The following is a 55678-nucleotide window of genomic DNA, read 5'->3' on the forward strand; positions in this document are numbered from 1 at the left end:
CGTGCCGCGGGGGCGGCTGGTGTGGGGGGCGGGCCCGCGGCGCGGCCCGGCCCCCCCCCCCCGGCGGGGGCCCCCCCCCCCCCCCCCGGGGGCGCCCCCCCCCCCGGGGCGCCCCCCCCCCCCCCCCCGCCGCTCACTGGGCCGTGACCTGCACCGGTGAGCGCGCCGCCGTCGGGTCGAGCGCCGGGCCCTCCGGGATCAGGTGGACGAGGTTGTAGGGCACCGGCGTGACGTCCTCGGCGCCGTACCCCAGCTTGTTGATCTGGTCCCCGGTCTGCAGCGGGAACCTCCTGCCCTGGTCGGTGAGCAGGAAGTAGGTCTGCACGAACGCCTTCTGGCCGTCCCCGGGCAGCAGGCCGCCCAGGGCCGCGCCGCCGGCGGGCAGCAGCACCTGGTCGAAGTGCTCCTGGTCGCTCCGGGACGTGGGCACGGGAATGGTCATCGTCGCGCCGACCGTGATCTTCGCCTGCGCTGAGCCGTTCTGCGTGTCGGCGTACACCGCGCACAGCGCCGCCGAGGACGTGACCGTTCTGGGCAGGCTCGTCGGCAGGCCGCCGACCGTGAGGGTCTGGCGGGAGGTCCGGCCGTTCGCGGTGGCGGCGTCGATCTCGAGCGGGACGGCGGCGCGCCTGCCGTACGCGGCCTTGGTCCTCGGGTCGGCGAGCAGCAGCGTCGCCTGGGTGAGGTTGACGGGGGCGAGCCCGTCGGCGAGCAGCACGTACCAGCGGTCGGGAGCCCCGCCCATGCCCTTCACGGTGTAGACCTGACCGACCGCACCCTTGCCGCCCCCGGGGGCGACGGCGCGCCGGCCCAGGCCGGTGATGGGCGGCGGCATGAAGTCGGGGCCGGGAGGGATCGCGTTGATCCAGGTCGAGGGCACTCTTCTGGGATGGGCGTTGAGCGCGCGCACACCCGTCTCGGTCACCTTCATGCGCCGGTCGTTCCAGACCACCCAGCCCTGCTGGCCGTCCGTGACGACCAGCGCGTCGCCGCCCACGGGTGTCCCGCCGACGTCCTGTCCGCCCACCAGCGTGACGTACGGCCCCCGCGCCCCGGCGGCCTGCCCCGGCTCGGTCACGCACGCCGACCACGGGCCCTTCACCAGCTTCTCGCGGGCCGGAAGGCTGTCCGGCGCGCCCGCGATGCCCACCAGCGGCCCGCGCGGCAGCGTCGCCAGCGACGCGGCGGAGACGTTGCGCACCTTGAAGTCGGTCGCGTCGAGCAGCAGCAGCGCCGAGACGTAGTTGGCGGTCGGCAGCAGCCGCCCCTGCTCCTGGCTGTAGACGTAGGTGGCGCCCGTCTCCTCCTCGACCAGGAGCTGGCCGGCCTCGGTCAGGTTCGTCGCCCCGCCGGGTTTGAGCAGCCCCCAGATCCCGAACACCGCCGCGATGAGCACGCCCACGAGCACGCCGCAGAACATCGCCACGTTGTGCCGCCGCATGGGCGTCTCCGGCACATCGGGCTCAGCCTGCAGCAACGCCATGCCCAGGCGCTGCTGCATCAGCCGATGAGCCTGGTAGAGGTCCTTCCGGGTCTGCATCTCACCTCTCCCGTATCGCAGGGATCAGCATAGAACGCTCTTGTGTCATGAACCTCTACGGAAGTAGCAAACCCCAATAGAACGCCCACGGAACGAAGGCCACGCCCGCCGCGACGAGCAGGCCCAGCCGTACCCGCTCGCCGGTCGCGCGTTCGCGCCGCCACGTGCGCGCTGCCAGCGCCGTCGCCACGACGGTGGCCACCGCGACGGCCTGCAGCGCCAGCCAGACGAGCGGCCTGCCGAGGAGCATCGGACCGGGCGCGGCCAGCTTTCCGCCGGTGGACATCAGGTAGAACAGGTAGGCGAACCCGCCCAGCGCCGCCGCGAGCCCTCCGGCGCTGACCACCCGAGCCGCCGCCGTCCCCTTGGCCGGCGTGCTCCGGACCGCCGCCGTTTCTTTGGCCGGCGTGCTCCGGACCGCTGCCGTTTCTTTGGCCGACGTGGCCCGGACCGCTGCCGTTTCCGCGGTCGGCGTGGCGTGGGCGGCTGTCGTTTCGTTGGTCGGTGTGGGCCGGGCCGCGCCGCGGCCCCGGATCCGCCGGACCACGGCGACCGCCGGATATCCGGCGAACCCAGCCAGGAACAGCGCCAGGACCGCCGTCTGCGCGAAGGCCGACTCCCACCACGCGGGCGGCGGCGTCCCGACGGAGTCCTCCGCCTGGACGGGCGCGGGCCCCGACACCTCCGCGACCGGCGCCTGACCCGAGGTCGCCTTCGCCACCCAGCCGCCCACCAGCTCGGCGTAACCGGGAGCGAGCTCGGGCAGACGCGTGACGCCGCCGTCCGGGGTCACATGAGCCGCGTGATCGGCCTTCTCGAAGAACCGGAACGTGTACCGCCTGTTGCCGCCCTTCTCCAACGCCGCGCGGAAGATCGGCGGCGTCTCGCGAGGCGGGGTCAGCAGGTCGTGCACGCCCCAGATCGCCAGCACCGGCTGCCGCACCGCGGCCAGGACCGGCTCGGGATCGTAGTAGGGCTCGGGGAACATGTCCCCGTCCGCGATCACCCGGTACAGCTTGGGCTCGGCGTGCTCGACCAGCGACCCGCCGACCCCCGCCTTGCGCAACCCGGCCGCCACGGCCCACGTCTGCTGCCGCAGGGGCTGCAACGCGTTGGCCCCGACCACCACCACGAACGCGATGTCCTTGGACTTGGAGGCGGCGAGCGGCGCCACCCACCCGCCCTCGCTGAGCCCCCAGATGCCGACCTTGCCGGGATCGACCCCGGGCTCCTTGCGCAGCGTCGCGACCGCGCCGAGCGCGTCGTCGGCGAGTTGCGCGTACGACCGATGGAACAGCGAATAGTTCACCGAGCGCTTGTCGTAGATCAGCACGGTCAGGCCCTGCCGGGCGAAGGCGACGGCCTCACCCAGCAACTTCTCCCGAGACGTCCCCGTCCCCGCCCCATGCACCAACACAACCCCAGCCCGTCCACCCCGACCGCTCGCGCCCTCTCCGGCGAGGCCGTCCCGGCTCAGCCCGGCCAGGTCGTCCCGGCCTTGCCCGGCCGCGCCGTCCCTGCCTTGTCCGGCCTCGCGCCCGGCCTGGGACGCGCCCCCGACCTGGGCCATGTCTCCGGGCTGCCCCTTAGCCCCGCCTTGGGCTGTACCGCCGCCTTGGGCCGTACCCCCGACCTGTGCTGTGCCCCCGACACCGGCTGTACCGCCGACCTGTGCTGTGCCTCCGGCCTGGGCCGCGCTGCCGGCACCTGAGGGGCTGATCGCGCTGGCCGACGGGCTGATCACGCTGCCGTGCATCTCCAGCCCACCGCTGCCGCGGAACGTCACCTCATGAACCGTCAGGTCACCCGGAACCGCAAGGCCACTTGGAGCCGCCTGGCCACCTGCAGCCGCCTGGCCACCGGGAGCCGCGAGGCCGCCAACAGCCGCCTGGCCGCCAACAGCCGCCAGGTCACCGGCAACCGCCAGGTCACCGGCAACCGCCAGGCCGCCGGGAACGGTGAGGCCGCCCGGAACTGCCGGTCCCGCGCGATCGGGCTCGACCGCCCCGGCCCCAGCGCCGCGCCGTCCTTCACCGGTCATTGCGGCCTTCTGGCCGAGATCGGCCGTCGTTGCGGCGTTCGAGGTGACGTCGGCGGCGGGGGCGGCACGACCCAGTCCGGGCGTACTGAGCCATAACACGACGCCCGCGACGGCGCTGAGGGAGACGGCGGCAGAGGCCGTGAAGAGGTTTCGCATATTGCCGACAGTAGTCTGCAGAGATATCTCGGCAAAGAGATGTCTGCAGATATCGTCCTCAAGGACTAGCCTGCTCCTCATGAAGGACGACGAGCCCCTGGTGCTCCACGATCCCGACCGGCTCAAGGCCCTGGCCCATCCCATGCGCCGCCGCATGCTGACCCACCTGAACATCCACGGCCCAGCCACCTCCACCACCCTCGGCGAGCTGCTCGGCGCCAAGACCGGCACCACCAGCTACCACCTGCGCCAACTGGAGAAGTACGGCTTCATCGAGGAGATCCCCGAACGCTCCTCCGGCCGCGAACGCTGGTGGCGCCGCGCCAAACTACCCAGGGACATCCGCCTCCCCGAGCCCGGCGACCTCGGCCCGGAGGATCAGGCGGTCCTGACCGAGTTCCACCGGATCGGGCTGGAGGAGGACCGCGCCCTGCTGGACCGCCTCCCCGCCGCCTTCCAGACCGACCCCGACTGGGTGAAGGGCTCCCGGGGGCTCGCCCGCATGACCAAGGACGAGCTCAGGGAGTTCCACGACGCCTACGTGGCCCTGCTCCTGAAATACAGCCACCCCGCGGACGAGGCACCACCCGACGCCCGCCCGCTGTACGTTCGCATGTACACCCTCCCCGCCGACGACTCCTGACCCCCCACAACGCCGCCACCCGCACGCATCGGGCCCCAGGGAGGCCGACCGGCCGCGGTGGCATGGGCCCTGAACGCCCCTCCCCGTCCGACGAGCCTGACTCAGATGCCATGCCCAGGACGCCCGGACCCGTGCGGTCCTCAAGGGGTGGGTGACGTGGGATGGGTCGGGTGGCTACGGCTGAGTGGCTCGGGCGGCTCGCGGCGGAGGCTTGGGTGGTGGGTCAGGAGGTGTCGGGGAGGGCTGTTTGGATGGGGGTGATGTTGCCGGTGGTGACCAGGAGGCCGCGGCCAGGTGGGCCGCCGCCGGCCCCGCGGGGCAGGCGGATGCTGAACAGGTCGCCGTCGGTCGGGCCCTGGACCGACAGGAGCACGCCCGTACGGGACTTGCGGGTCTCGGCCACGAACCCGCGATAGGCGACCGCCAGGTCACCGGTGGAGCCGGCGATCAGCAGGCCGTGATCGCCGTCCCTGCCCGAGCGGAGCACCTCCTCCAGGGACGTGCCCAGCGGTGAGTCCGGGTTGACCAGTTCGGCGTCGTCCACGACCACCACGTACTGGCCCAGGTCAGCGACCAGTTCGGATAGGTCGGCGGCGTTCCCGTCGAGGACGGCCACCGCGTCCGCCAGGTCGCGCAGCGGGCTTCGTCTGGGGGCGACGGCGACGACCGGCGTGCCCGCGGCGATGAGCGACCGCGCCGCCGTCACCAGTACGGACGACCGCCCCGACCGCGACGGCCCCGCGATCACCGCACCCGGCCCGTGGGCCAGCAGGTCGACGCCGAGCGGGGTGAGCGCGTCCCCACCCGCCCCGACCAGCGCCCACAGCGGGGACGGCGGAGTGAACGCCGGATCGAGGTCCATCGTCTGGGACGCGGTGACCCGCATCGGCAGCGCGTCGACGCGCAGCGGCTGTTCGCCCTCCCCGGAGCGCCCCCCACGCCCGGCGGCCTGCGGGCTCGCGCTGCGGGCCAGGGCCTGGAGGGCGGCGACCTGGGCGGGGCCCGCGGGGTCGGCGGAGAGAAGGGCGATGTGGTGTTCGGTGATGCCGTGCTCGCCCAGCGACAAGGCGCGGCCCGGAGGCATGGAGGCGGGCAGCCCCTTGAGCGGGAACCCGGCCAGCCCGTAGTCGGCCGTGTCGGACAGGCGCAGCAGCAGGCGGTCGTCGAAGACCGTCGAGACCTGGCCGAGCAGGCCGGACCGGTCGCTGGTGACCACCGCGCGCAACCCCACCGCCGGGCCCTCGCGCAGGAGCTGGAGCAGGGCTTCGATCAGGCGACCGTAGTCGTAGCTCTCGAACGCGGCGACGAAGCCCTCCCAGCGGTCGAGCATGAACACCAGCCACGGCAGGCGGTGACCGGCCTGGCGGTATTCGGCGAGCGAGGCGTGGCCCGCCTCGGCCAGCAGTTGCTGGCGGCGGCCCACCTCGGCGCGCAGCCGGCCGAGCAGCCGCTCCACCCGTTCGATCTGGTCGCGGGTGACGACGGCGCCGCAGTGGGGCATCGCCATGACGGGCAGCAGCGCGCCCGAGCCGCAGTCCACCGCATGGACGTGCACGTCGGCGGGCGACGTCCGGGCCGCGATGGCGCCGGCGATGGTCCGCAACGCCGTCGAGCGGCCGCTACGCGGGGCGCCCGCGATCAGCAGGTGGCCGCCGTTGGCCAGGTCGAGCGCCAGCGGGCAACGATCCTGCCGCCACGGACGGTCGCTCACCCCGAACGCCAACGGCGCCACCTCCTCGAACCCGCCGCCGGCCACCTCGTACGCCACCCCAGCCGCACCTTCCGGCACCCCAGCCCCCTCGTACGGCGACGCGGGACCGGCGTGCCCGGCTCCGAGCGAGCCCTCCGGCGGGGCGGTGGGCAGGTCGAGCACCAGGTGGGTGGGCAGGGGGGCGAGCCACGGGCTCGGCTGGGCCGGGACGCCCGCCAACCGGCCGGCCTCGACGAGCGCGTCCGCGACCAGGCCGAGATCGGTGACCGCCGACTCCTCGGCCGGCTCCGGAGGCGGCGGAAGCGGCCTGCCGAGCGATCGCCAGTCGACGTCGAGCACCCGCACCCGCCCGGCCGGCCCCCCGGCGGACGGCACACGCGCGGGGCTCCGCCCGCCCACCCTGGCCGTCTGGACGGCGATCGCCGCCCCCACCCCCGACCGCACGTAACACCGGCCAGGGGTGGACTTGGAGATCGCGGCCGCGTCGGGCAGGTCGATGACGTCGGTGGACTCGGCGGGCTCGGTCACCCGCAGCGCGATCCGCAGCGAGGTGTTGGCCTGGATGTCGGCCGTGACCACGCCTGCCGGCCGCTGGGTGGCCAGGATCAGGTGGATGCCCAGCGAACGGCCCCGCCGCGCGATGTCCACCAGGCCGGCCACGAAGTCGGGCAGCTCGGCCACCAGCGCGGCGAACTCGTCGATGATCAGCACCAGGCGCGGCATGGGGGCCTGGCCGGCGTAGTCGTCGATGTCCTTGGCGCCCGCCGCCAGCAGCAGGCGTTCCCTGCGCCGGATCTCGGCCGCCAGCGAGTCGAGGGCCCGCTGGGTCAGGTGCCCGTCGAGGTCGCTGACCATGCCGACGGTGTGCGGCAGGCGTACGCACTCCTTGAAGGCCGCGCCGCCCTTGTAGTCGATCAGCACGAACGTGAGCTGGTCGGGCCGGTTGGCCACCGCCAGCGAGCAGATCAGCGTCTGCAGCAGCTCGGACTTGCCCGCGCCGGTGGTGCCGGCGATCAGCCCGTGGGGGCCGTCGAGCTTGAGGTCGACCGAGAACGGGCCGTCGGGGCCGACGCCGATCAGCGCCTCGGTGGTGCCGCGGGCCCGCCACCGGCCGGCCAGCTCCTTGCCGGACGGGTCGGGCATGCCCATCAGGTCGAGCAGGCGGACGGCTCCGGGCAGGTTGCCCGACGGATCGTCCCGGCTCACGTCGCGGATGGGGGACAGGGCCCTGGCCAGCCGGTCGCACCAGGCGGACGAGACCAGGTCGCCCAGCACCGGCCCGATCACGTCGAGACCGCCACCGAGCAGGCGGACGAGGCCGTCGGAGCCGCAGGCCGCCACCGTCTGGCACTCCTCGGGCAGCAGCCGCTGGTCGTCGTCGATGGCGAGGGTGAACACCCCGGACCGGGGGCCCTGCCGCAGGACCTGGGGCATGTTGGGCAGGCCGCGCAGGATCTGGGCACCGTCGAGGATCACCAGGACGTCGTGCGGACGGACGTCGTAGGAGGAGAAGCTGGGCTTCTCGGGGCCGCCCAGATCATCCCAGCCTGTGGGGATCTTGCCGAACTCGGGGATGGCGGTGTTCTGGCGTTCGTCGATGAGCGCGGCCAGTTCGGCGACGCGGCGGGCGGCCGACTCGGGGTCGCTGCCGACCAGGGCCACGCAGTCTTCGCCCGCACGCGGGGCGCAGTGCGGCAGCCAGCGCGTCCAGCCCCAGCGGCGTTCGCCGTCGGCGCGCGCGGACACGACCACGATGGCCAGGTCGCGCGGGCTGTGCAGGGTGGCGGCCTGGGCGATCAGCCAGCCGGCCAGGCTGGTCGCGGCCCCGCGCGGGCCGGTGACGCCCGCGACGCCGAGCCGGCGCATGGCCAGCGCCACCGGCACGGCGCGGCAGAGCGGCGGCTCGATCGGACCGCCCTGCTCCTCCGACAGGTCGAGGTTGGCGGGCAGGTCGGCGAGGCCGACGCGCAGCCGCAGGGAGTCGGCGTCGTGGATGCGGCGCTCCCACAGACGCCTGCGCGGCCCGGTCGCCGTGAGCAGGACCTGGGCCGGGTCGGGCGCGTCGGACCTGCGCGCGGCCTCGTCTGCGGCCCTGGCCCGCTCGACCTCCTCGTCGTAGGCCCGGACGCGTTCGCCGAACTCCTTGAGCGCCTGCTTGTGCTTCTTCCTGCCGTGGCGGCGGTCGCTGACCCACTGGCCGATCATGATGATCGGCGTCATCAGGGCGACGAGCAGGTAATAGGGGGCGTGCAGGGCGAACGCCAGCGTCACGCCGAGCACGGCGGGCAGGAACGCGGCCAGCAACTGCAGCCGCATGCCCTCGGACCTGGTGGGCTCCTTGGGCTTGACGAACCTGCGCTCCGGCTCGGGACGGCGCAGCCTGGGCGGCCGGTTGTAGGCGAGCCCGCCCTCGCCCCTGGGCGCGAGGTGGGCGTCCTTGGGCTCGATGGAGGTGAGCACGAACACCGAGGACCCGCAGGTCAGCACCGCCTGGTCGGGCCACTCGGCGGGCCCGGTGAGCGCCCTGCCGTCGAGCTCGGGCATGTCGCCCTGCTCGGCGGCGAACTCGGCCGCCTCCCGCTCGGCGACCCGCGCGGTCAGCTCGGCCACCTCCTCGGCCCACCGCCCCTTCAGCTTCAGCCTGGAGGGCTGCCCGGAGCTCTGCCGGTGCGCCCGTTCGACGGTGATCGCGTCAGGCGTCACGCGCACGGCGACGGCCTCGGCGGCCAGGAGGGGATCGGCGACGGCCATCGCGCAGGTCGGGTCGGACCCGATGACGTGCACGCCCAGCCCCAGCCGGTGGACGGCCCCCGCCGCCGGGCCGCCGATCACGCGGATCTCGGCCACCCCGCCGGGCTCCTCGACCACGGTGGCGCGGGCCAGGCGCGGGTCGAGCGTGACCTTGTCGCCGTCGCGCAGGACGGCCGCCGCCGGCGCCCGCGGATCGAGCGGACGCCCGTCACGCCAGAGCAGCGCGCCGGACTCGCCGGGCACGTCGGCGGGGACGTCGAGCCGGTCGGGGACGCGCGGACGGGGGATGCGCCCCTCGGCCCCGCCCCGCCCCCCGGCCTCGGGCGCCAGGCCGTAGGGCGCGCGCGTCCGCGGCAGCTGGACGACCTTCGCCATGGACGTGCGCCCGCTCAGCGCCTCGGTCACCCCGGCCACCGTGGCGCCGCCGTCGCCGTCGATCACGACGTCACGGTCGCCCTGCTCGCCGAGCACGGTGAGCATGATCCGCATGTGCCGTCTCCTCGCTCGACCTCGGGCGCCAAGGTAGCGCCAGAAGCGAGAGTAGGTGTCCCGGTTGACGCCACCGGCATGAGAACGCGGTTCTGTGGATAACTCGCGCGCCCAGCGTCACGATCAAGCCTGAAAAAGTTGTGATTAATGCGACTGAAGATAAAACTGTGACCAGCATGCCGATAAATCGGTATTCGTCAACTTGGTAGAGACAATAGGCATCGATTATTCCGGGTTGACATCGCGCCACCTGCGAAACAAGCATGGGTCCTCGCATTCCGCCCACGCCCCACCCGGGCGCCCCACATAATGGGCGTGAATTCCGCATTTCACAATGGGAGCCCCCCACCCATGAGGACCAGTGAAAAACCTGTCGCCGACAACGCGGCGGCGGGGTTGTCCGGCCCGGCCTCGCGCAAGCTCCCCGTGCCCCCACGCGAACGCAAGCCGGCCCTCGCCGCGCTGGCGGTCCTGCTCATACTCGGCGGAGCGCTGGCCACCACGCTGCTCGTGCTGCGCAGCGGCGACCGCGTCTCCGCCATCAGGATCACCCAGCAGGTCGGCGCGGGCCAGGAGTTCGTGGACGGCATGCTCGAAGAGGTGAAGATCGCCTCGGACACGGGCGTCGACTACGTCCCCTGGTCCCGGCGGTCGGAGGTGACCAAGAGCTTCGCCGCGGTCACGATCCTGCCGGGCACCCTGCTGACCAACCAGATGGGCAGCAAGGCCAGCGACGAACTCGGCCCGGGAAAGGCGACCGTCGGCCTCGCCCTCAAACCCGGCCAAATGCCTGCCGGCATTCAACAGGGCGACCGCGTCCAGGTCGTGTACGTGCCGAACCGGACGGCTCAGGGGCAAAGTCGCGTACTGGCCGAGAGCGCGCTCGTGTTCAGCACGGGCGACAAGAACCGGACCGGCGGTAATTCCGGCCAGATCACCGTGATCGTCGATTCGTCGGACTCACCGCAAATACTCGCCTATGCCTCCAGCGGAGAGATCGCGGTGGCCGAGCTCCCGGGAGCGCGCTGACGTGGCGCTGATCGTTCTGGCCGCCGACAAGGGCGCGCCCGGCGTGACCACCGCGGCCACCGCCCTCGCGGCGGTGTGGCCGCGGCCCGTGCTGCTGGCCGAGTGCGACCCGGCCGGTGGCGACCTCGCCTACCGGCTGCCCGCCGCCGACGGCGGCGTGCTCAACCCGGGCAAGGGCCTGCTCACGCTCGGCGCGACCGCCCGCAGGGGCCTCGAACCCGCCCAGATCCACCAGCACACGCAGAAGATCATCGGCGGGCTCGACGTGCTGGCCGGGCTCACCCACGGCGAGCAGGCGGCCGGGCTCACCTGGCTGTGGGGCCCGCTGGGCAGGTCGCTGGCCGCCATCCCCGACGCCGACGTGATCGCCGACTGCGGCCGCCTGGGCTCCCACCCGCAGATCGCCGACCTCCTCGCCGAGGCCGAGCAGGTGCTCCTGCTCACCAGGGCGACCCTCGACCACGTCGCCCACCTGCGCGAACGCCTCCAGATCACCAAGGCGCACGGCGTCGTCGTGATCGCCGACCCGCGCAACTACCGGGCCTCGATCGAAGACGTGCGCAGGATCGTCGGGCCCATCGTCCAGTTCGTCCACGGGCTGGCCCACGACGCCAAGGGCGCCGAGCTGCTGCGCGGGCAGTGGGGCGGCCGGCTCGACCGGTCCCTGCTCATCCGCACGGCCCGGGACCTCGCCGCGAGGCTGGTGAGCCACCGATGATCGACCACACGCTCGTCAAACGTTTCCGCCAGGAGGTCGGCGACCGGCTGGCCCAGCAGCGCCGGATCGACCAGGCGAGCGGCGTCCCGCCGATGTCCGGCGAGGACGAGCGCCAGTTCGCCAGGGCGCTGATCTCGCAGGTGCTGGAGGAGCACGCGCGCAACGAGATCGGCCTCGGCCGCACGCCGCCCACCATCGAGGAGGAGGAGGCCCTGGCGGCCGGCATCCACGCCGCGCTGTTCGGCGTGGGCCGACTCCAGCCGCTGCTCGACGACCCCGAGGTCGAGAACATCGACATCAACGGCTGCGACCGCGTGTTCGTCAGCTACGCCGACGGCCAGGAGCTCATGCAGGACCCGGTCGCCGAGTCCGACGACGAGCTGGTCGAGCTGATCCAGATCCTGGCGGCGTACTCGGGGCTGTCCAGCAGGCCGTTCGACACCGCCAACCCCCAGCTCGACCTGCGGCTGCCCGACGGCTCCCGGCTGAGCGCGGTCATGGACGTCACCGTGCGCCCGGCCGTGTCGATCCGCCGCTCCCGTCTCGGCAAGGTCTTCCTGTCCGACCTGACCGGCAACGGCACGATCAGCCCGGAGGTCGGCAGATTCCTGACGGCCGCCGTCGCCGCCCGCAAGAACCTCATGATCGCCGGGTCCACCAACGCCGGCAAGACCACCCTGCTGCGGGCGCTGGCCAACGAGATCCCGCCCAGTGAGCGCCTGATCACCGTCGAACGCGCCCTTGAGCTGGGCCTGGATCAGTTCCCCGAGCTCCACCCCAACGTCGTCGCCTTCGAGCAGCGCCTGCCCAACTCCGAGGGCCAGGGCGAGATCTCCATGGCCGAGCTGGTCAGGCGCTCGCTGCGGATGAACCCCAGCCGCGTCATCGTCGGCGAGGTGCTGGGCGACGAGATCGTCACCATGCTCAACGCGATGACCCAGGGCAACGACGGCTCGTTGTCGACGATCCACGCCAACTCCAGCATGGAGGTCTTCAACCGCATCGCCACCTACGCCCTGCAGGCCGGCGAGCGTCTGCCCATCGACGCCACGCACATGCTCATCGCGGGCGCGATCGACTTCGTCGTCTTCATCGAGAAGCGCAACGACTACCACGTCGGCGGCACCCTGCGGCGTTACGTCTCCAGCATCCGCGAGGTCAACGGCTGCGACGGCCGCGTGTTGTCGAGCGAGGTGTTCGTGCCCGGTCCCGACGGCACGGCCGTCCCGCACGCGCCGGTCTCGTGCCTGGAGGAGCTCGTCGCCCACGGCTACAACCCGGGAGGCTGGTGAGGATGGCGTTCGACCTCGACCCGCTCGCGATGGTGGCGGGCGCGGCCGCCGGCGGCGGCCTCTTCCTGTTCTTCCTCGCCCTGTACGGCCTGCGCCGCCGCCCGTCCCAGCCCAGACGCCCGCTCGTCAAGATGCTGACCACCCGCACCGCCGTCGCCGCGGTGGCCGCCGGCCTGGTCCTGGTGGTCACGGGCTGGCCGGTCATGGCGGTGGGCACGGTGCTGCTGGTGTTCGCCTGGCGCGGCCTGTCCGGCGGCGCGGCCGAGGAACGCGCCGCCATGCGCCGCCTGGAAGGGCTGGCCGCCTGGACCGAGTCGCTGCGCGACACCATCGCCGGGGCGGCCGGGCTGGAGCAGGCCATCCCGTCCTCGATCAGGGCCGCCGCGCCCACGCTCCGGCCCCACCTGCGGGCCATGGTCGACCGCCTGCACACCAGGATGGCGCTGCCGGAGGCGCTGTCCCGCTTCGCCGACGAGCTCGACGACCCCTCGGCCGACCTGGTGATCGCCGCGCTCATCCTCAACTCCCGGCTGCGCGGCCCCGGCCTGCGCGACGTGCTCGGCGCGCTCGCCGTCTCGGCCCGCGAGGAGCTCGACATGCGCCGCCGCGTCGAGGCCGAACGCCGCTCGACCAGGCGCAGCGTGCAGATCGTGGTGATCACGGCACTGGTCTTCGCCGGGCTGCTCATCCTGTTCAACCCCGCCTACGTCAGCGAGTACGGCTCCACCCTCGGCCAGGCCGTGCTCGTGGTCGTCGGCGGCCTGTTCGGCGCCGGGTTCGCGTGGATGCGGCGGCTGGCCAGGTTCGACAAGCCGACCCGGCTGCTGATGGGGGGAGGCGGCCATGGTTGAGGGCGTGCTGGCCGGGGCGGTGCTCGGCCTCGGCCTGTTCGTGCTGGTACGCGCGTTGTTCCCGGCCCGTCCCGGGCTCGTGGCGCGGCTGCTGGCGCTCGACGCCGTGCGCGAGGACGCCGACGCCCCGCGCATCCAGCTCCTGCTGCCCGACGAGGAGGTCAGCGCGTTCCGCCGCGGCCTCGGCGCCCGCCTGGCCCGCCTCTACGGCGCCCGCGGCTGGGAGGCCCGCTCGGTCAAGTCCGACCTGGCCCTGCTCGGACGCTCGTTCGAGGCGTTCCTGGCCACCAAGGTGCTGCTCGCCGCGAGCGGTCTGCTGGCCTTCCCGATCCTGCTCGGCTGGCTGGCGCTCATGGGGTGGGGCGTGTCGTTCACGGTGCCGTTCTGGTCGGCCGTGCTCGTGGCGCTGCTCTTCTTCTTCCTGCCCGACCTGCAGATCCGCAAGGAGGCCGCGGCCATGCGACGCGACTTCCGGCACGTCGTGGGCGCCTTCCTCGACCTGGTCTCGATGAACCTGGCGGGCGGGCGCGGCGTGCCCGAGGCGCTGATGATGGCCGTGTCGGTCAGCGGTGAGCAGCCCAACTGGGCGATGGGCCGCATCCGCGACGCGCTCGGCGGCGCCCGGATCGTCGGCATCACCCCGTGGCAGGCGCTCGGCCAGCTCGGCGAGGAGATCAACGTCGACGAGCTGCGCGACCTGTCGGCCGCGCTCGGCCTGGTGGCCGACGACGGCGCCAAGGTGCGCGCCTCGCTCACCGCCAGGGCCGCCACCCTGCGCCGGCGCGAACTGGCCGAGATCGAGGGACGCGCGGGCGAACGTTCGCAGTCGATGCTCGTGGCCCAGCTCCTCCTGTGCGCCGGTTTTGTGATCTTTCTCAGTTTTCCCGCCGCGATGAAGATGTTGGGGGCCTGATGAACCATCCCTGGATCGTCTATCTCACCGCCTACCTGGGGGTGCGGATCCAGCGCGCCCGCACCGCGCCCAGCAGGGGCGCCTCCGCCGTCGAATGGGTGATCATCACGGCCATCATCGCGGGCGTCGCGCTCGGGCTGGCCACGCTGATCAAGACCCTGGTCGAGCAGAAGTCCAGCGAGATCCAGGGCACGTTCGGCGGCGGCGGCGGTGGTGGCGGAGACTCGTGAGCGGGGCGCGACCGTGATCGAGCTGGCGTTGCTGATGCCGGTCATCCTCGCGGTCGCGCTCCTCGTCGTGCAGGTCGCGCTCTGGTTCCACGGTCGCCAGATCGCCGAGGCGGCGGCCAGGGAAGGCGCGCGGGTGGCCAGGTCGGCGCCGTTCGACTCGGGCGACTGGCAGGGCGCGGCCACGGCGAAGGCCACCGGCATCGTCAAGGCGGTCGGCCCGCGGCTGCTGGAGAACGCCGCGGCCACCACCTCCGAGCGCGACCCCGACCAGCGCTTCGTCACGGTCACGGGCAGCGCCGTGCAGGTCGTGCCGCTGCTGCCGCCGCTCACGTTCACGATCACGGCGACGGCGGGCGGGCCGATCGAGTGCTTCCGTCCCGACAACGGCGGTGATGACTGCCGATGAAGCCGGGCGAGCGCGGCTCGATGGCCGTGGAGACGGTGATGCTCGCCCCCGTCTTCCTGCTGTTCCTCATGTTCCTGGTCGGGGCGGGGGTGCTGGTGGAGACGCAGGGGCGGGTCAACGGCGCGGCCAGGGACGCCGCGCGGGCGGCGTCCGTGCAGCGGAGCTTCGACGACGCCGGCGCCGCGGCGGAGAGCACCGCCAAGACCGCTCTGGACGACAAGTGCGGCGCCAGCACGGTGAACCTGGACGGATCCACCTGGGAGGCGGGCGGCCAGGTGCAGGCGGAGGTGACCTGCGAGCTCGACCTCGGCTTCCTCGGGTTCGGCGGCACCAAGCGGCTGACGGGCACCGCCGTGGCGCCCCTTGAGCAGCTCGTCAGGAGGGAGCCGTGAAGGCGGGGGAGCGGGGGTCCATGTCGGTCTTCACCGTGCTCTTCTCGGTCGTGGTGTTCCTCCTGGCCGGGCTGCTGGTCGACGGCGGCGCGGCGATCAACGCCCGGCTGCGCGCCGCCGACGTCGCCGAGCAGGCCGCGCGGGCGGGCGCGGACAAGATCGACGTCGACCGCCTGCGCACCGGCGGCGAGGTCGCCCTGCTGGACGAGGGCCAGGTCTGCGCCAGGGCCGACGAGATCGTCGCGGCCCAGGGCGGCGACGGCGTGGCCCGCGGCTCCTGCTCGGTCCAGCAGGACCAGGTGACGGTCAGCGTCTCGGTGCGGTGGGAGGCGTTCTTCCTCGGGGCCCTCGGGTTCCCGGGCTCGGAGATGAACGGCGAGGCCACGGCCGCCCCGGAAGCCAGGTAGACCGATTCCCGCCACTCGGTGGCCGGGGCAACGCACGAGGCAGGACGCTGGACGGAGGAAGGGAGCGGCGATGCCGACGCGAGAGCCGACGCGAGAGCCGGCGCGCCCCCCGGGGCGGCACCAGCCCAGGCGGCCGCCTGCGCGCATCCCGGCCAGGCGGACCTTCGGCGACGTGCTCGCCGGGCTCGCGGCGCTGGTGGCGCTGGTGGCGTTGGTGGGCGGGGTGCCGTACGCGCTGCTCAGGTTCGCCGGGCCGCCGGTCACGTCCGAGATGCTCGATCTGCGGTTCTTCACCGCCGAGGCCGGGCCGAGCACGATCCAGGCCGTCCTGGTGCTGCTGGTGTGGCTGGCCTGGTTCCAGCTCTTCGTGTGCGTGCTGGTCGAGGTGTACGCCGGTGTCCGAAGAGTCGGGATGCCTGCCCGCGTACCGCTGTCGGGCGGCACGCAGGCGCTGGCCAACAAGCTCGTCGGCGCGGTGCTGCTGCTGTTCACGGCCGGGGCCATGATCGCGCCCATCGCGCGGATGGCCGCGCCGCCCGCCGCGCCGCCGGTCACCGCGGTCGCCTACTCCGCGCCGATCGTCGAGCAGACGCTGGAGACCCACAAGACCAAGAAGGTGTACGTCGTGCAGCCCCCGCACGGGAGGCACCACGAGAGCCTGTGGGAGATCGCGGACAAGTGCCTGGGAGACGGCCGCCGATATCCCGAAATTTACCGACTCAACCAGGCCAAGGAGCAGCCGGACGGCACCCGCCTGCGCATGGCCGACCTGATCAGGCCCGGCTGGGTGCTCGACATGCCGGACGACGCCAGGAACGTGCACATCGTCCCCGCCGGCCAGTCCCGCGAGCAGACGCTGCGCGAGCACCCCGGCGTGGCCCACACCCGCGCCCAGCCCGACGCCCGGCACCACGCCGCCAAGAAGGCCACGGAGGGCACGGAGGGCACGGAGGGCAGGGCCACCGAGAAGAGCGACAAGGACCAGGCCAGGCACCGCAAGCCCGACGTCCGGCAGGACCAGCCCGAGATCACCATCAGGGAGGCCCAGAGCCTCGACCTGATCGACTACCTGGCCGGAGCGTCGCTGGCCGCCGCCGGGCTGCTGGCCCTGCTGGCCAGGAGGCGGCGGGAGCAGTTGTGGCGCAGGGTGTTCGGGCGCCGGATCGTCCGGCCGCGCGACGACGCCGCCCAGGCCGAGGTCGCGCTCAGGCTGGGCGGCGACGCGCCGGGCGCGCGCATCCTCGACATCGGGCTGCGGCTGCTCGGCGCCGAGCTGGCCGCCCAGCACCGCACCCCGCCCACCGTCTACGGCGCCCACCTGTCCCCGCGCACGCTCGACCTGTGGATCCACCCGCCGGACGACGACCCGCCCGAGCCGTGGACGGCCCAGGACGGCGGCCAGGTCTGGCGCCTGCCCGCCCACGAAGGCCGCCTGCTGGAGGAGCAGCCGGGCGGCGCGCCGTACCCGGGGCTGGTCTCGATCGGCACGGACGCGAGCGGCCGGGTGCTGATCGACCTGGAGGCCGCGCAGGGCCTGATCAACGTCCGCGGCCCGCAGACCACCGCGGCGCTGGCCGCGCTCGCCGTCGAGCTGGCCACCAACCGCTGGTCCGACCGCATGCGCATCACGCTCGTCGGGTTCGGCGAGGAGCTGACCGTGATCGCCCCCGACCGGATCAGGGCCGTCGGCAGCCTGGCCGAGGTGCTGCCCGAGCTGGAGGCGACCGCCGCCCCGCGCCGGGAGGTGCTCACCGGACGCGTCTCCGGCAGCCCGCGCGACGCCCACTACCTGCTGTCGGCCGTGGCGCCCACGCACGAGGAGGCCCGCCGCCTGGCGCTGCTGGCCCGCCGGGACACCGCCGGGTACGTCCTGGCCGGCGACGTCCCGCACGCCACCTGGACGCTGGAGATCGGCGACGACGGCAAGGCGCGCATCGCCGAGCTGGGCTTCGAGGTCGAGGCCCAGCTCCTGCCGCGCCGCCACTACAAGGCGCTGATCGACCTCTTCCGCACCGCCGGACGGCTCGACGGCGAGGCCTACCCCGAGGCCGAGCCGCTGGAGGGCCTGCACCCGCCCGCCGTCGAGATCAGGATGCTCGGCACGATCGAGATCGCCGGGCTCGCGCCCCTCGAAGAGGGCCGCATGGCGCTGGCCACCGAGCTACTGATCTACCTGGCCACGCATCCCGGCGGCGTGCATCCCGTCGTGCTCGGTGGCGTGTTGTGGCCGCGCGGGGTCCAGACCATGGTCAGGGACGCCACCATCGCCCGCGTCGCCGACTGGCTCGGCCCCGAGCACCTGCACGTCGACGAGGCCGGGCGGCTCAGGCTCGGCCCCGAGGTCCGCACGGACTGGGCCCTGTTCCGCGAGCTGGTCCGCCGCTCCCGGCACGACCCGACGGCCCGCACCGTCCTGCTGGAGAAGGCGCTCGGCCTGGTACGCGGCCCGCTCCTGGCCAACCGCCCGTCCGGCCGGTACGCCTGGCTGGCGGCCGACGACCTGGAGTACGACGTCGCGGCCGGCGTGGCCGACGCGGCCCACCGGCTGTGCGAGCTGCGGCTGGCCCAGGACGAGCCGGACGCGGCGGTGGCGGCCGTCCGGGCGGCGTTGCTGCTGGCGACCGACGACGAGGGGCTCTGGCGCGACCTGCTGCGGGCCACCCACGCCACCGGGGACGCCGTCCGCATGCGGGCCGTGGTCGAGGTGCTGACCCGCAGGGCCGCCTCCCACCCGTACGGCGGCGGGATGGCCCCGGAGACCGAGGCGTTGATCGAGGAACTGCTGCCCTCGTGGCGCATCCACGTGGTGAGGGAGTCGTCCGCATGAGACGTATGACGGTGATCGCGCTCGTCCTGCTGGTGGCGGGGTGCGGGCAGGCCGAGCGGCCGTACACGCCGCAGCCGGGCCCGTCAGGGACCGCCTCGGCGACGGCGCCCGCGACGGGAGGCTCGGCGCGGCCCTCCGCGGACGCGCCCGGCGTCGAGACGGTCGAGGTCGGCGGCGGGAAGCTGCGGGTCGACATCGACTGGCCCGCCCGGCGCGACCCGCTCATGCGCGTCATCACCGACTGGTACCTCGCCTCCCGCAAGGTGATGGTCTCGGGAAGCGATCGATACCTGAAGGATCTGGATCTCGAACTCCAGGCGGTGCGCCAGGCGTATGACGGAGTACGCCGGTACACCGAGGAGGACAGAAGGGTGAAGGGCGTCGCCAGACTGTACGGCCTGCGGGTCACGAAGGTGCTGGACAAGGGCGCGCAGATCGACACCTGCGTGGACGAGTCGAAGGCACGCGTGGTCAGCGCGAGCAGCGGCGAGGCCGTCTCGCCCCAGCCCTCCATCATGCGCGCCCCCTACCTCCAGAGGGCCCTCGCGCACCGCGGCGACGACGGCGTGTGGCGGATCCGGGAATTCCTCTATGACAAGGAAGGATGCGCGCGATGAACCGCGTGATCTCGCTGGCCACCGCGGCCCTCATGCTGCTGGGCCAGCTCGACGACCCCGGCGAGACGGCCGGCAGCCCCATCGAGCACGGCCGGACCAGAGGGATCGAGCTGCGCAACTCTCGGATCGTCATCTCCGGCAACGGCGCCAAGGGCGGCAACACTGACGGATACGTCCTCAAACGCCCCTGCTGGTACGAGCCCGGCATGACGGGCGCGGAGATGCTGAAGTCGCAGGAGGCCCTGCGCGACTACTGGTTCAGGTACACCAAGGACGCGTCCGAGGAGGGCTTCCAGGAGTTTCTCAAGCAGTTCAAGGACAAGGTCGGCAAGGACGGACGCTGGTGGGGCCCGGCGTACGACGCCTCCGACCCGAAGGGCCAGGTCTGCTTCGCGGCGCTCGACCCGTTCGTGTTCGTCCCGCCGGGCACGACGCCGCCCGCCGGGATCACGATCCGGGAGCTCGCCGAGATCGCCAGGGCGTCCCTGACCGTGCCCGAGCCCACGATCAAGCTGAGCCCCGACGCCAAGAGCTTCGTCAACCTGCCCACCTGGGTCTGGCTGGAGGGCCTGGGCGAGCGGCGCAGATCGGTGACCGCGGAGATCCCGGGCGTCATGAGCGTGACCGTGGTGGCGACGCTGAAGAGCATCAAGATCGACCCGGGCACCACGAAGGACCGGGCGGAGGTGCACGAGGAGGGCTGCGGGGCGGCCGGACGTCCGTACGCCAAGGGGGCCGCGTTCACCTGCGGCGTGCGTTACCTGCGGGCCTCGATCGACCAGCCGCGCGAGGCGTACCGGCTCACCGTCACCACGTCGTGGCCGGTGGAGACGACGGGTGACGCGGTGCCGTTCCAGTTCGCGCCGGTCGAGGCGGGGGCGACCAGGGACGTGCCGGTCGGCGAGATCCAGAGCAACGTGAAGCCGTAAGGGGCCGAGCTGGGCGATCACCGGGGCCGGCGGGCCTGGGCGATCAACCGCGGCCGGGCGGGCCTAGGCGATCACTGCGGCCAGCGGTGCCAGCTCGGGCTGCTCGGCCGCCTCCGCCAGCACCTCCTTCAGCACGGTGTCGTGCGTCGGGCCCGCCGCGGTCAGCAGGTCACGGCCGTCGGGGGTGACCTCGGAGTAGATGCCGCGCCGGTCGTCCTCGCACAGGTAGCGCTTGAGCAGGCCGCGCTTCTCCAGCCGGGTGACCAGCCGGGTCGTGGCGCTCTGGCTGAGCACGACCGCGCGGGCGAGCTGCTGCATGCGCATGTGCCAGCCGTCCTGGCGGGCCAGGGCGTCGAGCACCGTGTACTCGCTCACGCTCAGGCCGTGCGCCTTCTGCAGCGCCTTCTCCAGCCTGTCCTCGATCTTCGCGTGCAGGGCGGCGAGGGTGCGCCACCCCTGGGCACGCGCCTCCACGGCGTCGTCGGCCAGAGGCATGTGAACCCCCTCCTCGTGCTCGTGTCAACGATTAGCAAGCGCCTGCAAATGATGCCTACGCCGTCTAACGTCGCATGAGCCCCATTCTATGCCGCCCTGCCGACGGGGCCCGCATCGCCCGAAGGCGATCACAGGGCCGACGCGAGACTGTCGCGTCGGCCCTGTGATGTGCTTCAGCTCCGGTCGAAGAGCTCTTCTGCGGCCTCGACGGTGAGAGCCTTGTCGATCCAGCTCTCGAGAAGGCCGAGGTCGGTGCACTGACCGATCCGGTCGGCCGCTTCCTCCGGCACCGTGATGCCTCGTGCCTCCAGGATCCGCAGGATCGCCTTGGCCTCGCCCTTGGCCTCTCCCTTGGCCTCTCCCTTGGCTTCACCGAGGGCCTCGCCTTCGGCTAGGCCTTCGGCTAGGCCTTCGGCCTTGCTCTCGGCGACCCACTGGCGGACCCACTTGCTCTTAGGCTCGCGTGTTCCCATGGCCATAGTGAACTCCAGGAATTTGTTGACGGCGACCTCGGGCAGCATTGCGAGAACGAGGTCAACGTAGATTTCATGCTCTCTGGGCAGATGCTCCAGAGAGTCGACGAAGGTTTGCAGGATCTTGAGGCCCTCCTCGCCCTCGTTGCCGTGCACGATGGCCGAGAGCGTGGCGAGCTCCGGTTCGGCGATGGCCTGGAGGAGGTCGGTGACCTTGGGGATCTGGTCAGGTCCGATCACGATCGGATGGAGTGTCCAACCGGGGTGCCCCATGTCGATGGCCCGCGCGCACTTGCGCGCCTCCTTGCGGTCTGGGCAGAAGACCAGCAGCAGGCACGGGCCCTTGATGCGGGCACGTAGCGTGGCCAGGTAGACGGGCCAGGACCAGGCCTTCTCCTCCCGGTACCGCCGCTGCACCTCCACGACGACCCCTGCCAGCGGCTTTCCGTCATTGAGGACGACGACCGCGTCGGCCCGGAACTCGGTCGGCTGGCAGGCGGTGAAGTCCGGACTCTCCAGCCGGGCCTCATTGAATCGGGGGACCGGCACGCCCGCCTCGGTCAGCAAGGTGGCGACGAGGGAGGGGCGTTGCCGGACGAGTTCCAGGAGGAACTCATGTTCCAATGTCGGCGACATGCGAACACGTTACCGAACGCAGTCGTTCCATTACTTTAGGTTGAGGGTTTGTCCGCTTTCGTGGGCGAGGAGCCATTCCTTGACGGGGACGCCGTAGTAGTAGCCGCCGTAGCCGCCCGTGCTGGGCAGGACGCGGTGGCAGGGGACGAAGGGGGCGATGAGGTTCTGGGCGCAGGCGGAGCCGGCGGCGCGGGCGGCGGTACGGGGGAGGCCGGCGGCCTGGGCCAGCTCGGCGTACGAGACCGTCGTCCCCGCGCGGACCTCGCGCAGCGCTTCGTGCAGGCGCTTGCGGGTGGGGGAGCCGGGCTGCGAGACCGGGACGGCGTCCAGGGCGTCGAGGTCGCCGTCGAAGTAGGCCCGGACGGCTTCGGCGGGGGCGCCGAGGTCGTCCACCACGTCGAGACCCTCCGCCTGCAGGGCCGGGGTGAGGCGGACGAACATCTCCGCCGGGTCGGCCGTGAAGCCGCCCGCGACGAGGACGCCCTCGCGGGTGAGCAGCGACAGCGAGCCGATCGGCGTCGGCAGGACCTGGGCAGTGATCATGAAGAGCTCCAGAGGTGCAGGGCGGCGTAGGCCCGCCAGGGCCGCCACCGTTCGATGTGGTCGTCGGGGATGCCCAGGGCGGCCATGCGCTTGTTCAGCACGAGGTCGCCCGTGGGCCAGGCGTCGGGGTCGCGCAGCGCGCGCAGCGCGATGTAGCTGGCGGTCCAGGGGCCGATGCCGGGCACCTTCAGCAGCCAGGACCCGGCCTCGGCCGGGTCCTGGCCGCCGTCGAGGTCGATGTCGCCGTCGGCGACCCGGCCTGCCAGGTCGGCGAGGGTGGCGATCCTGCGGTTGGTCAGGCCGAGGCCCGTCAGGTCGGCCTCCCGCAGCTCGGCCGCGGTGGGGAAGAGCGGGCCGCCGGTCCTGGCGACGATGCGGCCGAGCAGAGTACGGGCTCCGGCTACCGAGATCTGCTGGCCGACCACCGCGCGTACGGCCAGCTCGAAGCCGTCGAACGTGCCCGGCACCCGCAGTCCGGGCCGGGCCTCGACGAGCGGGGCCAGCGAGGTCTGGCCGAGCGCCTCGGCGATGGCGTCGGGGTCGGCGTCCAGGTCGAGCAGGCGGCGGCAGCGGGCGACGATGCGGGCGAGCTGCCGGGTGTCGGCCAGGGCCACGTCGAGCGCGATGTGGTCCGGCCGGGGGGTGAGCGTGATCGTCCCGCCCGGCACGGCCCTGGAGTACGACTCCGGGCCCGCGACCTCAAGGCCGGGGATGGCGCGGGAGGTCAGGAACCCGAACACGCCCGCCACGTCGTACGGCTCGCGGCGGTGCAGCCGCAGCCTCAGCGTGACCGGCCCGGCGGCCGCGGGCTCGGGCGGCGCCGCCGGACGCCCGGCCGTGGCGCGCAGCTCGCTGGGCGTGAAGCCGTACGTCTCCCGCATCGTGGCGTTGAACTGCCGCACGCTGCCGAACCCGGCGGCGAACGCCACCTCGGTGACCGGCAGCCCGGTCTCCGTCAGCAGCTGCTTGGCCAGCAGGAGCCGCTTGGTGCGGGCCACGGCCAGCGGCCCGACGCCCAGCTCGGCCACGAACAGCCGGTGCAGGTGGCGTTCGGTGATGTGCAGCCGCCGGGCCAGCCCGGCCACGCCGCGCTCGTCGGCGGCTCCGTCGTCGATCAGCCGCAGGGCCCGGCCGATGAGGTCGCCGCGCAGGTCCCAGCCGGGATCGCCGGGCGACAGCTCGGGACGGCAGCGTTTGCACGGCCGGAACCCGGCCGCCTCGGCCGAGGCCGCGTGCCGGTAGAAGCGCACGTTCCTGGAGGAGGGGGTACGCGCCGGGCAGATCGGCCGGCAGTAGATGCGCGTGGTAGTCACCGCGGTGTAGAAGCGCCCGTCGAACCGGGAGTCCCTGGCGGAGACCGCCCGGTAACAGGAGTCGAAGTCGAGCTCTAGGGGTGACATGCCCCCGAGACTATGCGCGGGCCGCGGGTGCCGACCGGCGGAAATCGGACCTCACCATGAAAACGCAGGTCAGCAGGTCAGTACGGTCGATCGGCGGTATTCGGACCTGATCGGCGAAGGGCTGAGAAGTGGATCGGCAGCCAGCTCACGGCCATGAGCAGCGCGCCCGCCCAGAGCGGTGCGCGCACCCCCCACACCTCGCCGAGCAGCCCGGCCAGCAGCCCGCCGAGGCCGACCGCGCCCATCAGCAGCAGCCGCATGGTGGCCGTCATCCGGCCGAGCAGGTGGTCCGGCGTGACCCGCTGCCGCATGCTGACCAGCAGCACGTTGTTCACCCCGGTACGGAACGTCAGCACGAACCACGCCGCCGCCGCGGCCCACAACCACGGCCCGGCGTCGAGGAGCGGGATCACCAGCGCGGCCGGGGCGGTGGCCAGGCTGACCAGCCACACCGCGCGGCCCGTGCCGAAGCGCCGGCCGAGCAGATGGGCCGACGACGACCCGGCGAGCACACCGAGCCCGCCCACCGCCAGGTACGCCCCGAACACCCACTCCGGATAGCCGAGCCGCCCGACGATGAGCACCGGCAGCAGGACCGAGCAGAGCGGGAACGCCAGGTTCGCCATCGTGCCCTGGACCAGGGCCGCGACCAGCACCCGGTTGCCGAGGATGAACCGCACGCCCTCCGCGATCCGGGCCCGCAGGGACTCCGCGGCCTCCGGCGAGCCGTCCCCGGGGATTGCCGGTTCGGGGACGCCGCGCAGCCAGGCCGCCGACCACAGGTAGCTCAGCGCGTCCAGCAGCACGGCCAGCGGCGCGCCCACGACCTGGGCCAGCACCCCGGCGAGGCTGCGTCCGGCGACGTCCATGCCCGCGGCCGTGCCCACCAGCAGCGAGTTGGCCGACGTCAGCCGCTCGCGCCCGACCAGCCCCGGCACGATGCTCATGGACGCCACGTCGAACAGCAGCGACCCGGCCCCCACGAGCACCGTCACCACGTAGAGCTGCGCCATGGACAACGCCCCGGCCCACCAGGCCGCCGGCACCGACAGCAGCGCCACGGCCCGTGCGGCGTCCATCGCGATCATCAGGCGGCGCCGCCGGACGCGGTCCACCCACGCCCCGGCGGGCAGCCCGATCACCAGGGCCGTGAGCGTGGCGAGCGCCGAGAGCAGCCCGACCTCGCCCGCGCCCGCCCCGAGGGCGGTCACGGCGAGCAGGGGGAGGGCGACGTAGGTGATCTGGCTGCCGAGCTGGCTGACCGCGCCGGCGACGAACAGGTTGCGGAACGCGCGAAGCCGCAGAAGCGGAGCTTCCATCAAGGTTGCTGACATGTCGGCAGGATGCTGAAATGTCGGGCAAGGCCGCTATCGATTAAGTGACAAGCAAATTCAATGACCCTCGACCTGACGTTCACCGCCCACGACCTCGCCAACATCCGCTTCGCCGTCTCCCCGCTCGGCGAGGTCGTCGCCAGCGCGCGCGTGGTGAAGAACCCGGCCGCGCACCCGCTCCTGCGTCCCTGGGCCGACCAGGTGCGCCGCCGCCTCCAGGACGTGGACTGGCGGCTGCTGTCGGACCTGGTCCCGGTGCCCACCGTCTCGATCGCGGGCTTCACCTGCACCCCGCCCTCGACGTCCATGCCGGACCTGGAGCTGGAACTCGCCACGATGCGGGGCGCGGCCGCCCGGGTCCGTACGGATCTGGACCACATCGGCGGTCCCCGGACGAAACGGGTGCAGGCCCTCTACGACGACCCGGAGCAGGGCCTCGAACGCCTGGCCACTGAGGTGGCCGGTTACTGGGAGGCGGCGATGGCGCCGTACTGGCCGCGGATCAGGTCGCTGCTGGAGGGCGAGATCCTGCACCGCGCCCGGCTGCTGGCCGAGGGCGGCGCCCAGCGCATGCTGGCCGACCTCGACGACACCGTCACCTGGGACGACGGCACGCTGCGGCTGGAGCACCGGTACGTTTCCGGCCGCCGGTCACTGAGAGGGCTCGGGCTGCTGCTGGTGCCGTGCGTGTTCGCCTGGCCACGGGTCCTGTCGGTCACGACGCCGCCGTACCAGCCGACCGTGCGCTACGCGCCGCGCGGCATCGCGACGCTCTGGGAGCGCCGCGAGGTGGACCCGCCCGAGGCGCTGGCCGCCGTGCTCGGCAGGACGCGCGCCCGGCTGCTGGCCGAGCTGGACCAGCCCGCCTCGACGCGCGACCTCGCCCAGCGCGCCGGGCTCTCCGAGCCCGGCGTCAACCAGCACCTGACGGCGCTGCGCAAGGCCGGCCTGTGCACCGCGCACCGCACCGGCCGGTACGTGCTCTACGCCCGGACGGCGGTCGCCGAGACGCTGCTCTACTTGGAGGAGACCCCCACCCCCAGGTCGAACTCCCGGTAGACGCGCGCCCAGAACCCGTCGCGCAGCCAGACCCGGGCCTCCGGGTAGGGCCGCAGCGAGTGCCCGAGCTCCTTCTCCGCCTCGATCAGCAGCTCGGTGTCGATCACCGTCGGCAGGATCGGGCCGGGCAGCAGGTCGCGGATGTTGTCGCGGCCGCGGGTGAGTATCCACTTCTGGGCGACGTGCTCGCCGACGTCCTCCACGCGCGGACGGCTGGGCCCCAGCTTGGCGACCTGGCCGGGCTTGGCGTGCGGCTTGACCGGCGCGCGCCCGGCGAACACCTGGGCGGGCGAGGGAGCCGTGACGGGCGGGGTGACGGCGACCGGCTGCGGAGCGCGACTGAAAAACGGTCTCAGGAAATCGGCGGAGATCACTTCCACCGTGTCGGACTCCCACACCAGGCGCTCGGCCTGGTTGGTGCCGTAGGGCGGCTCGACGCCCCACAGGTGGATGCGCACGCCGTAAGCCTGCGCCGCCTCGACCGCCGGAACCATGTCCTCATCGCCCGCCAGCAGGATCGTGTCGGTCACCGCGTGATGCCGGGCGAGCGCCTCCAGGTCGCTCCTGATCTGCGCGTCGACGCCCTTCTGCTGGCCTCGGGCGTTGAGGTTGCCGAGGCGCACCTTGACCCACGGAAGCTGGGCGATGACACGCTGATCGACGGTCGGCACACGGTCGCGGGCGGCGTCATACCAATAGATCCGCAGAAGTTCGCCGGAAATACGTTCCTCTGCATGTTTCTGTAGACTCTGGATGAGCTCATCGGCGGCCACCCGATATTCCTTGCGTTCCTTCGCGCCGAGCAGCACCTCACCTGCCGCAGCGTAGAGATAACCGACATCCACTAGGACGGCGTACTTGGCTGCCACAGGATGCGGCATGAGGTCTGGGATGGCCATGTCGTCCTCCAGGCCGCGGTGTTAGTTGATCGGCTGACTATATACGCCTACTTTCTCTAGATAGTCCCAACTCCCGGGGAACTTGACACCCGATTCCCGGGATCTATCTAGGGTAGTGCGCTCATCCGCCAAGCCGCCTTCCCCGGCAGGCCAGGGTTACGCATACCTCTGGCGGGGTTTCGCCATGTTTGTCTACGGGGTCTCTCGGGTTCGGCGTACGAGCTCCGCCGCGTGGCGAGCACGGCCACCACGGCCGCGATCTCCTCGGGCGTGGCGTCGCCGCGGACTATGCGCAGGTAGTCGCTCATAGAGGAATGTTCCCATGCTTCTTCGGCGGCAGCGAGGCTCTCTTGTTACGCAACGCGCGAAGTGCCCGGACAACTTGCGGCCGGGTTTCGGACGGCCGAATCACCGAGTCCACATAGCCGCGTTCGGCCGCGATGTACGGATTGGCCAAAGTGTCCTCGTACTCGGTGACGAGCCGGGCGCGCTCGGCGTCGGGGTCGTCGGAGGCCGCCAGTTCGCGCCGGTAGAGGATGTTGACCGCGCCCTGCGCGCCCATGACCGCGATCTGGGCGGTGGGCCAGGCGAGGTTGACGTCCGCGCCGAGGTGCTTGGAGCCCATGACGTCGTACGCGCCGCCGTAGGCCTTGCGGGTGATGACCGTGACCAGCGGGACCGTGGCCTCGGCGTAGGCGTACAGGAGCTTGGCGCCGCGGCGGATGATTCCGTTCCATTCCTGATCGGTGCCGGGGAGGAATCCTGGTACATCAACAAAAGTCAGGATCGGAATATTAAAGGCATCACAAGTTCGAATAAATCTGGCGGCCTTCTCGGAGGCGTCGATATCCAGACATCCGGCGAAATGCATCGGTTGGTTGGCGACGACCCCGACCGGCTGGCCGTCCACGCGGCCGTAGCCGACCACGATGTTCGGCGCGAACAGCGCGTGGACCTCCAGGAACTCCCCGTCGTCGAGCACGTGCTCGATCACCTGGTGCATGTCGTACGGCTGGTTGGGGGAGTCGGGGATCACCAGGTCGAGCTCGGGGTCGGGCGCCAGGTCGGCGGCGGCGGCGAAGGCCGGTGGCTCGTCCAGGTTGTTGGAGGGCAGGTAGGACAGCAGCGCCTTGACGTAGTCGAGGGCGTCCTCCTCGTCGGCGGCCTGGTAGTGGGCCACACCCGACTTGGTGTTGTGCGCGCGGGCCCCGCCCAGCTCCTCGAACGTGACCTCCTCGCCGGTCACCGTCTTGATCACGTCAGGGCCCGTGATGAACATGTGGGACGTCTGGTCCACCATCACCACGAAGTCGGTCAGGGCGGGCGAGTAGACGTGTCCGCCGGCCGCGGCGCCCATGATGAGGGAGATCTGCGGGATCACGCCGGAGGCGTGCACGTTCCGCTTGAAGATCTCCGCGTAGAGGCCGAGCGCGACCACGCCCTCCTGGATGCGCGCGCCGCCGCCCTCGTTGATGCCGATGATCGGGCAGCCGGTCTTGAGCGCCAGGTCGATCACCTTGACGATCTTCTCGCCGTACACCTCGCCGAGGGAGCCGCCGAAGACCGTGACGTCCTGGGAGAACACGCAGACCTGACGGCCGTCGATCGTGCCGTGGCCGGTGATGACGCCGTCGCCGTACGGACGCCGCTTCTCCAGCCCGAACATCGTGGACCGGTGGCGGGCGAACTCGTCGAACTCCACGAACGAGCCCTCGTCGAGCAGCGCGAGCACCCGCTCGCGCGCGGTCATCTTGCCCTTGGCGTGCTGTTTGTCCACCGCCGACGACGAGCCGGCGTGCACGGCCTCGTCGAGTCTTCGCTCCAGGTCGGCGATCTTGCCCGCGGTGGTGTGGATGTCCGGCATCTCCGGCATGGGATCGGCGGCTGCGCTCATGCGCGTTAGGCTAACCCGTCCTCCTAGAGTGGATCCATGACGGATGCGGTTCGCTCCCACGGCCTGTACAAGCGCTACGGCGCGCAGGTCGCGGTGGCCGGGGTCGACCTCGTGGTCCCGGCGGGCAGCTTCGCGGGCCTGGTCGGTCCCAACGGGGCCGGCAAGACCACCACGCTGAGCATGATCACGGGCCTGCTGCGGCCCGACGGCGGCCAGGCCGCGATCGACGGGTTCGACGTCTGGCGCGACCCGGTCGCCGTCAAGGCGCGCATCGGCGTGCTGCCCGAGGGGCTGCGGCTGTTCGAGCGGCTGTCGGGCCGCGAGCTGCTGCTCTACAACGGCCGGCTGCGCGGCATCCCCAAGGCCGACGTCGAGCAGCGCGCGGGCGAGCTGCTCGACGTCATGGACCTGACCGGGGCCGCCGACAAGCTCGTCGTCGACTACTCCACCGGCATGCGCAAGAAGATCGGGCTGGCCGCCGCGCTGCTGCACAACCCGTCCGTGCTCTTCCTCGACGAGCCGTTCGAGGGGGTCGACCCGGTCAGCTCCAACACCCTGACCGAGGTGCTGCGGCGTTTCACCGCCTCCGGCTCGACGGTCATCTTCTCCAGCCACGTCATGGACCTCGTCGAGCGGCTGTGCGACTGGGTGTCGGTGATGAGCGGCGGCCACATCGTCGCCCAGGGGCCGCTGGAGCAGGTGCGCGGCGGCTCCAGCCTCAACGAGGCGTTCATGCGGCTGGTCGGCGGCGGCTCCCGCGCCCACGGCGAGGCAGGGCTGAGCTGGCTCGGCGCCCGCCCCGGCAACCAGCCCCCGACCGTGCCCCCTGCCATGCCCCCGACCGCACCCCCGACCGTGCCCCCTGCCATGCCCCCGACCGTGCCTCCGGCCGCCGCCGCGCCCCAGGACACGCCGTGAGCGCCGCAGGGAAGGCGCCGGGGAGCCCCGCCGGGGCCGTCCCGGACAGAGCCGCCGGGGCGTCCGCCGTCACGGGGTCGCCCATGGCGACGGCCGCGCTGTTCGCGCGGCTCAAACTGCGCCTGATGGCCGGCAACCTGCGCGGCGACGTGCAGCGCAAGCTCGGCTTCGTCTTCACCCTGCTCGCCGCGGCCGGCCTGGCCGTGCTCGGGTTCCTGCTGATGAGCCTGCTCAGGCTGGCGCCCTCCGACGTCGCCGCCGAGCTGGTGATCGTCGCGTTCGCGCTCTTCCTGGTGAGCTGGATGATCGTGCCGCTGCTGGCGTTCGGGCTCGACGACACGCTCGACCCGGCGCGGCTGTCGCTGTTCCCGCTGCGTACGCGCGAGCTGGCCGTCGGGCTGTTCACCGCGTCCGCGACGGGCGCGTGGCCGCTGGCGATGCTGATCGTCACGGCCGGCGCGCTGGTCGGGCTGCCCACGGGCATCGGCGGCGTGCTGCTCGGCGTGCCCGCGGTGCTGCTGCAGTTCGCGCTCTGCGTGGTCACCTCGCGGCTGATCACCACCGCGCTGTCCGGGGCGCTGCGCAGCCGGCGCGGGCGTGACGTGCTGGCCGTGGCCGCCCTGTTCGTGGTGCTGCTGGCGCAGCTGCCCAACCTGCTGATGAACCGCGGCCTCGGCGACCCCGCCGCGATCCTCCACCGGCTGGCCGGCGTCCTGCGCTGGACGCCGCCGGGCATGGCCGCGCACGCCATGGCCGACGGCGGCCTGGTCGGCGTGGCGGAGCTGGCCGCCGTCGCGGTGCTGGTCGTGGTGGTCGCCTGGCTGTGGATCAAGGCGCTCGGCCGGGCCCTGGTCTCGCCGGACGCCTCGACGCAGGCGGCCTCCGTCCGCCGGGAGCGCGGCCTGGCCGACCGGCTCCTGCCCGACGGGCCGCTGGCGGCCGTGGTGACCAAGGAGCTGAAGTACATCAGGCGGGAGCCGAGGTTCCGCGTGGGCTGGTTCTCGTCGGTCGTGGTGACCGTCGTCCTGGCGTTCTCGCTGAACAACAGCACCGAAGGACAGGCGGGGGCGGTGCTGCCGGTGCTGATCACCGGCATGGGCGCGCTGATGATCTCGTTGCAGTCGGGCAACGCGTTCGGCATCGACGGGCGTTCCCTGTGGATGAACGCCGTGGCCTTCGGCTCGGAGGAGGACCTGCGCCGTGACCTGGCGGGCCGCCACCTGGCCAACATCCTGGTCGCCGCGCCGCTGCTGCTGCTCGTGGCGGTCGCGGCGGCGTTCCTCACCGGCAGCCAGGACGCCGTCGTGCCGGCGTTCCTGACCGGGCTGGGCGCCCTCGGCGTCGGGCTCGGGGTCGGCTCGGTGACCAGCGTGACGATCCCGTACACGCTGCCCGAGCGGATGAACGCCTTCAGCGGCGCCGCGCCCGGCCAGGGCGGTCAGGCGTTCGCGTCGTCGATCGGGGCGATGCTCGGGATCGCGCTGATGTCGCTGCCGATCGTGCTGCCGCTGGCGTTCGGGCTGATGTGGGTGTCGGTGCTCGCGCCCTTCTACGGCCTGCTGATCGAGGTGCTCGGCAGACGCCTCGCCGGCAAGATCGGCTTCCCCCGCCTCCCGGAGCTCCTGGCAGCCGTCTCGAAGGCGAGCTGACTGGCCTCACTCCGTGAGGCCGGCTCGGTCGCCGGATGCCGCCACCTTCCCCCGCTCTGGTCGCTGCGCTCCCGCCGCTCCTCCAGGTGACGGCGCTCCCTCGCGGTGGTCTAGTCCAATGGGCGAGACCGCCATGCGGTCGCCGAAAGTGAGTCGATACCCTTCGAAGCATGATTGACCAGGGGCTCGAGCGTCGTAGTGCCGCCGTGACCGAGATGCCTGACGAGCTGCGCCACGACGTGCGCATGCTCGGCAAGCTGCTCGGCCAGGTGATCGCCGAACAAGGTGGCGAAGACCTGCTGGCCGACGTCGAACGGTTGCGCAAAGCCGTCATCGCGGCGCGCAGAGGCGAGATTTCCGCCGACGAGATCACCGAAATGGTCGCCGGATGGGAGATCGAGCGGGCGGTCGCGGTCGCCCGCGCGTTCACCTGCTACTTCCACCTGGCGAACCTGGCCGAGGAGCACTACCGGATCCGCACGCTGCGCGAGCGCGACGCCGAGGGGAGGGTGCAGCGGGAGTCGCTGGCGCAGGCCGTCCACGAGCTCGGCGAGGAGCGCGTGAGCGAGCTGTTGCAGGGGCTGGAGCTGCACCCGGTGCTGACCGCGCACCCCACCGAGGCGCGCAGGCGCGCGGTCGTCACCGCCATCCAGCGCATCAGCGGTCAGCTCACCGAGTACAACGCGCCCGGGCGCGGCGCGTCCGAGCGCGCCGAGAGCAGGCGCCGCCTGCTGGAGGAGATCGACCTGCTGTGGCGGACGGCCCAGCTGCGCTCCACCAAGCTCGACCCGCTCGACGAGGTGCGCACCGCCATGGCCGCCTTCGACGAGACGCTGTTCCGCATGGTGCCCCAGGTCTACCGCTCGCTCGACGCGGCGCTCGACGCGGGCACCGGCACCCGTCCGCCGCTGGCCAGGCCCTTCATCCGCTACGGAAGCTGGATCGGCGGCGACCGCGACGGCAACCCCAACGTCACCGCCAAGGTCACCCGCGACACGATCCAGATCCAGTCCGAGCACGTGCTGACCGCCCTGGAGACGGCCTGCACGCGCATCGCCCGCACGCTGACCGCCTCCGCCCAGTTCTCGCCCTGCTCGGCCGAGCTGAAGGGCGCGCTGGCCGCGGCCGTCGACGCGCATCCCGAGCTGGTCTCCGAGCTGGCCACCCGCTCGCCGCGCGAGCCGCACCGCCAGTGGCTGCTGTACGTGGCCGCCCGCATCGCCGCCACCCGCCGCCGCGACCTCGACCTCGCCTACCGGGCGCCCGCCGAGCTGCTGGCCGACCTGCGGCTGGTGCAGGAGTCGCTGGCGAGCAGCGCGCCGCGGCAGGCGTACGGGGAGCTGCAGCACCTCGTCTGGCAGGTCGAGACGTTCGGCTTCCACCTGGCCGAGCTGGAGGTGCGCCAGCACTCCCAGGTGCACGCGGCGGCCCTGGAGGAGATCAGGGCCGGCGGCGAGCTGTCGGAGCGCACCGAGGAGGTGCTGGCCACGATCCGGGTGATCGCCTGGATCCAGGAGCGGTTCGGCGTCACGGCCTGCTCCCGCTACGTGGTCTCCTTCACCCGTTCGGCCGACGACATCGCGGCCGTCTACGAGCTGGCCGGGCACGCCCTGGGCGACCGGGCGCCGGTGCTCGACGTGGTGCCGCTGTTCGAGTCCGGCCAGGACCTGGCGAACTCGCCGCGCGTGCTGAGCGGCATGCTGGAGATCCCGCAGATCCAGGACCGCCTGGCCGCGACCGGCCGGCGCATGGAGATCATGCTCGGCTACTCCGACTCGGCCAAGGAGCTGGGCCCGGCGGCCGCCACCCTCCGCCTCTACGAGGCGCAGGAGGAGCTGACCGTGTGGGCCCACGAGCACGACGTCAAGCTGCGCATGTTCCACGGCCGAGGCGGCGCGCTCGGCCGCGGCGGCGGCCCGGCCAACCGGGCGGTGCTGGCGCAGGCGCCCGGCTCGGTCGCGGGCCGCTTCAAGGTCACCGAGCAGGGCGAGGTCATCTTCGCTCGTTACGGGCACATCGCCATCGCCCGCCGCCATCTGGAGCAGGTCACCAACGCCGTGCTGCTGGCCTCCTCGCCCACGGTCGGCGCCCGTACGGCGGCCGCCGCCGAGCGGTTCCGCGGCCTGGCCCAGCAGGTGGCCACGGCCTCGGAGGAGGCCTACCGGGCGCTCACCGAGGCCCCCGGGTTCCCCGAGTGGTTCGCGCTGGTCAGCCCGCTGGAGGAGATCGGCTCGCTGCGGCTCGGCTCCCGTCCGGCCCGCCGCGGCCTTGGGGCGCCGCGCTCGCTGGACGACCTGCGGGCCATCCCGTGGGTGTTCGCCTGGGCCCAGACCCGCGTCAACCTGCCCGGCTGGTACGGCCTGGGCACCGGCCTGGCCGCCGTCGGCTCCCTCGACGAGCTGCGCGCGGCCTACGCCGAATGGCCGCTGTTCAACGCGATGCTGGACAACGCCGAGATGTCGCTGGCCAAGACCGACCGGTCGATCGCCAAGCGCTACCTGGCGCTCGGCGGCCGCGACGACTTCGCCCGCCAGGTGCTGGAGGAGTACGACCGCACCCGCGAGCTGGTGCTGCGGGTGACCGGCCACACGCGGCTGCTGGAGAACCGCAAGGTGCTCTCGCGGGCCGTGCAGCTGCGCGACCCGTACGTCGACGCGCTGTCGCACCTGCAGCTGCGGGCGCTGCGCGCAATGCGCACCGAGGACCTGTCGGAGCAGGAGCGGGAGCGGCTGTCCACGTTGCTGCTGCTGTCGGTCAACGGCGTGGCCGCCGGCCTGCAGAACACGGGCTGAACACGCGCGGACGGCCCGGCGGGGGGCCGGGCCGTCCGAAGTGCGCGGAATCAGCGCAGGCTGTCGAAGAAGGCCGTGATGTCGGAGGTGAGCGCCTCCGTGGCGCTGTGAGCGGTGTAGTGGCCGTGGGCGGGGGCGGGCAGGGTCTTCCACGAGACGATGCCGTGGTGGTCGCGCTCGGCGAAGCGGCGGATCGACGTGAAGTCGCCCTCGGCCATGGCCAGCGCGGTCGGGGTGGTCGTCGGCTCCTGCGGCTGCTCCATGCGGGCGTTCTCCCAGTAGAGCCGCAGAGCCGAGCCGGCGGTGCCGGTGAACCAGTGGATCGAGGCGTTGGTCAGCACGAAGTCGTCGTCCAGGTCCTCGTCGAAGAGCTGGGCGAGCCAGCCGACGAGCCCGGCGGGGGAGTCGGCGAGGGCGTGCGCGAGCGTCTGCGGCTGCTGCGACTGCAGGACGTTGAACGCGCCCTTCTCCTTCCAGAACCAGTCGAGCACGGCCAGCCCGGCCTGGTCCTCCTCGCTCAGGTCGGCGAACTCGGCGGGGTCGCCGGAGGGGAAGGAGAACAGCTGGGTGACGTGCACGCCGACGACGTGCTCGGCGTCGATCCGGCCCAGCTCGGGGGAGATCATCGAGCCGCCGTCGTTGCCGACGGCGCCGTAGCGCTCGTAGCCGAGGCGGGCCATCAGCTCGGCCCACGCCCCGGCGATGCGCCGGTTGTTCCAGCCGAGCTCCTTGGTCGGGCCGGAGAAGCCGAAGCCGGGCAGCGACGGGACGACCACGTGGAAGTGGCGCGACAGCGGCTCGATCGCGTCGAGGTACTCGGCGACGGTGCCGGGCCAGCCGTGGGTGAGGATCAGCGGCAGGGCGTCGGGGTTGTCGGAGCGTACGTGGATGAAGTGGATGTTCTGCCCGTCGATCTCCGTGGTGAACTGCGGGTAGGCGTTGAGCCTGGCCTCCTGGGCGCGCCAGTCGAAGCCGGACTGCCAGTGGGCCACCAGGCGCTTGACCCGCTCGACGCCCACGCCCTGGTCGGCGCCCGGGATCTCGTCGGCGAAGCGGGTCAGCGCGAGCCGGGCCCGCAGGTCGTCGAGGTCGGCCTGGGAGATCTCGATGCGGAACGGGCGGATGCTCATGAGGGGTCCTCTCGACCGAAGCAGCGGAACGGCTTGTTCTGTTCCAACTATAGCAGAACGGAACGCTTCATTCCACGATCTTCACAAGGCGGCTCCAAGTGACTTCCAAGGATCACTGAGCAGCATGGGGGCTTTGACGAGCGCAGAAAGGGACCCCCTCATGAAAAGGACAGCCTTGCTGCTGGGCGCGGTGATGCTCGGCAGCCTGCTGGCCGCTCCTCCGGCCCTGGCCGCCGCCGCCCCGGCGACCTCGGTGACCCGGGTCAGGGCCGTTCCCGCCGGTCAGGCGGGCGAGTGCCCCACGACCGTGGCCTTCTCCGCCACCGTGGCCGCCAAGGGCAAGGGCACCGTGCGGTACCGCTGGGTACGCGGTGACCGCAGCAAGAGCGCCATCAGGAGCTTCCGCGTCAACGGCGCGCGCAAGGTCGTCGTGAGGGACCGTCAGACCTTCGACCGCGACACGACCGGCTGGCAGGCCGTCGAGGTGCTCGGCCGGCGCGGCCTGTCGGCCAAGGCCCGCTTCCGCGTCGCCTGCGCCGGAGCCCCGCAGCGGTACGACGTGGTCAACCCGCTGCCCGCCCAGCCGGACAAACCGCTTGAGGCGGCCGCGAGCGTGCAGGCGAGCCCGCCCCGCCAGGACGGCCACTGCCCGGCCACCGTGACGTTCACCGCGACCATCCAGGTCTCGCGCACCCCCGCCAAGGTCGGCTACCAGTGGATCGACAGCGCCACGGGCGAGGGCGCGGTGGAGTCGCTGTACTTCGCCGCCGGCGCCCCGCGCAGCAGGCAGGTCACGCTGCCGCTGTCCGTGGGCACCTCCACCGCGGGCTGGAAGTCGGTACGGATCCTCAACGCCGGCGGGCACGACTCCGCGCGGGCGTCGTACGAGGTGACCTGCCGCGCCACGCCGGGCCCCAAGCCCACCACGACGCCCACCAGCACGCCCACCCCGACGCCGACGACCTCCCCGACGCCGAAGCCGACCACGACCACGGAGCCCCCGGCGCAGCAGCCGCAGGCGGCGATCAGCGCCCTGACGCCCGGCGACTACGAGGGCTACTGCGACGAGCCCATCGCCTACCAGGCCACCGGCCGCATCACCCTCCCGGCAGGCCCGGCCGCCAGCGTCGGCTACTGGTGGACCCTCGACGGCACCGAGTGGCAGCACCAGACCGTCAGCTTCCCGGCCGGCACCCAGCCCAGGTCGCAGGACGTCACCGCCGCCTGGAGCCTCGACCAGTCGAAGACCGGCTCCCACAAGCTGGCCCTGACCACCCAGCCCGCCGCGGCCCAGGCCGCCGAGCGCACGTTCGCCCTGTCCTGCACGACCGACCCCGACCCCGCCAAGCTGGCCATCCCCTACATGCTGACGCCCGTCTACCAGGGCGACTGCACCGGCTCCATCGGCATGCGGGCCGACGCCCGGATCACCACCGACCGCCAGGCCGAGGTCCGCTACCGCGTCGTCGTGGACGGCAAGCCCGGCCCGGTCAGGACGCAGGAGGCCAAGCCCGACAGGGCCCAGATGATCGGCGACCTGTTCTACATCTCCCCGAAGGCCAGCGGAAGCGGTGTGATCCGCATCGAAGTGCTGAACCACAACAAGCTGGTCAGGGAGAGGCCGTACACGGTGACCTGCGTGCCGGTGGACCCGTCGCCGGGCACGGTGCGGATCAGCGAGTTCCGGCCGGTCCACTACTTCGGCGACTGCGCCGAGGCCCCGTACGTGACCGCCCACGGCGCCTTCCGCGCCGCGCCGGACACTGAGATCACCTGGCGCTGGGTCATCGACGGCAAGCCCACGGAGCCGGCCACGTACAAGACCAACTCCGGCGGTCTGCTCCAGGTGCAGGCGGCCAACTGGCACCGGGACACGAAGACCTCCGGCGTGGTCCGGCTGGAGGTGCTGAACCACAACAAGCCGGCCATCGAAGGCACCTATCCGGTGACCTGCGAATAAGCCTCACAAGGCAACTAGGACGTGACGACGCGCTCCTGCCCGGCGTAGACGTTGCAGCGCTCGCCGCGCAGGAACCCCACCAGCGTCAACCCGAACTCCCTGGCCAGATCGACGGCCAGGGACGAGGGCGCCGACACCGCGCAGACCGCCGGGACGCCGGCCGCCAGCGCCTTCTGCATGATCTCGTAGCTGGCCCTGCCGCTGACCATGAGCACGTGCTCGGCCAGCGGCAGCCGGTCCGCCAGCGCCGCCCAGCCGACCAGCTTGTCCACGGCGTTGTGCCGGCCGACGTCCTCGCGCAACGCCAGCAGCGTGCCCGTCGCCGAGAACAGGCCCGCCGCGTGCAGCCCGCCGGTCTTGCCGAACACGCCCTGGGCCGCGCGCAGCGCGCCCGGAAGGCCGTAGAGGACCTCGGGGGTGAGTTCGAGGGAGCCCCTGGGGATCGGCTTGCACCGGCCGTGCAGCGCGTCGAGGCCGGCCGAGCCGCAGACGCCGCACGCGCTGGAGGTGAGGAAGTGCCGGTCGAGCGCGGGCAGGTCGGGCACCGGGCCGTGCAGGCGGACGGTGACGGTGTTGTAGCGGGCCTCGGGCGGCAGGTCGTCGTCCGTGCAGTACGCGATGGCCGCGATGTCGTCCGGCCCGGCCAGCCCCTCGCCGCTCAGGAACCCGGCGGCCAGCTCGAAGTCGTGCCCCGGGGTGCGCATGGTGATGGCGACCGTCTTGCGGGCGCCGTCGCCGCCGGTGAGGCGGATCTCCAGCGGCTCCTCCGTGGCCAGGTCGTCGCGCCGGTCGCGGGCCCCGGAGCCGGCCAGCTCCCGGACGCGGACGCGGGTGGTGGGCCCGGGACGCGCCTTCACAGCGGCCGCACGGTGACGAGCGCGTTGTAGTCGGGGATGCGCGCCTGTGGCGAACGCCGGGCCTCGTCGAGCAGGACGTTCCCCTCCGGCCAGTGGATCTGCAGGTTGCCCGGCATCAGCGGGGCCCGCAGCACCTTGCCCTGGTAGGAGCGCTCGCCCGCGCGCAGCTCGACCGGCGCGCCGTCGGCCAGCCCGAGCCGGTCGGCGTCGTACGGGCTCATCAGCACGGCCTCGCGCGCCGCGCCGTTGAAGCCGTCGAGCCGCTCGTGGACCATGCTGTTGAACTGCTTGCCGCGCCTGGTCGCGACCTTGAACGTGCCGTCGGGGCGCTCAAGGGCGGGCGGCTCGACCACGGAGAAGACGGCCAGCCCGTCGGGCGTCTGGAAACGGCCGTCGGCGAAGAGGTGGCGGCCGCCGTACTGGACGTTGTCCCCGAACTTCCGCAACCCCGAGATGCCCTGGTAGAACGGCACGACCTGCTCGATCTCCGCACGGATCTGCGGAGTGCCGGTGAACCGCACATGGTCGGCTATCTCCGGACGGGTACGGGCGGCCAGCTCGGCGAAGATCTTCCACTCCGGCCACGCCTCGCCCACGCGCGGCCCCTCGACCTCGGGCGAGAAGATGATCCGCCGCTCGGTGGAGGTCTCGGTCACGCCGCCGACCATCTCGTAACGCGTCTGGGCCGGCAGCAGCAGCACGTCGCCCTCGCCCGGCACGAGCATCTGCGAGGACAGCACGATGTCGATGTGCACCCGCAGCCCCAGCCTGGACAGCGCCTCCCGGCAGTAAGCGGGGTCGGGCAGCACCTCCAGGAAGTTGCCACCGGAGGAGACGAGCGCGTCGAGCTCGCCCCGGTGGGCCGCGTCGATCATGTCGGTCGCGGTCAGCCCGGCCGTGTCGGGCACCTGGAAGCCCCACAGGTCGGTGAACTTGGCGGCGTTGGCGGACGTGATCGGCAGGCCGCCGGGGAAGCCGGTCGCGTACGCGCCCATCTCGGCCCCGCCCTGCACCCCGCTGTGCCCCCGGATCGGCATCAGCCCGCACTTGTCGCGCCCGAGGAAGCCGCGCGCGAGCGCCAGGTTGACGATCGCCCGGACGTTGTCCTCCCCGTAGGAGTGCTGGGTGATGCCCATCGACCAGACCAGCACCGCCGAGCGCGCCCGCCCGAGCAGCTCGGCCAGCCGGAACATCTGCTCCTTGGTCGCCCCCGAGAGCGCTTCGAGCTCGGCCCACGACTGGGCCTCGACGGCCTTGCGCGCCTCCTCGAACCCGGACGTGCGCCCGGTCACGAACGCCTTGTCCACCCAGTCGTTCTCGATGAGGTGCTTGAGGACGCCGTTGAGGAAGCCGATGTCGCCGCCGACGTTCACGCCGAAGAACTCGTCGGTGATCTTCGTGCCGAACAGCGCGGACTCGGCGTTGGAGGGCACCCAGTACTTGTCCATGCCCGGCTCGCGGTAGGCGTTGACCATGGCGATCCGGGTGCCGGCCTTCTTGGCGTGGTAGAGGTACTTCATCGCGACCGGCTGGTTGTTCGACGGGTTCGAGCCGATGAAGACGATCAGGTCCGAGCCGATCCAGTCGGTGTAGGAGCAGGTCGTGGCCGCCGCGCCGATGGTCTGCTTGAGGGCGACCGTCGAGGGCGAGTGGCAGATGCGGGCGGCGTTGTCGACGTTGTTGGTGCCGAGCGCCCGCACCGCCTTCTGCGCCGAGTAGTAGTTCTCGTTGGGCACCCCGCGGCTGGTCAGGTACGTGCCGAAGCGCGCGCCGCGCAGCCGTTCGGCCGCCACCCGCAGCGCCTCGTCCCACGTGACGCGGGTGAAGCCGGGCTCGCCGGCCCGCCGCAACATCGGGTACGGCAGCCGCCCCAGCTCCCGCAGCTCCGCGCTCTTGCGCCCGGCCAGCCCCGAGACGTCGCGCAGCAGCGACACGTCGAGCGCGGGCATGGTGTTGAGCGGCAGCAGGCGCAACCTGATGTTGCACAGGTGGATCTCGTCCATCGTCCAGTCGCGCATGCCGTGCGTGCCGAGCGCGCAGCCGTCGCAGGTGCCCTGGTTGAGTATGCGCCAGGCGTAACGCCTGTTGCCCTTGACCGACCTGAACGCCTTCCACAGCTCCAGGTAGTTGTTCGGCTTGCGCAACCCGAGGCCGAAGGGCCGCCACGATGCCCAGTTGCGAGGGTCAGGACGTCTGCTCATCCCCCCATCTTTACCCCTCATGCGGACTTCGAGACCAGCCGGTGCGGTGCGACGACCTCGGCGCGGGTTCGGCCAAGATAGGGGGATGGCCTCCTCGCGCTACTCCGACCTCGACCGTCCGCCGCTCTCGGAGGCCGCGCTCAACCGCGCGCTCGTGCGTCCGGGCGCCCTGTGGACGGGCGTCACCGTCGTCGAGACCACCGGCTCGACCAACGCCGACCTCGCCATGGCCGCCCAGGCCGGGGCCGAGCAGGGCCGGGTGCTGGTGGCCGAGTCGCAGGTCGCCGGCCGGGGCCGGCTCGACCGCGCCTGGTCGGCGCCGCCGCGGTCGGGGCTGACGTTCTCCGTCCTGCTCAGGCCCACGACGCCGGTTCCGACCCAGGGGTGGCTGCCGCTGCTGTACGGCGTGGCCGCCGCCTCGGCCGTGCGCCGGCTGGCCGAGGTCGACGTGCGCCTGAAGTGGCCCAACGACCTGCTGGTGGGCGAGCGCAAGCTGGCCGGGGTGCTGGCCGAGCGGGTCGACGACGCCGTAGTCATCGGCATGGGGCTCAACGTCTCGCTGCGCGCGGAGGAGGCCCCGGTCGAGACGGCCACGTCGCTGGCCATCGAGGAGGCGGCCTGCGTCGACCGCGACCCGCTGCTGCGGGCCGTGCTGCGCGAGGTCGAGAGCCACTACCGCGAGTGGCAGGCGGCCGGCGGCGACGCCGAGGCCGCCGGGCTGCGCGCCGCCTACCTCGCCGTCAGCGCCACGGTCGGCCGCGACGTCCGGGTGGAGCTGCCGGGCGAGCAGGTGCTGACCGGGCGGGCCACCGGCATCGACGGGTCCGGCCACCTCCAGGTGGAGTCCGGCGGCGAGCGCTACACGCTGGGCGCCGGAGACGTCGTGCACGTGCGGGCCGCCCGATGAGCAAGGGCGTAGCCGCTCGGCCGGGTTGGTGGCAGCATGTGCGGCATGACCCTTCCCGACCACCATCTGACGCAGGGTGAGCAGCGCGTCCGATCCTTCCATCCCCACTGGAAGCGCCTTGTCGGCCCGTTCTTCGCGCTGATCCTCATCGCCGCGGCGGCGGGTGCGGCCCTCTACTTCTTCCCCACCGCGTGGGGGGAGAGCGTCACCTCCTACGGCAGGATCGCCGTCGTCGTCATCGCCGTGATCCTGCTGACGATCTTCTCGTTCGTGCCCTACCTGCAGTGGAAGAACACCGGGTACGTCCTGACGACCCACCGGTTCACGATCAGCAGGGGCGTGCTCAACAAGTCCACCGACGAGATCCCGATGGCCAAGGTCAACACCGTCAGCTCCGACCAGACGTTCCTGGAGCGCATGCTCGGCTGCGGCACGCTGACCGTCGAGTCCGCGGGCGAGCGCGGCCAGATCGTCCTGCGCGACATCCCGCGCATCCAGGACGTGCGCATGGACCTGTTCAAGCTGGTCGAGGACGCGTCCGACGGAGAGATCGACGGCCACTGAGGGTGGCGTAGCCTGCTGATCGTGAACGCCACCCAACCGCCCGGCAGGCCGACCGCCGAGCAGATCGAGCGCACGCTCGTCGGCATGCCGGCCCGCCACACCCGCGCGCAGGTCGCGGCCGGGGCCGGGGTGTCGCAGGAGCTCGCTCAGCGCATCTGGCGGGCGCTCGGCTTCGCCCAGTTCCCCGACGACGCCGTGGCGTTCAGCGACGCCGACGTGGCCGCGCTGCGCCGGGTGCGCAGCCTGATCGACGGCGGCCTGCTCGACGAGCAGACCGTCATCCGCATGGCCCGCGCGCTCGGCCAGACCACCGCCAGGCTGGCGCAGTGGCAGGCCGAGATCGTGATCGGCACGACGGTCCCGGACCCGCGCACCGACGCCGACCTGAACGGCGTCCTCGACACGGCCAAGGCCCTCCTGCCCGACTTCGAGCACCTGCTGGTGCACGTCTGGCGGGCCCAGCTCGCCGCCGCCGGCACCCGCCTGCTGGCCGTCGCCGACGACCAGGACGAGCGGGGGCCGGCCCGCGTGTCGATCGCCGTCGGCTTCGCCGACCTGGTCTCCTTCACCCGGCGTTCGCGCGAGCTGGACGAGCGGGCGCTGGCCTCGCTGGTCGAGGGCTTCGAGTCGCGCGCCGCCGACGTGGTGGCCGCGCACGGCGCGCGGCTGGTCAAGACGCTCGGCGACGAGGTGCTGTTCACCGCGCCTGCCCCGGCCCAGGCCGCGGCGATCGCCCTCGACCTCGCCGGCAGCCTGGAGCTGCGCATCGGCATGGCGTACGGGCCGGTCGTGCCCATGATGGGCGACGTGTTCGGCACCACCGTCAATCTGGCCGCCCGGCTCACGGCCATCGCCCGGCCGGGCACGATCCTGGTCGACTCCGAGCTGGCCGAGGGCCTGGCCGGAGCGCCGGACGGGATCGAGGTGCACAAGATCAGGAGGCGGCCGGCAAGAGGGCTCGGCGTGGTCCAGCCCTATGTCTTGCGGAGATCATCCTCCTGACACAAGATGGCTGCCATGCCGTACGAAGTGCAGGGCGTGATCGCCCGCGGTAAGGGCCAGGAAGTTTCGCTGGAGACGGTGGTCGTCCCCGACCCCGGGCCGGGCGAGGCGGTGGTGAACGTGCAGGCCTGCGGGGTCTGCCACACCGACCTGCACTATCGCGAGGGCGGGATCAACGACGACTTCCCCTTCCTGCTGGGCCACGAGGCCGCGGGCACGGTCGAGGCCGTCGGCGAGGGGGTCACCGGGCTGGCGCCCGGCGACTTCGTGATCCTCAACTGGCGCGCGGTGTGCGGCCAGTGCCGCGCCTGCCTGCGCGGCCGGCCGTGGTACTGCTTCGCCACCCACAACGCCACCCAGAAGATGACGCTCAAGGACGGCACCGAGCTGTCGCCCGCGCTCGGCATCGGCGCGTTCCTGGAGAAGACGCTGGTGGCCGCCGGCCAGTGCACCAAGGTGTCGGCCGAGGCCCCGGCCCAGGTCGCGGGCCTGCTGGGCTGCGGCGTGATGGCCGGCATCGGCGCGGCGATCAACACCGGCGGCGTGACGCGCGGCGACAGCGTGGCCGTGATCGGCTGCGGCGGGGTCGGCGACGCGGCGGTCCTGGGGGCGTCGCTGGCCGGGGCGTCCCGGATCATCGCCGTCGACGTGGACGACCGCAAGCTGGAGTGGGCCCGCGGGTTCGGCGCCACGCACACGGTCAACTCGCGGGAGAACGACCCGGTCGAGGCGATCCGCGACCTGACCGGCGGGTTCGGCGCGGACGTGGTGATCGAGGCGGTCGGCCGGCCGGAGACGTACGAGCAGGCGTTCTACGCCCGCGACCTGGCCGGCACGGTGGTCCTGGTGGGCGTGCCGACGCCGGAGATGCGGCTGGAGCTGCCGCTGCTCGACGTGTTCGGCCGCGGCGGCGCGCTGAAGTCGTCCTGGTACGGCGACTGCCTGCCCTCGCGGGACTTCCCGATGCTGATCGACCTGTTCCTGCAGAACCGGCTGCCGCTCGACCGGTTCGTCACCGAGACGATCGGGCTCGACCAGGTCGAGGAGGCGTTCGCCAAGATGCACCGCGGCGAGGTGCTGCGCTCGGTGGTGGTGCTCTGATGATCGACCGCGTCATCACCTCCGGCACGTTCTCGCTCGACGGCGGCACCTGGGAGGTCGACAACAACGTCTGGCTGGTCGGCGACGCGCGCGAGGTCGTGATCATCGACGCCGCGCACGACGCGGACGCCATCGCCGCGCGGGCCGGCGGCCGCCGGGTCAAGGCCATCGTGTGCACCCACGCCCACAACGACCACGTCAACGCCGCCGGCCGGCTGGCCGAGCTGACCGGCGCGCCGATCCTGCTGCACCCGGCCGACCAGGTGCTCTGGGAGCAGGTGTACGGGCCGGAGGTGGCGTACACGCCGCTGGCCGACGGCGAGAAGATCACGGTGGGCGGGGTGGCCCTGGAGGTGCTGCACACGCCGGGCCACTCGCCGGGCGCGGTCTGCCTGCACGTGCCGGACGCGGGCGTGCTGTTCAGCGGCGACACGCTGTTCAAGGGCGGGCCGGGGGCGACCGGGCGGTCGTACTCGTCCTTCGACACGATCATCGAGTCGATCGCCGGGCGGCTGCTGTCCCTGCCGCCCGAGACGGTCGTGCACACCGGCCATGGCGACTCCACGTCCATCGGTGCGGAGGCGCCGCACCTGGAGGAGTGGCGGGCGAGGGGCCACTGACCTGCGGGGTCAGGTGAATGTGACGCCTCTAACATAGGCAAGCCTTACCGAAGTGAGCTATCTTAGGTGTGCCTAACCTAAAGGCGTCCCCTTCCTGCTCGCTTGAGAGGCCTGTCCCCGGATGTATGTGTGCATTTGTCGTGCTGTGACCGAGAACGAGGTCCACGACTGCATCGCCTCCGGGGCGAAGAGCGCGAAACAGATTCGCGACACCACTGGGGCCGGTGGGGACTGTGCCCGTTGTGTACGGAAGATCTGTGCGATCCTGAAGCAGTCTGAAGAACTGACGACCGCATAGCCGCACCGTGACGAGGGGCCCGTTCATGCAGGGCGACAAGCAGATCATCGAACTCCTCAACGAACAGCTGACCGCCGAGCTCACGGCGATCAACCAGTACTTCCTGCACGCGAAGATGCAGGAGAACTGGGGATACACCAAGCTGGCCAAGCACACGCGCGACGAGTCCTTCGAGGAGATGCGCCACGCCGAACGGCTGACCGACCGCATCCTGTTCCTCGAAGGGCTGCCCAACTACCAGCGCCTGGGCACGCTGCACATCGGCCAGACCGTCGAGGAGCAGCTCAAGGCCGACCTGGAGGTCGAGCTGGCAGTGGTCGAACGGCTGCGCCCGGCGATCCAGCTGATGAGGGAGAAGGGCGACATCACCTCCGCCCGCATCTTCGAGGACATCCTCGAGGACGAGGAGGAGCACATCGACTACCTGGAGACCGAGCTGGGCCTGATGCGCAGCCTGGGCGAGCAGCTCTACCTCGCCCGCTACGCCGAGCCCCAGTCCGTCGACGACTAGAGCCCCCCGTTCTCTCCGGCCCCGCCGCCCGCCCGGGCAGCGGGGCCGTCGTCGTTCCCGCCGCCCCCGGGCCGCCCCCGGGCCGCCCGCGGTGGCCTGACGGATACTGGGGGAGGCGAGCCCAGGACACCTGTGAGGGAGTGGTCTGCATGCTCTATCTCTTCGGCTTCGAGCGCATCGGCGTGGCCGTCGGCGACCTGTACTTCGTCGACCCCGACCCGGGAGAGCACCAGGAGGGCGCCGAGCACGGCGTGCGCCTGGAGATCCGCAGGCTCGCGCCGGGCGAGCTCAAGGGGTCGATCTACTCGGCCCGTCCGATCGTCGTCGATCAGCTCATCTGGCGGGTCGACCTGCTGGAGTCGGTCGACGGCACGCCGGGCAGCTTCGACCGTACGCACCACCACCCGGGCTCCAGCGGCTGGGAGCCCGACCGGCGGGTGTTCGACGAGGAGCTGTCGGCCGAGCCGCTGAAGTGGCTGGGGGAGCGGCTGGCCGACCTCGACGGCGTGCTGCGGCAGTCCGGCGTCGATCCCGCCGAGGTCGGCGCGGACGACGCGGCGAGCCTGCGGGAGACCGCCCCCGAGATCGTCGACACCGTCCGCCGTCTGCTCGACCGGGTGCGCGCCGGCGAGCTCGGCACCGCCCCGGCCGGCGGCCCGGCGGCCTCCGTCCGGTCGAGCTGGCTCTGAACGGCACGTTCCAGGCATTCCGGCGCCCGGATCGGGGTATCACGCTCCGGGCGCCGCGCCGGGCGCGACGCGTCCCGCGGACGCGGGCGTACGTGGTGTGATGGGAAAGCCTGGAGCGCTTTGTGTTTTCCCCTCGATAATCGCGGTAATTTAATCACGACTAACCCTTATTTAGCTTCGTTTGCCCAGGTCAATGGATAGGTCAACGACAAGTCAAACCGCGCGCTGTGCCCGGGAAACGATCGCCTAAGGTCCTACGATCGCTTCATGACCTGCGTACTTCTCGCCGAGGATGACACCTCGATCTCCGAGCCACTCGCGCGTGCGCTACGCCGCGAGGGCTATCAGGTAGAGGTGAGCCCCGACGGCCCGCAGGCCCTGGAGAGGGCCCTGTCGGGCGGCATCGATCTCATCGTTCTAGACCTCGGCCTGCCAGAGATGGACGGTCTGGAGGTCGCCCGCCGGATCCGTGCCGAGGGGCACGGCACTCCGGTTCTGATACTCACGGCCCGCGTGGACGAGGTGGACACCGTCGTCGGCCTCGACGCCGGCGCCGACGACTACGTGACCAAGCCGTTCCGGCTGGCCGAACTGCTCGCCCGGGTGCGCGCGCTGCTGCGGCGCGGCACCTCCGAGACCCCGGTCGTGCAGGGGGTCCGCATCGACGCCGACTCCCGCCGCGCCTGGATGGGGGAGAAGGAGCTGCACCTGACGACCAAGGAGTTCGACCTGCTGCGGGTCCTGGTCCGCGACGCCGGCAAGGTCGTCACCCGGGAGCAGATCATGCGCGAGGTGTGGGACACCAACTGGTGGGGTTCGACCAAGACCCTCGACATGCACATCTCCTGGCTGCGCCGCAAACTCGGCGACGATGCCGCCAAGCCCCGATACATCACGACGGTCCGGGGAGTCGGCTTCCGGTTCGAACGCGAGTAGGCGCATGCGCCGTCGACTGCTCTCCTCCACACTGGTCGTCGCGGTCATCGCGGTCCTGTTGCTGGGGGTCCCCCTGGGCGTCGTGGTCAGCCGTCTGATCGTCGACGAGGCGGCTCAGGAGCTCGGGGCGGAAGCCAAACGTCTCGTGGGCGAGGTCGAGTACGCCCGGGTCCAGGAGACCCCGCTCGACCCGCAACAACTGGAGCAGAAGTACCCGGGCAGGTACATCCAGATCTGGGAACGCGGAACCCCTCTGCGGGTGACCGTCGTCGGCACCGCGCCGGCGTCGGGTCACCTGATGACCGAGGACGCACAGACCAACACCGGGGTCTATGTCCGGATAAGTCGTGACCGGGATCAGGTCGAGCGCGACGTCCGGGCCAGGCTGCTGCTGATCGTGGCGCTGGCCGTCGCGGCGCTCGCGGTGGCCGTCAGCCTGGCCGTCGTCCAGTCGCGCAGACTGACGCTGCCCTTGCAGGACCTGGCGAAGATCGCCGAGCGGCTGGGGTCGGGCGACGCGCGGCCCAGCAAGCACCGCTACGGCATCCCCGAACTGGACCGCGTGGCCCAGGTGCTCGACCGCAGCGCCACCCGCATCTCCGACCTGCTCACCCGCGAACGCGAGTTCGCCACCGACGCCTCCCATCAGCTCCGCACGCCCCTGACCGGCCTGACCATGCGCCTGGAGGAGATCGTCGCCGCCTCGAACGAGCCGGAGGTCGTCCGCGAGGAGGGCGAGGCGGCCATCGTGCAGGCCGAGCGCCTGACCGCGGTGATCGACGAACTGCTCGCGGCGGCCCGCCGCCAGCGCCACGCCCAGGCCGAGCCCGTCGCCATCGACGAGGTGCTCATCCAGCAGATCACCGAGTGGGAGCCGGTCTTCCGCGAGGCGGGCCGCACGCTGCACCTCGACGGCACCCGCGGCCTGAAGGCGATGGCCACCACCGGCGGCTTCGGCCAGGTCATCGCCTCGCTGCTGGAGAACTCCCTGCGCCACGGCGGCGGCACGGTCACCGTCACCAGCACCTGCGGCGACAACTACATCGTGATCGAGGTCGCCGACGAGGGCCCCGGCATCGCCGACGAGATCGCGCCCAAGATCTTCGAACGGAACGTCAGCGGCGGCGGAGGCACCGGCCTCGGGCTCACCCTCGCCCGCGCGCTGGCCGCCGCGGACGGCGGGCGGCTGGAACTGGTGCGCCGCCGGCCGGCGACGTTCGCCATCTTCCTGCGCCCGGCCGAGGAGGACAGCAGGAACCGCGTGGTCAGCGGTCCTGCCTGATCTCCGGCAGCTCCACCGGGATCGGCTCGGTGGCCTCCAGGAACACCCACTTCTTGTACGACCAGTAGCGGAACAGCGTGCCGAGGCCGACGCCGGCGAAGTTGGCGATGTTCAGGCTCAGGCCGTCGTGCAGGTGGAGGGTGTACTTGGTGAAGCCGATCACCAGCAGGCCGAACAGCAGGGCGACGCCGTTGAGCAGGAAGAACAGGAAGTATTCGCGGCCGAGGCCGCTCTGCTCGCGGTGGCGGAAGGTCCAGAAGCGGTTGCCCAGGTAGGCGAAGGTCGCCGAGAGCGTGGTGGCGAGCACCTTGGAGGTGAGGGGGCCCCACTCGAAGCCGAGCAGGAAGAGGTTGTAGACACCCGTGTCGAGCAGAAAGGCGACGGCCCCGATGCTCCCGAATTTGGCCAGTTCGTGAACCAGGGACTCGAACCGCTGGTAGAGGCGCTTGGCAAACTCCACGTCCGCGCTCGGTCCTTTCCCTCGTCGAGACTGACCACCTCAGCGTACCGGCGATGTCGTACGGCCGGTGTCAGAGGGCCGAACATACCCCGCAAAGACCACTTCTAGAAATATCGCCTTATGGGCGGCATTTCTGAAAGATCGGCATTACGCTGCCGTTCAGATCGCGGGCCCGCCCGCGACGTCGGACCTGCCGCTCCAGACGGCCGCCCTCCCGGGAGCCACCTGTGCCGCTTCGACTGCTCGCGTCGGTCCTGGCCCTGCTCGTCACGGGCTGTGGCGCGACCGGCGGCGCCCCGGTGCTCCAGGAGGACCGCACGCCTGCCCCGGCAGCCGCGCCACGGGTCGACCCGGCGACCGCCGAGCAGGCGTTCTCGCTGCTCCGGCAGCTCGACGGGGCCTGGCAGCGGCGGGACTGCGCCGCCGTACGGGAGCTGACCACGTGGGCGGAGCGGACGCTGGACGGCCGTGCCTGCGAGGCGACCCGGAACGGCCGTCCAGCCCGTCCCGCCGACCCCGTCTACGTGCTGCCCGACGCGGGCGACTGGTTCGCCGCCCTGGCCCGCGAGCCGTCGCCCGCGTACTACCTGTTCTTCCTGGAGGACGGCCGCTGGCGGCTGGGCGCGGGGCCGGTCCCGGTGCCCGGCGAGCCGGCGCGGGAGGCCGCCGAGGCGCCGTCGTCGCTGGTCAGGCAGGCCCAGCTGGTGCCGCAGCGGCACCTGACGTACCTCACCGACCCGGCCGGGGTGGCGGGCGTGCGCTTCCCGCCGGGGGATCCGCTGCGCGGGCTGCTCAAGGACGTCACCGCGAACCGCGCCGACGTCGAGCTGTTCGGCACGCGCACCCTCGCGATCCCGGTGGCCGCCGGTTCCGTCCTGGTGTTCGACGCCCTGCGGCTCACGTACCGGGGAGGGCGCACGGATCTGGTGGTGACGGCCAGCCTGGTCGGCACGGGCAACCGGATCAGGACGCTCGGGCTGCGCCGGGGACGCGCCGGTTGACGGCGGCGGGGTGCCGCGGTGGGAGGGCGTGAGTTGACAACGGCGAGGTAGTCGTTCCGTCCCGGTAAGCTCACCTCACGTGAGTTCCTACAGTCCCATCGGGCCGGTCGTCGGCATCGTCGGCGCCGGTCAGCTCGCCCGGATGACGCAGTCGCCGGCCATCGCGCTCGGGGTCGAGCTGCGGGTGCTGGCCGCCGCCCCCGGGGAGAGCGCCGCACGAGTGATCGTCGACACCCAGGTCGGAGACTACCGCGACCTGGCCGACCTGCGGGCGTTCGCCCAGGGCTGCGACGCGATCACGTTCGACCACGAGCACGTGCCGACCGAGCACATCAGGGCCCTGATCGCCGACGGCCACGCCGTGCACCCGGGCGCCGACGCGCTCGTGCACGCCCAGGACAAGGCCGTCATGCGCGAACGGCTGACCGCCATCGGCGTGCCCTGCCCCGCCTGGGCCCGGGTCGCCTCGGCGGCGGACGTCGCGGCGTTCGCCGACGAGCACGGCTGGCCGGTCGTGCTGAAGTCGGTGCGCGGCGGCTACGACGGGCGCGGCGTGTGGGTCTGCCGCACCCCCGACGACGTGGCCGAGGCGTTCGCCACCGGCGTCGAGCTGATGGCCGAGGCGTTCGTGCCGTTCGAGCGGGAGCTCGCGGTGCTGGTGGCCCGCTCGCCCCACGGGCAGGGCGTCAGCTACCCGGTCGTGGAGACCGTGCAGCAGGACGGCATCTGCGTCGAGGTGCTCGCCCCCGCCCCCGGCATGGACCCCGAGGAGGCCGCCGTCGCCCAGCGCATCGGCCTGAAGATCGCCCACGAGCTGGGCGTGACCGGGCTGCTGGCGGTGGAGCTGTTCCAGACCGCCGACGGCCTCGTGGTGAACGAGCTGGCCATGCGCCCGCACAACAGCGGCCACTGGACGATCGAGGGTTCCACCACGTCCCAGTTCGAGCAGCACCTGCGGGCCGTGCTCGACCTGCCGCTCGGTTCGCCCGCGATGACCGCCCCGGTCGTCGTCATGGCCAACCTGCTGGGCGGCGACGACCCCGACCTGTTCAAGCGCTACGAGCACGTGCTGGCCCACGACCCCGGCATCAAGCTGCACTTCTACGGCAAGGAAGTGCGTCCGGGCCGCAAGATCGGCCACGTCACGGCCCTGGGCGCCGACCTCGACAAGGTGCGCGCCCGCGCCCGCCACGCCGCCGTCTACCTCATGACCGGGGAGTACACGTGACAGAGCGAATCGGGATCGTCATGGGGTCGGACTCCGACTGGCCCGTGATGAAGGCCGCGGCCGAGGCCGTGGCGGAGTTCGGGGTGCCGTTCGAGGCCGACGTCGTCTCGGCCCACCGCATGCCGGTCGAGATGATCGAGTACGGCCGGCAGGCGGCCTCGCGCGGCATCCGGGTGATCATCGCGGGGGCCGGCGGGGCGGCGCACCTGCCCGGCATGCTGGCCTCGGTGACGCCGCTGCCGGTGATCGGGGTGCCGGTGCCGCTGAAGTACCTCGACGGGATGGACTCCCTGCTGTCGATCGTCCAGATGCCGGCCGGGGTGCCGGTGGCCACGGTGGCGGTCGGGGGCGCGCGCAACGCGGGGCTGCTGGCCGTCCGCATCCTCGGGGCCTCCGACGCCGGGCTGCGCGAGCGCATGGAGGAGTTCCAGGGGCGTCTCAAGGAGCAGGCGTACGCCAAGGGTGAGAAGCTGCGCGCCGAGGCCGCGGAGCTCTGAGCAGGCAACTCAGGGCCGTCCAGGGGCAGACCGGGCTTTCCGGGCGCCCGGTTCCCCGTGGTGAGGGGTCCCGGGCGTTCGGAGAGGTGCCGCGGCGGGGCTACGGGCGGCCGAGCGCCCGGTAGTGCCAGCCGGCCGAGCGCCACACCTCGGAGTTGAGCGCGTTGCGGCCGTCGACGATGCGCCGGGTCGCGACCACCGCGCCCAGCTCCTCCGGATCGAGCTCCAGGAACTCTTTCCACTCCGTCAGCAGCAGCACCACGTGCGCCCCGCGGACCGCCTCGACGGCCGACTCGCCGTAGTTCAGCTCCGGGTGAGCCTTACGAGCGTTGTCGAGCGCGATCGGGTCGTAGACGGTGACCTGTCCGCCCTGGTGGCCGATCGTCACGGCGACGTCCAGGGCGGGGGAGTCGCGAATGTCGTCCGAGTTCGGCTTGAAGGCCGCGCCCAGCACGCCGACCGTGCACCCGTGGAACGAGCCGCCCGCCAGCTCCCTGGCCAGGTCGACCATGCGGGCGCGGCGGCGCATGTTGATCGCGTCGACCTCGCGCAGGAACGTCAGCGCCTGGTCGGCCCCCAGCTCGCCGGCCCGTGCCATGAAGGCCCTGATGTCCTTCGGCAGGCAGCCGCCGCCGAAGCCGAGCCCGGCGTTGAGGAAGCGCCCGCCGATGCGGTCGTCGTACGAGAGCGCCTCGGACAGCTGCTTGACGTCGGCGTGCGCGGCCTCGCAGACCTCGGCCATGGCGTTGATGAAGGAGATCTTGGTGGCGAGGAAGGCGTTGGCCGCCGTCTTGACCAGCTCCGACGTCGCGAAGTCGGTTACCACGAACGGGACGTCCCCGAGCGGCGCGTACACGTCGCGCAGCACCTTCTCGGCCCGCTCCGAACGCACGCCGAGCACGATGCGGTCGGGGTGGAGGGTGTCCTCCACCGCGAAGCCCTCGCGCAGGAACTCCGGGTTCCACGCCAGCTCGACGCCGACGCCGGCCGGCGACAGGCGGGCGAGCTTGTCGGCCATGCGCTCGGCGGTGCCGACCGGCACGGTGGACTTGCCGACGACCAGGCACTCGCGGTCGAGAAGCGGCGCGAGCGACTCGATGGCGCTGTCCATGTACGACACGTCCGCGGCGTACTCGCCCTTCTTCTGCGGTGTGCCGACGCAGACGAAGTGCACGTCGCCGAAGGCGGCGACCTCTTCGTAGGAGCTGGTGAAGCGAAGGCGTCCGGAGTCGAGCCCACGGCGGAGCACGGGTTCCAGCCCGGGCTCGTGGATGGGGAGCTCACCGTTGTTCAGCCGGCGGATCTTGTCCGCGTCAATGTCGAGGCCAAGGACTTCGAATCCGAGATCCGCCATGCAGGACGCATGCGTGATGCCCAGGTATCCGGTCCCGATCACCGTGAGGCGATATGGCACGAGCGAGCTCCTTTCGATCGCCAGGCATGCTACCGGCCTTCGCTACCTCCTTCGTGCCACCTGCGTCTGTTCGCAAACCGTACTAGCTGGTAACAAAGTGCTCGGACGTCCTAGTATCTAGGCATGAGCTTCCCTCTCTATGCGCCCGCCGAAGAGCACGACATGCTCAGGGAGACGGTCCGCGCCCTGGCCGACGAGAAGATTGCGCCGCAGGCCGCGGCGGCCGACGAGTCCGAAGAGTTCCCCTGGGACGTCTACAAGGCCCTCGTCGCCGCCGACCTGCACGCCGTGCACGTTCCCGAGGAGTACGGGGGCGCCGGGGCGGACGCGCTGGCCGCGGTGATCGTCATCGAGGAGGTCGCGCGGGCCTGCGCGTCGTCCTCGCTCATCCCGGCCGTGAACAAGCTGGGCACCGTTCCGCTGCTGCTCTCGGCGTCCGAGGAGCTCAAGCAGCGTTACCTGGCGCCGGTGGCGAGGGGCGAGGCCATGTTCTCGTACGCGCTGTCCGAGCCGGAGGCGGGCTCCGACGCCGCCGCCATGAAGACCCGCGCGGTTCTCGACGGCGACCACTACGTGCTCAACGGCACCAAGATGTGGATCACCAACGCCGGCGTCTCCGAGTACTACACGCTGATGGCCGTGACGGACCCGTCCGCCGGCGCCCGGGGCATCTCCGCCTTCGTGGTGGAGAAGTCCGACGAAGGCGTCTCCTTCGGGCCGAAGGAGAAGAAGCTCGGCATCAAGGCCTCGCCGACCCGCCAGGTGATCCTGGAGAACGTCCGCATCCCGGCGTCCCGCATGATCGGCGAGCCCGGCACCGGCTTCAAGACGGCCCTCGCCACCCTCGACCACACCCGCGTCACCATCGCCGCCCAGGCGCTGGGCATCGCCCAGGGCGCCCTCGACTACGCGATCGGCTACGTCAAGGAACGCAAGCAGTTCGGCCGCCCGATCGGCGACTTCCAGGGGCTGCAGTTCATGATCGCCGACATGGCGATGAGGCTGGAGGCGGCCAGGCAGCTGACGTACCGCGCGGCCGCCAAGAGCGAGCTGGCGATGCACGGCCGGCCGCAGAAGGACCTGACGTTCCTGTCGAGCGCCGCCAAGTGCGCCGCCTCGGACGCCGCCATGGAGATCACCACGGACGCGGTCCAGCTGTTGGGCGGGTACGGGTACACGAAGGACTTCCCGGTGGAACGCATGATGCGCGACGCCAAGATCACCCAGATCTACGAGGGCACCAACCAGATCCAGCGCATGGTCATGGCCCGCCAGCTCCTCAAGTAGCCCTTGACGTGCGAAAACCCCGCCTGCCGGTCGGCTGAGGCGGGGTTCGCTGTCTCTCGACCTCGCTCTAAAGGATCACTGTTCCGTGCCTGTTCCGTGAGGTGCTGTACGGCCGCAGCCGCCAAGGCGAGGATCATGGTCCCCAATGTGGGCCACGGGGCATCTTCAGCGACGGAAGAAGCCCATGTTCCAGATTGGGGGCGCCTGGCTTTATTCGGGTGCTCGCGTGTGATCAGGGCAACTAGGTTGATCCCGTGGAAATCAGGAACGAGCGGCAGCTGAATCCCGTGGCTGACGAAGTCTCGGCGATCACTGCTGTCGTACGACCGATCCTTCTTGGCACTCTCTACTCTCTCAAGGCGGATGTGGTGGAGGAGGCGGGAGGCCGCGAAGGGGTCAAGCTGAAGATGCTCCCGCGCCTCCGTCGTCCTGGGGACGGCGACACGGGGATCTGCTTCGAGTACGCCGTGCACGATGCAGTGCGTCGAGGGGAGCCGGACGTCAGCGAGCGCGTCTACGATGCCTTGAACCATTGCAAGGTGCGCGGGAACAGCGTCGGATCAATCCTGTTCGGAGCGGAGAAAGCGGGCTCCCAGCAGCTCATTGATACGGCTGCCGAGTTCCTCTCGGACGAGTCGGTCCTCCTGTCAGGTTCACGGGGACGCCCGGTGAAACTGAAAAAGCACCTAACAAGCGCCGCAGCGGCCTTCAGGAGGAAGGGCGTGGAATCGGGGCTGCCGCAGAGTATCAGCGGGCTCTGGCGCGCAGATCTCTTCCTTGGGCACTCAGACACCGACTCTTGGGTGGGCACCACTGTCAAAATCAACCCGTCAGGTCTGAAGGGGTACCCGGGGCTACGCATCGGAGTGGTGCCCGCGAACCAAGGTGGCTCAGATGCCATCCGAAAGGACGACACCAGAAATCTTGTGGTCTGCCCAATGCCGTACGACGGGAGCTTCGTCGAGACGTTCTATCTGGCATGGGAAGTCGTCACAGCATTCCTCGAAGCCGACGCGCAGGTTCCAAAAGAGGTTTCCCTGCCCCGCCCCGCAGCCCGGACAGTTGCTCGTTATCTAGCTGATCGCCGTGAGTTCCCTGTCGTCGATGTGGTGGAGGCTCTCCAGGCTCTGTCTCAACCCGAACTACTCCAGACGCATACGTCGTCAGCTGGACTAATCCTGTCAGGCGGCACGTCCAACGTCGTTCAAACCGCATCGGTCTTGGCCCCCCACCCAGCCATCGGAGCGGCTTAACCTACGCAACAGCCTTCCCGAGCCGGAACAGAACGGCCCCGGTTGAGAGTAGAGACCGGGGCCTGCATGGTTGTGTTCAAGCTCGACGATTGGAGTGCTGCGACATCCCCAAAGTCCGAGGCCGAAATAGTCGGCCATCAATGGCTTTGCGAGCGCGGTCATGAGAGCCGGGCATCATGTGTGCGTACACGCGGAGGGTGAAGCCGGGGTCGGCGTGGCCGAGGTACTCGGCGAGCTCCTTGACCGAGACGCCGCCGGTCAGCATGACGCTCGCGTAGTAGTGCCGGAGTTGGTGCAGCCCTTCTTTACGAGAGGTGGCGTACCGGCTCCGCTGGCGTCCGTCCTTGTCCGGTGCAGGGATCACGCCTGCTTGGACCAGAGCGGGCTTCCAGATCGTTTCGCTGTAGCTTCTGGCCTTGATGAAGCGGTCGTCCGTCCAGCGGAAC

At 71.7% G+C, this 55678-nt stretch carries 51 protein-coding genes (1 of these 51 cut by a window edge); 34 read left to right on the plus strand and 17 right to left on the minus strand.

Features of this window, described 5'->3' with window-relative positions; translation table 11 throughout:
- Positions 1-133 precede the first annotated feature (133 nt).
- The gene (gene eccB / locus ACIBQ6_RS40435) at positions 134-1540 is read right to left on the minus strand and encodes a type VII secretion protein EccB (RefSeq protein ID WP_397218413.1); all 1407 of its coding nucleotides are present in this window, start codon (positions 1538-1540) and stop codon (positions 134-136) included.
- 55 nt (positions 1541-1595) lie between these two features.
- Positions 1596-2915, minus strand: coding sequence for an alpha/beta hydrolase family protein (locus ACIBQ6_RS40440; protein WP_397218414.1), 1320 nt, complete (start codon positions 2913-2915; stop codon positions 1596-1598).
- Between the two features lie 414 nt (positions 2916-3329).
- On the opposite strand from ACIBQ6_RS40440, the gene ACIBQ6_RS40445 reads away from it, so the two are divergent.
- Both ACIBQ6_RS40445 and ACIBQ6_RS40450 read left to right on the plus strand, forming a co-directional pair.
- Positions 3330-3677, plus strand: coding sequence for a hypothetical protein (locus ACIBQ6_RS40445; RefSeq protein ID WP_397218415.1), 348 nt, complete (start codon positions 3330-3332; stop codon positions 3675-3677).
- A gap of 139 nt (positions 3678-3816) precedes the next feature.
- A complete protein-coding gene (locus tag ACIBQ6_RS40450) occupies positions 3817-4380 on the plus strand; it encodes a helix-turn-helix domain-containing protein (protein ID WP_358282511.1) in 564 nt (187 codons plus the stop codon).
- A 223-nt stretch (positions 4381-4603) separates the two neighbouring features.
- Here the strand turns inward: ACIBQ6_RS40450 and ACIBQ6_RS40455 are convergent, their stop codons facing one another.
- Complete coding sequence (locus tag ACIBQ6_RS40455) at positions 4604-9331, minus strand: FtsK/SpoIIIE domain-containing protein (RefSeq protein WP_397218416.1); 4728 nt, start codon at positions 9329-9331, stop codon at positions 4604-4606.
- A 351-nt stretch (positions 9332-9682) separates the two neighbouring features.
- Here ACIBQ6_RS40455 and ACIBQ6_RS40460 point away from each other — a divergent pair, with 351 nt between their 5' ends.
- From ACIBQ6_RS40460 to ACIBQ6_RS40515, 12 genes are all read left to right on the plus strand, one after another.
- Positions 9683-10360: a hypothetical protein gene (locus ACIBQ6_RS40460; protein WP_358282515.1), complete on the plus strand. Its 678-nt coding sequence runs from the start codon at positions 9683-9685 to the stop codon at positions 10358-10360.
- Between the two features lies 1 nt (position 10361).
- Entirely contained in the window at positions 10362-11078 is a 717-nt protein-coding gene (locus ACIBQ6_RS40465; RefSeq protein ID WP_357969990.1) for a hypothetical protein, read from the plus strand.
- On the plus strand, positions 11075-12370 hold the full coding sequence (locus ACIBQ6_RS40470; RefSeq protein ID WP_358282517.1) for an ATPase, T2SS/T4P/T4SS family: 1296 nt from the start codon (positions 11075-11077) through the stop codon (positions 12368-12370). Before ACIBQ6_RS40465 ends, ACIBQ6_RS40470 begins: the two co-directional genes overlap by 4 nt.
- Before the next feature lie 2 nt (positions 12371-12372).
- The gene (locus tag ACIBQ6_RS40475) at positions 12373-13221 is read left to right on the plus strand and encodes a type II secretion system F family protein (protein WP_352325815.1); all 849 of its coding nucleotides are present in this window, start codon (positions 12373-12375) and stop codon (positions 13219-13221) included.
- Entirely contained in the window at positions 13214-14134 is a 921-nt protein-coding gene (locus tag ACIBQ6_RS40480) for a type II secretion system protein (protein WP_358282519.1), read from the plus strand. Before ACIBQ6_RS40475 ends, ACIBQ6_RS40480 begins: the two co-directional genes overlap by 8 nt.
- Positions 14134-14364: a hypothetical protein gene (locus tag ACIBQ6_RS40485; protein ID WP_397218417.1), complete on the plus strand. Its 231-nt coding sequence runs from the start codon at positions 14134-14136 to the stop codon at positions 14362-14364. The genes ACIBQ6_RS40480 and ACIBQ6_RS40485 overlap by 1 nt, the downstream gene beginning before the upstream one ends.
- Complete coding sequence (locus ACIBQ6_RS40490; RefSeq protein WP_357994570.1) at positions 14348-14770, plus strand: TadE family protein; 423 nt, start codon at positions 14348-14350, stop codon at positions 14768-14770. The genes ACIBQ6_RS40485 and ACIBQ6_RS40490 overlap by 17 nt, the downstream gene beginning before the upstream one ends.
- Positions 14767-15162, plus strand: a complete 396-nt coding sequence (locus tag ACIBQ6_RS40495; RefSeq protein WP_397218418.1) for a TadE family protein — start codon at positions 14767-14769, stop codon at positions 15160-15162. Before ACIBQ6_RS40490 ends, ACIBQ6_RS40495 begins: the two co-directional genes overlap by 4 nt.
- Positions 15159-15569 carry a TadE/TadG family type IV pilus assembly protein gene (locus ACIBQ6_RS40500; RefSeq protein ID WP_397218419.1) on the plus strand — a complete coding sequence of 137 codons (411 nt, stop codon included), beginning with the start codon at positions 15159-15161 and terminating at the stop codon, positions 15567-15569. The genes ACIBQ6_RS40495 and ACIBQ6_RS40500 overlap by 4 nt, the downstream gene beginning before the upstream one ends.
- Positions 15570-15639: 70 nt before the next feature.
- Positions 15640-18396, plus strand: a complete 2757-nt coding sequence (locus tag ACIBQ6_RS40505) for a BTAD domain-containing putative transcriptional regulator (RefSeq protein WP_397218420.1) — start codon at positions 15640-15642, stop codon at positions 18394-18396.
- Complete coding sequence (locus ACIBQ6_RS40510) at positions 18393-19013, plus strand: hypothetical protein (RefSeq protein ID WP_397218421.1); 621 nt, start codon at positions 18393-18395, stop codon at positions 19011-19013. Before ACIBQ6_RS40505 ends, ACIBQ6_RS40510 begins: the two co-directional genes overlap by 4 nt.
- On the plus strand, positions 19010-19942 hold the full coding sequence (locus ACIBQ6_RS40515) for a hypothetical protein (protein WP_358282529.1): 933 nt from the start codon (positions 19010-19012) through the stop codon (positions 19940-19942). The genes ACIBQ6_RS40510 and ACIBQ6_RS40515 overlap by 4 nt, the downstream gene beginning before the upstream one ends.
- A gap of 63 nt (positions 19943-20005) precedes the next feature.
- On the opposite strand, the gene ACIBQ6_RS40520 is transcribed toward ACIBQ6_RS40515, so the two are convergent.
- From ACIBQ6_RS40520 to ACIBQ6_RS40540, 5 genes are all read right to left on the minus strand, one after another.
- Complete coding sequence (locus tag ACIBQ6_RS40520; protein ID WP_352361855.1) at positions 20006-20437, minus strand: MarR family transcriptional regulator; 432 nt, start codon at positions 20435-20437, stop codon at positions 20006-20008.
- 173 nt (positions 20438-20610) lie between these two features.
- Positions 20611-21546, minus strand: coding sequence for a hypothetical protein (locus ACIBQ6_RS40525; protein ID WP_397218422.1), 936 nt, complete (start codon positions 21544-21546; stop codon positions 20611-20613).
- A gap of 30 nt (positions 21547-21576) precedes the next feature.
- A complete protein-coding gene (locus ACIBQ6_RS40530) occupies positions 21577-22089 on the minus strand; it encodes a methylated-DNA--[protein]-cysteine S-methyltransferase (protein WP_397218423.1) in 513 nt (170 codons plus the stop codon).
- Entirely contained in the window at positions 22086-23489 is a 1404-nt protein-coding gene (locus ACIBQ6_RS40535) for an AlkA N-terminal domain-containing protein (RefSeq protein ID WP_397218424.1), read from the minus strand. The genes ACIBQ6_RS40530 and ACIBQ6_RS40535 overlap by 4 nt, the downstream gene beginning before the upstream one ends.
- Positions 23490-23566: 77 nt before the next feature.
- Positions 23567-24808, minus strand: a complete 1242-nt coding sequence (locus tag ACIBQ6_RS40540) for an MFS transporter (RefSeq protein WP_397218425.1) — start codon at positions 24806-24808, stop codon at positions 23567-23569.
- A gap of 75 nt (positions 24809-24883) precedes the next feature.
- Between ACIBQ6_RS40540 and ACIBQ6_RS40545 the strand changes: the two genes are divergently transcribed.
- Entirely contained in the window at positions 24884-25882 is a 999-nt protein-coding gene (locus ACIBQ6_RS40545; protein ID WP_358282539.1) for a DUF5937 family protein, read from the plus strand.
- On the opposite strand, the gene ACIBQ6_RS40550 is transcribed toward ACIBQ6_RS40545, so the two are convergent.
- The 3 genes from ACIBQ6_RS40550 to ACIBQ6_RS40560 form a co-directional block, all read right to left on the minus strand.
- Complete coding sequence (locus ACIBQ6_RS40550) at positions 25840-26781, minus strand: NYN domain-containing protein (protein ID WP_352361843.1); 942 nt, start codon at positions 26779-26781, stop codon at positions 25840-25842. The genes ACIBQ6_RS40545 and ACIBQ6_RS40550 overlap by 43 nt on opposite strands.
- Before the next feature lie 107 nt (positions 26782-26888).
- Positions 26889-27089, minus strand: coding sequence for an acyl-CoA carboxylase subunit epsilon (locus ACIBQ6_RS40555; RefSeq protein ID WP_397218426.1), 201 nt, complete (start codon positions 27087-27089; stop codon positions 26889-26891).
- The gene (locus tag ACIBQ6_RS40560; protein WP_358282541.1) at positions 27086-28675 is read right to left on the minus strand and encodes an acyl-CoA carboxylase subunit beta; all 1590 of its coding nucleotides are present in this window, start codon (positions 28673-28675) and stop codon (positions 27086-27088) included. The genes ACIBQ6_RS40555 and ACIBQ6_RS40560 overlap by 4 nt, the downstream gene beginning before the upstream one ends.
- Positions 28676-28711: 36 nt before the next feature.
- Between ACIBQ6_RS40560 and ACIBQ6_RS40565 the strand changes: the two genes are divergently transcribed.
- The 3 genes from ACIBQ6_RS40565 (at position 28712) to ACIBQ6_RS40575 (ending at position 34034) form a co-directional block, all read left to right on the plus strand.
- Positions 28712-29593 (plus strand): ABC transporter ATP-binding protein, encoded by an 882-nt coding sequence (locus ACIBQ6_RS40565; protein ID WP_397218427.1) that lies wholly within the window; start codon positions 28712-28714, stop codon positions 29591-29593.
- Entirely contained in the window at positions 29590-31242 is a 1653-nt protein-coding gene (locus ACIBQ6_RS40570; protein WP_397218428.1) for a hypothetical protein, read from the plus strand. The genes ACIBQ6_RS40565 and ACIBQ6_RS40570 overlap by 4 nt, the downstream gene beginning before the upstream one ends.
- 215 nt (positions 31243-31457) lie before the next feature.
- Positions 31458-34034, plus strand: a complete 2577-nt coding sequence (locus tag ACIBQ6_RS40575) for a phosphoenolpyruvate carboxylase (RefSeq protein ID WP_358283900.1) — start codon at positions 31458-31460, stop codon at positions 34032-34034.
- 50 nt (positions 34035-34084) lie between these two features.
- On the opposite strand, the gene ACIBQ6_RS40580 is transcribed toward ACIBQ6_RS40575, so the two are convergent.
- Positions 34085-35164, minus strand: a complete 1080-nt coding sequence (locus ACIBQ6_RS40580; protein WP_358282546.1) for an epoxide hydrolase family protein — start codon at positions 35162-35164, stop codon at positions 34085-34087.
- Between the two features lie 160 nt (positions 35165-35324).
- Here ACIBQ6_RS40580 and ACIBQ6_RS40585 point away from each other — a divergent pair, with 160 nt between their 5' ends.
- Positions 35325-37124 carry a hypothetical protein gene (locus ACIBQ6_RS40585; RefSeq protein WP_397218429.1) on the plus strand — a complete coding sequence of 600 codons (1800 nt, stop codon included), beginning with the start codon at positions 35325-35327 and terminating at the stop codon, positions 37122-37124.
- Positions 37125-37138: 14 nt separating this feature from the next.
- On the opposite strand, the gene fdhD is transcribed toward ACIBQ6_RS40585, so the two are convergent.
- Both fdhD and ACIBQ6_RS40595 read right to left on the minus strand, forming a co-directional pair.
- Positions 37139-37981 (minus strand): formate dehydrogenase accessory sulfurtransferase FdhD, encoded by an 843-nt coding sequence (gene fdhD, locus ACIBQ6_RS40590; RefSeq protein WP_397218430.1) that lies wholly within the window; start codon positions 37979-37981, stop codon positions 37139-37141.
- A complete protein-coding gene (locus tag ACIBQ6_RS40595; RefSeq protein WP_397218431.1) occupies positions 37978-40182 on the minus strand; it encodes an FdhF/YdeP family oxidoreductase in 2205 nt (734 codons plus the stop codon). Before ACIBQ6_RS40595 ends, fdhD begins: the two co-directional genes overlap by 4 nt.
- An 85-nt stretch (positions 40183-40267) precedes the next feature.
- Between ACIBQ6_RS40595 and ACIBQ6_RS40600 the strand changes: the two genes are divergently transcribed.
- From ACIBQ6_RS40600 to ACIBQ6_RS40645, 10 genes are all read left to right on the plus strand, one after another.
- A complete protein-coding gene (locus ACIBQ6_RS40600) occupies positions 40268-41089 on the plus strand; it encodes a biotin--[acetyl-CoA-carboxylase] ligase (RefSeq protein ID WP_397218432.1) in 822 nt (273 codons plus the stop codon).
- Positions 41090-41134: 45 nt separating this feature from the next.
- Positions 41135-41653, plus strand: coding sequence for a PH domain-containing protein (locus tag ACIBQ6_RS40605; protein ID WP_358282556.1), 519 nt, complete (start codon positions 41135-41137; stop codon positions 41651-41653).
- Positions 41654-41674: 21 nt separating this feature from the next.
- Positions 41675-42655 (plus strand): adenylate/guanylate cyclase domain-containing protein, encoded by a 981-nt coding sequence (locus ACIBQ6_RS40610; RefSeq protein ID WP_397218433.1) that lies wholly within the window; start codon positions 41675-41677, stop codon positions 42653-42655.
- Positions 42656-42670: 15 nt separating this feature from the next.
- Positions 42671-43756 carry an S-(hydroxymethyl)mycothiol dehydrogenase gene (locus tag ACIBQ6_RS40615; RefSeq protein WP_358282558.1) on the plus strand — a complete coding sequence of 362 codons (1086 nt, stop codon included), beginning with the start codon at positions 42671-42673 and terminating at the stop codon, positions 43754-43756.
- Positions 43756-44376, plus strand: coding sequence for an MBL fold metallo-hydrolase (locus ACIBQ6_RS40620; protein WP_358282560.1), 621 nt, complete (start codon positions 43756-43758; stop codon positions 44374-44376). The genes ACIBQ6_RS40615 and ACIBQ6_RS40620 overlap by 1 nt, the downstream gene beginning before the upstream one ends.
- 121 nt (positions 44377-44497) lie before the next feature.
- Positions 44498-44674: a bacterioferritin-associated ferredoxin gene (locus ACIBQ6_RS40625; protein ID WP_125632481.1), complete on the plus strand. Its 177-nt coding sequence runs from the start codon at positions 44498-44500 to the stop codon at positions 44672-44674.
- Positions 44675-44699: 25 nt separating this feature from the next.
- Positions 44700-45185, plus strand: a complete 486-nt coding sequence (bfr, locus tag ACIBQ6_RS40630; RefSeq protein WP_352361818.1) for a bacterioferritin — start codon at positions 44700-44702, stop codon at positions 45183-45185.
- 149 nt (positions 45186-45334) lie between these two features.
- Entirely contained in the window at positions 45335-45874 is a 540-nt protein-coding gene (locus ACIBQ6_RS40635) for a hypothetical protein (RefSeq protein ID WP_357994549.1), read from the plus strand.
- A 267-nt stretch (positions 45875-46141) separates the two neighbouring features.
- Positions 46142-46810 (plus strand): response regulator transcription factor, encoded by a 669-nt coding sequence (locus ACIBQ6_RS40640; protein WP_043620820.1) that lies wholly within the window; start codon positions 46142-46144, stop codon positions 46808-46810.
- A gap of 4 nt (positions 46811-46814) precedes the next feature.
- Positions 46815-48092: an ATP-binding protein gene (locus ACIBQ6_RS40645; protein WP_352361812.1), complete on the plus strand. Its 1278-nt coding sequence runs from the start codon at positions 46815-46817 to the stop codon at positions 48090-48092.
- Here ACIBQ6_RS40645 and ACIBQ6_RS40650 read toward each other — a convergent pair.
- Positions 48076-48552 carry a GtrA family protein gene (locus ACIBQ6_RS40650; protein ID WP_352321617.1) on the minus strand — a complete coding sequence of 159 codons (477 nt, stop codon included), beginning with the start codon at positions 48550-48552 and terminating at the stop codon, positions 48076-48078. The two genes, ACIBQ6_RS40645 and ACIBQ6_RS40650, sit on opposite strands and share 17 nt — an antisense overlap.
- 227 nt (positions 48553-48779) lie before the next feature.
- Between ACIBQ6_RS40650 and ACIBQ6_RS40655 the strand changes: the two genes are divergently transcribed.
- The 3 genes from ACIBQ6_RS40655 (at position 48780) to purE (ending at position 51278) form a co-directional block, all read left to right on the plus strand.
- On the plus strand, positions 48780-49553 hold the full coding sequence (locus tag ACIBQ6_RS40655) for a hypothetical protein (protein ID WP_397218434.1): 774 nt from the start codon (positions 48780-48782) through the stop codon (positions 49551-49553).
- A gap of 79 nt (positions 49554-49632) precedes the next feature.
- Positions 49633-50781 carry a 5-(carboxyamino)imidazole ribonucleotide synthase gene (locus tag ACIBQ6_RS40660; RefSeq protein ID WP_397218435.1) on the plus strand — a complete coding sequence of 383 codons (1149 nt, stop codon included), beginning with the start codon at positions 49633-49635 and terminating at the stop codon, positions 50779-50781.
- A gap of 20 nt (positions 50782-50801) precedes the next feature.
- Complete coding sequence (gene purE, locus ACIBQ6_RS40665) at positions 50802-51278, plus strand: 5-(carboxyamino)imidazole ribonucleotide mutase (protein WP_357702729.1); 477 nt, start codon at positions 50802-50804, stop codon at positions 51276-51278.
- A gap of 100 nt (positions 51279-51378) precedes the next feature.
- Here purE and ACIBQ6_RS40670 read toward each other — a convergent pair whose 3' ends face one another.
- A complete protein-coding gene (locus ACIBQ6_RS40670) occupies positions 51379-52692 on the minus strand; it encodes a UDP-glucose/GDP-mannose dehydrogenase family protein (RefSeq protein WP_352361804.1) in 1314 nt (437 codons plus the stop codon).
- A 123-nt stretch (positions 52693-52815) separates the two neighbouring features.
- Between ACIBQ6_RS40670 and ACIBQ6_RS40675 the strand changes: the two genes are divergently transcribed.
- Both ACIBQ6_RS40675 and ACIBQ6_RS40680 read left to right on the plus strand, forming a co-directional pair.
- Positions 52816-53979: an acyl-CoA dehydrogenase family protein gene (locus ACIBQ6_RS40675; RefSeq protein WP_397218436.1), complete on the plus strand. Its 1164-nt coding sequence runs from the start codon at positions 52816-52818 to the stop codon at positions 53977-53979.
- A gap of 254 nt (positions 53980-54233) precedes the next feature.
- Positions 54234-55232 carry a hypothetical protein gene (locus ACIBQ6_RS40680; protein ID WP_397218437.1) on the plus strand — a complete coding sequence of 333 codons (999 nt, stop codon included), beginning with the start codon at positions 54234-54236 and terminating at the stop codon, positions 55230-55232.
- 76 nt (positions 55233-55308) lie between these two features.
- Here ACIBQ6_RS40680 and ACIBQ6_RS40685 read toward each other — a convergent pair whose 3' ends face one another.
- On the minus strand, positions 55309-55678 hold the final stretch of the coding sequence (locus ACIBQ6_RS40685) for a tyrosine-type recombinase/integrase (RefSeq protein ID WP_397218438.1). It continues 896 nt past the right edge of the window; the window shows 370 of its 1266 coding nt (coding positions 897-1266); its start codon lies off the right edge, out of view; the stop codon is at positions 55309-55311.

Origin of the sequence: Nonomuraea sp. NPDC049655 (assembly GCF_044465465.1) — a bacterium.
Taxonomy (GTDB): Bacteria; Actinomycetota; Actinomycetes; order Streptosporangiales; family Streptosporangiaceae; genus Nonomuraea.

Coding starts and splice junctions, on each gene's coding strand:
- ACIBQ6_RS40675 (WP_397218436.1), top strand. CDS start 52,816: ATGAGCTTCCCTCTCTATGCGCCCGCCGAAGAGCACGACATGCTCAGG.
- ACIBQ6_RS40520 (WP_352361855.1), bottom strand. CDS start 20,437: ATGCCTCTGGCCGACGACGCCGTGGAGGCGCGTGCCCAGGGGTGGCGC.
- ACIBQ6_RS40470 (WP_358282517.1), top strand. CDS start 11,075: ATGATCGACCACACGCTCGTCAAACGTTTCCGCCAGGAGGTCGGCGAC.
- ACIBQ6_RS40565 (WP_397218427.1), top strand. CDS start 28,712: ATGACGGATGCGGTTCGCTCCCACGGCCTGTACAAGCGCTACGGCGCG.
- bfr (WP_352361818.1), top strand. CDS start 44,700: ATGCAGGGCGACAAGCAGATCATCGAACTCCTCAACGAACAGCTGACC.
- ACIBQ6_RS40645 (WP_352361812.1), top strand. CDS start 46,815: ATGCGCCGTCGACTGCTCTCCTCCACACTGGTCGTCGCGGTCATCGCG.
- ACIBQ6_RS40485 (WP_397218417.1), top strand. CDS start 14,134: ATGAACCATCCCTGGATCGTCTATCTCACCGCCTACCTGGGGGTGCGG.
- ACIBQ6_RS40555 (WP_397218426.1), bottom strand. CDS start 27,089: ATGAGCGACTACCTGCGCATAGTCCGCGGCGACGCCACGCCCGAGGAG.
- ACIBQ6_RS40515 (WP_358282529.1), top strand. CDS start 19,010: ATGAACCGCGTGATCTCGCTGGCCACCGCGGCCCTCATGCTGCTGGGC.
- purE (WP_357702729.1), top strand. CDS start 50,802: ATGGGGTCGGACTCCGACTGGCCCGTGATGAAGGCCGCGGCCGAGGCC.
- ACIBQ6_RS40480 (WP_358282519.1), top strand. CDS start 13,214: ATGGTTGAGGGCGTGCTGGCCGGGGCGGTGCTCGGCCTCGGCCTGTTC.
- ACIBQ6_RS40535 (WP_397218424.1), bottom strand. CDS start 23,489: ATGTCACCCCTAGAGCTCGACTTCGACTCCTGTTACCGGGCGGTCTCC.
- ACIBQ6_RS40450 (WP_358282511.1), top strand. CDS start 3,817: ATGAAGGACGACGAGCCCCTGGTGCTCCACGATCCCGACCGGCTCAAG.
- ACIBQ6_RS40620 (WP_358282560.1), top strand. CDS start 43,756: ATGATCGACCGCGTCATCACCTCCGGCACGTTCTCGCTCGACGGCGGC.
- ACIBQ6_RS40530 (WP_397218423.1), bottom strand. CDS start 22,089: ATGATCACTGCCCAGGTCCTGCCGACGCCGATCGGCTCGCTGTCGCTG.
- ACIBQ6_RS40495 (WP_397218418.1), top strand. CDS start 14,767: ATGAAGCCGGGCGAGCGCGGCTCGATGGCCGTGGAGACGGTGATGCTC.
- ACIBQ6_RS40475 (WP_352325815.1), top strand. CDS start 12,373: ATGGCGTTCGACCTCGACCCGCTCGCGATGGTGGCGGGCGCGGCCGCC.
- ACIBQ6_RS40525 (WP_397218422.1), bottom strand. CDS start 21,546: ATGTCGCCGACATTGGAACATGAGTTCCTCCTGGAACTCGTCCGGCAA.
- eccB (WP_397218413.1), bottom strand. CDS start 1,540: ATGCAGACCCGGAAGGACCTCTACCAGGCTCATCGGCTGATGCAGCAG.
- ACIBQ6_RS40595 (WP_397218431.1), bottom strand. CDS start 40,182: ATGAGCAGACGTCCTGACCCTCGCAACTGGGCATCGTGGCGGCCCTTC.
- ACIBQ6_RS40510 (WP_397218421.1), top strand. CDS start 18,393: ATGAGACGTATGACGGTGATCGCGCTCGTCCTGCTGGTGGCGGGGTGC.
- ACIBQ6_RS40625 (WP_125632481.1), top strand. CDS start 44,498: ATGTATGTGTGCATTTGTCGTGCTGTGACCGAGAACGAGGTCCACGAC.
- ACIBQ6_RS40540 (WP_397218425.1), bottom strand. CDS start 24,808: ATGGAAGCTCCGCTTCTGCGGCTTCGCGCGTTCCGCAACCTGTTCGTC.
- ACIBQ6_RS40640 (WP_043620820.1), top strand. CDS start 46,142: ATGACCTGCGTACTTCTCGCCGAGGATGACACCTCGATCTCCGAGCCA.
- ACIBQ6_RS40560 (WP_358282541.1), bottom strand. CDS start 28,675: ATGAGCGCAGCCGCCGATCCCATGCCGGAGATGCCGGACATCCACACC.
- ACIBQ6_RS40575 (WP_358283900.1), top strand. CDS start 31,458: ATGCCTGACGAGCTGCGCCACGACGTGCGCATGCTCGGCAAGCTGCTC.
- ACIBQ6_RS40445 (WP_397218415.1), top strand. CDS start 3,330: ATGAACCGTCAGGTCACCCGGAACCGCAAGGCCACTTGGAGCCGCCTG.
- ACIBQ6_RS40545 (WP_358282539.1), top strand. CDS start 24,884: ATGACCCTCGACCTGACGTTCACCGCCCACGACCTCGCCAACATCCGC.
- ACIBQ6_RS40550 (WP_352361843.1), bottom strand. CDS start 26,781: ATGGCCATCCCAGACCTCATGCCGCATCCTGTGGCAGCCAAGTACGCC.
- ACIBQ6_RS40635 (WP_357994549.1), top strand. CDS start 45,335: ATGCTCTATCTCTTCGGCTTCGAGCGCATCGGCGTGGCCGTCGGCGAC.
- ACIBQ6_RS40605 (WP_358282556.1), top strand. CDS start 41,135: ATGACCCTTCCCGACCACCATCTGACGCAGGGTGAGCAGCGCGTCCGA.
- ACIBQ6_RS40505 (WP_397218420.1), top strand. CDS start 15,640: ATGCCGACGCGAGAGCCGACGCGAGAGCCGGCGCGCCCCCCGGGGCGG.
- ACIBQ6_RS40460 (WP_358282515.1), top strand. CDS start 9,683: ATGAGGACCAGTGAAAAACCTGTCGCCGACAACGCGGCGGCGGGGTTG.
- ACIBQ6_RS40580 (WP_358282546.1), bottom strand. CDS start 35,164: ATGAGCATCCGCCCGTTCCGCATCGAGATCTCCCAGGCCGACCTCGAC.
- ACIBQ6_RS40600 (WP_397218432.1), top strand. CDS start 40,268: ATGGCCTCCTCGCGCTACTCCGACCTCGACCGTCCGCCGCTCTCGGAG.
- ACIBQ6_RS40455 (WP_397218416.1), bottom strand. CDS start 9,331: ATGCGGATCATGCTCACCGTGCTCGGCGAGCAGGGCGACCGTGACGTC.
- ACIBQ6_RS40585 (WP_397218429.1), top strand. CDS start 35,325: ATGAAAAGGACAGCCTTGCTGCTGGGCGCGGTGATGCTCGGCAGCCTG.
- ACIBQ6_RS40615 (WP_358282558.1), top strand. CDS start 42,671: ATGCCGTACGAAGTGCAGGGCGTGATCGCCCGCGGTAAGGGCCAGGAA.